Origin of the sequence: Bacillus yunxiaonensis (assembly GCF_037104695.1) — a bacterium.
GTDB classification, from domain to species: domain Bacteria; phylum Bacillota; class Bacilli; order Bacillales; family Bacillaceae_G; genus Bacillus_A; species Bacillus_A yunxiaonensis.
This window is the reverse complement of the sequence record NZ_JBAWSV010000011.1, coordinates 1-57,671: the sequence shown is the minus strand read 5'-3', so window position 1 is coordinate 57,671 and position 57,671 is coordinate 1. Positions and strand designations below refer to the sequence as shown.

General features: G+C 34.2%; 52 protein-coding genes. 20 read left to right on the top strand and 32 right to left on the bottom strand.

From position 1 onward, the window contains the following. Positions 1–3: 3 nt before the first annotated feature. The 4 genes from WAX78_RS22735 to WAX78_RS22720 form a co-directional block, all read right to left on the bottom strand. Entirely contained in the window at positions 4–1,311 is a 1,308-nt protein-coding gene (locus WAX78_RS22735) for a bifunctional S-methyl-5'-thioadenosine deaminase/S-adenosylhomocysteine deaminase (RefSeq protein ID WP_336484318.1), read from the bottom strand. Between the two features lie 101 nt (positions 1,312–1,412). Then, positions 1,413–1,745: a YunG family protein gene (locus tag WAX78_RS22730; protein WP_413789230.1), complete on the bottom strand. Its 333-nt coding sequence runs from the start codon at positions 1,743–1,745 to the stop codon at positions 1,413–1,415. A gap of 70 nt (positions 1,746–1,815) precedes the next feature. Further along, positions 1,816–2,262 (bottom strand): GNAT family N-acetyltransferase, encoded by a 447-nt coding sequence (locus WAX78_RS22725; protein ID WP_336484316.1) that lies wholly within the window; start codon positions 2,260–2,262, stop codon positions 1,816–1,818. Positions 2,263–2,396: 134 nt separating this feature from the next. Continuing rightward, the gene (locus tag WAX78_RS22720; RefSeq protein WP_336484315.1) at positions 2,397–3,320 is read right to left on the bottom strand and encodes an alpha/beta hydrolase; all 924 of its coding nucleotides are present in this window, start codon (positions 3,318–3,320) and stop codon (positions 2,397–2,399) included. Positions 3,321–3,541: 221 nt separating this feature from the next. On the opposite strand from WAX78_RS22720, the gene WAX78_RS22715 reads away from it, so the two are divergent. Next, a complete protein-coding gene (locus WAX78_RS22715; RefSeq protein WP_336484314.1) occupies positions 3,542–4,303 on the top strand; it encodes a DODA-type extradiol aromatic ring-opening family dioxygenase in 762 nt (253 codons plus the stop codon). Between the two features lie 121 nt (positions 4,304–4,424). On the opposite strand, the gene WAX78_RS22710 is transcribed toward WAX78_RS22715, so the two are convergent. Next, positions 4,425–5,330: a GNAT family N-acetyltransferase gene (locus tag WAX78_RS22710; protein ID WP_336484313.1), complete on the bottom strand. Its 906-nt coding sequence runs from the start codon at positions 5,328–5,330 to the stop codon at positions 4,425–4,427. 61 nt (positions 5,331–5,391) lie between these two features. Continuing rightward, positions 5,392–6,105: a DUF554 domain-containing protein gene (locus tag WAX78_RS22705; protein WP_336484312.1), complete on the bottom strand. Its 714-nt coding sequence runs from the start codon at positions 6,103–6,105 to the stop codon at positions 5,392–5,394. A gap of 198 nt (positions 6,106–6,303) precedes the next feature. On the opposite strand from WAX78_RS22705, the gene WAX78_RS22700 reads away from it, so the two are divergent. Then, complete coding sequence (locus WAX78_RS22700) at positions 6,304–7,437, top strand: CapA family protein (protein WP_336484311.1); 1,134 nt, start codon at positions 6,304–6,306, stop codon at positions 7,435–7,437. 256 nt (positions 7,438–7,693) lie between these two features. Here the strand turns inward: WAX78_RS22700 and WAX78_RS22695 are convergent, their stop codons facing one another. Continuing rightward, a complete protein-coding gene (locus WAX78_RS22695; RefSeq protein WP_336484310.1) occupies positions 7,694–8,884 on the bottom strand; it encodes a GTP-binding protein in 1,191 nt (396 codons plus the stop codon). A gap of 28 nt (positions 8,885–8,912) precedes the next feature. Next, entirely contained in the window at positions 8,913–10,136 is a 1,224-nt protein-coding gene (locus WAX78_RS22690; RefSeq protein WP_336484309.1) for an FAD-dependent oxidoreductase, read from the bottom strand. Between the two features lie 139 nt (positions 10,137–10,275). Here WAX78_RS22690 and msrA point away from each other — a divergent pair, with 139 nt between their 5' ends. Then, on the top strand, positions 10,276–10,812 hold the full coding sequence (gene msrA / locus WAX78_RS22685; protein ID WP_336484308.1) for a peptide-methionine (S)-S-oxide reductase MsrA: 537 nt from the start codon (positions 10,276–10,278) through the stop codon (positions 10,810–10,812). Positions 10,813–10,887: 75 nt separating this feature from the next. On the opposite strand, the gene speB is transcribed toward msrA, so the two are convergent. The 3 genes from speB to WAX78_RS22670 form a co-directional block, all read right to left on the bottom strand. Beyond that, complete coding sequence (speB, locus tag WAX78_RS22680; RefSeq protein ID WP_336484307.1) at positions 10,888–11,829, bottom strand: agmatinase; 942 nt, start codon at positions 11,827–11,829, stop codon at positions 10,888–10,890. 361 nt (positions 11,830–12,190) lie between these two features. Then, positions 12,191–12,829 carry a FusB/FusC family EF-G-binding protein gene (locus WAX78_RS22675; RefSeq protein WP_336484306.1) on the bottom strand — a complete coding sequence of 213 codons (639 nt, stop codon included), beginning with the start codon at positions 12,827–12,829 and terminating at the stop codon, positions 12,191–12,193. 144 nt (positions 12,830–12,973) lie between these two features. Next, a complete protein-coding gene (locus WAX78_RS22670) occupies positions 12,974–13,237 on the bottom strand; it encodes a CD3324 family protein (protein WP_336484305.1) in 264 nt (87 codons plus the stop codon). A gap of 498 nt (positions 13,238–13,735) precedes the next feature. Between WAX78_RS22670 and WAX78_RS22665 the strand changes: the two genes are divergently transcribed. Both WAX78_RS22665 and WAX78_RS22660 read left to right on the top strand, forming a co-directional pair. After that, entirely contained in the window at positions 13,736–15,370 is a 1,635-nt protein-coding gene (locus tag WAX78_RS22665) for a putative polysaccharide biosynthesis protein (RefSeq protein ID WP_336484304.1), read from the top strand. 354 nt (positions 15,371–15,724) lie between these two features. Then, a complete protein-coding gene (locus tag WAX78_RS22660) occupies positions 15,725–16,606 on the top strand; it encodes a pentapeptide repeat-containing protein (protein ID WP_413789227.1) in 882 nt (293 codons plus the stop codon). Between the two features lie 85 nt (positions 16,607–16,691). On the opposite strand, the gene cysK is transcribed toward WAX78_RS22660, so the two are convergent. After that, entirely contained in the window at positions 16,692–17,609 is a 918-nt protein-coding gene (gene cysK, locus WAX78_RS22655) for a cysteine synthase A (protein WP_336484303.1), read from the bottom strand. 26 nt (positions 17,610–17,635) lie between these two features. Beyond that, on the bottom strand, positions 17,636–18,844 hold the full coding sequence (locus tag WAX78_RS22650; RefSeq protein ID WP_336484302.1) for an MFS transporter: 1,209 nt from the start codon (positions 18,842–18,844) through the stop codon (positions 17,636–17,638). A gap of 267 nt (positions 18,845–19,111) precedes the next feature. Between WAX78_RS22650 and WAX78_RS22645 the strand changes: the two genes are divergently transcribed. Beyond that, on the top strand, positions 19,112–19,672 hold the full coding sequence (locus tag WAX78_RS22645; RefSeq protein WP_336484301.1) for a GNAT family N-acetyltransferase: 561 nt from the start codon (positions 19,112–19,114) through the stop codon (positions 19,670–19,672). 56 nt (positions 19,673–19,728) lie between these two features. Here the strand turns inward: WAX78_RS22645 and hflX are convergent, their stop codons facing one another. Both hflX and WAX78_RS22635 read right to left on the bottom strand, forming a co-directional pair. Beyond that, positions 19,729–20,991 (bottom strand): GTPase HflX, encoded by a 1,263-nt coding sequence (hflX, locus tag WAX78_RS22640; RefSeq protein WP_336484300.1) that lies wholly within the window; start codon positions 20,989–20,991, stop codon positions 19,729–19,731. Positions 20,992–21,568: 577 nt separating this feature from the next. Next, positions 21,569–22,354 carry a polyphosphate kinase 2 family protein gene (locus WAX78_RS22635; RefSeq protein WP_336484299.1) on the bottom strand — a complete coding sequence of 262 codons (786 nt, stop codon included), beginning with the start codon at positions 22,352–22,354 and terminating at the stop codon, positions 21,569–21,571. 532 nt (positions 22,355–22,886) lie between these two features. Between WAX78_RS22635 and WAX78_RS22630 the strand changes: the two genes are divergently transcribed. Both WAX78_RS22630 and WAX78_RS22625 read left to right on the top strand, forming a co-directional pair. Beyond that, positions 22,887–24,710 (top strand): APC family permease, encoded by a 1,824-nt coding sequence (locus WAX78_RS22630; protein WP_336484298.1) that lies wholly within the window; start codon positions 22,887–22,889, stop codon positions 24,708–24,710. Positions 24,711–24,939: 229 nt separating this feature from the next. Then, positions 24,940–25,107 (top strand): hypothetical protein, encoded by a 168-nt coding sequence (locus WAX78_RS22625; protein ID WP_336484297.1) that lies wholly within the window; start codon positions 24,940–24,942, stop codon positions 25,105–25,107. Positions 25,108–25,884: 777 nt separating this feature from the next. Here WAX78_RS22625 and WAX78_RS22620 read toward each other — a convergent pair. Next, positions 25,885–26,346 (bottom strand): hypothetical protein, encoded by a 462-nt coding sequence (locus tag WAX78_RS22620; protein ID WP_336484374.1) that lies wholly within the window; start codon positions 26,344–26,346, stop codon positions 25,885–25,887. Positions 26,347–26,776: 430 nt separating this feature from the next. Here WAX78_RS22620 and WAX78_RS22615 point away from each other — a divergent pair, with 430 nt between their 5' ends. Then, on the top strand, positions 26,777–27,250 hold the full coding sequence (locus tag WAX78_RS22615) for a hypothetical protein (protein ID WP_336484296.1): 474 nt from the start codon (positions 26,777–26,779) through the stop codon (positions 27,248–27,250). Positions 27,251–27,514: 264 nt separating this feature from the next. Here the strand turns inward: WAX78_RS22615 and WAX78_RS22610 are convergent, their stop codons facing one another. From WAX78_RS22610 to WAX78_RS22585, 6 genes are all read right to left on the bottom strand, one after another. Then, positions 27,515–28,027, bottom strand: a complete 513-nt coding sequence (locus WAX78_RS22610; RefSeq protein WP_336484373.1) for a GNAT family N-acetyltransferase — start codon at positions 28,025–28,027, stop codon at positions 27,515–27,517. Between the two features lie 341 nt (positions 28,028–28,368). Next, positions 28,369–28,731 (bottom strand): MmcQ/YjbR family DNA-binding protein, encoded by a 363-nt coding sequence (locus tag WAX78_RS22605; protein WP_336484295.1) that lies wholly within the window; start codon positions 28,729–28,731, stop codon positions 28,369–28,371. Between the two features lie 53 nt (positions 28,732–28,784). Next, positions 28,785–29,018: a hypothetical protein gene (locus WAX78_RS22600; protein ID WP_336484294.1), complete on the bottom strand. Its 234-nt coding sequence runs from the start codon at positions 29,016–29,018 to the stop codon at positions 28,785–28,787. Continuing rightward, the gene (locus WAX78_RS22595; RefSeq protein ID WP_336484293.1) at positions 28,993–29,793 is read right to left on the bottom strand and encodes an ABC transporter permease; all 801 of its coding nucleotides are present in this window, start codon (positions 29,791–29,793) and stop codon (positions 28,993–28,995) included. The genes WAX78_RS22600 and WAX78_RS22595 overlap by 26 nt, the downstream gene beginning before the upstream one ends. A gap of 5 nt (positions 29,794–29,798) precedes the next feature. Further along, positions 29,799–30,569 (bottom strand): ABC transporter permease, encoded by a 771-nt coding sequence (locus WAX78_RS22590; RefSeq protein ID WP_336484292.1) that lies wholly within the window; start codon positions 30,567–30,569, stop codon positions 29,799–29,801. Beyond that, the gene (locus WAX78_RS22585; RefSeq protein WP_336484291.1) at positions 30,562–31,590 is read right to left on the bottom strand and encodes an ABC transporter ATP-binding protein; all 1,029 of its coding nucleotides are present in this window, start codon (positions 31,588–31,590) and stop codon (positions 30,562–30,564) included. The genes WAX78_RS22590 and WAX78_RS22585 overlap by 8 nt, the downstream gene beginning before the upstream one ends. A 673-nt stretch (positions 31,591–32,263) precedes the next feature. Here WAX78_RS22585 and WAX78_RS22580 point away from each other — a divergent pair. The 5 genes from WAX78_RS22580 (at position 32,264) to WAX78_RS22560 (ending at position 37,870) form a co-directional block, all read left to right on the top strand. Next, positions 32,264–33,211 carry an aldo/keto reductase family protein gene (locus WAX78_RS22580; RefSeq protein WP_336484290.1) on the top strand — a complete coding sequence of 316 codons (948 nt, stop codon included), beginning with the start codon at positions 32,264–32,266 and terminating at the stop codon, positions 33,209–33,211. A 383-nt stretch (positions 33,212–33,594) separates the two neighbouring features. Further along, a complete protein-coding gene (locus tag WAX78_RS22575; protein ID WP_336484289.1) occupies positions 33,595–34,446 on the top strand; it encodes a hypothetical protein in 852 nt (283 codons plus the stop codon). A 155-nt stretch (positions 34,447–34,601) separates the two neighbouring features. Then, on the top strand, positions 34,602–34,889 hold the full coding sequence (locus WAX78_RS22570) for a hypothetical protein (RefSeq protein WP_336484288.1): 288 nt from the start codon (positions 34,602–34,604) through the stop codon (positions 34,887–34,889). A gap of 92 nt (positions 34,890–34,981) precedes the next feature. Next, positions 34,982–35,968, top strand: a complete 987-nt coding sequence (locus tag WAX78_RS22565) for an LLM class flavin-dependent oxidoreductase (protein ID WP_336484287.1) — start codon at positions 34,982–34,984, stop codon at positions 35,966–35,968. 534 nt (positions 35,969–36,502) lie between these two features. Then, positions 36,503–37,870, top strand: a complete 1,368-nt coding sequence (locus WAX78_RS22560) for an Nramp family divalent metal transporter (protein WP_336484286.1) — start codon at positions 36,503–36,505, stop codon at positions 37,868–37,870. 298 nt (positions 37,871–38,168) lie between these two features. Here the strand turns inward: WAX78_RS22560 and WAX78_RS22555 are convergent, their stop codons facing one another. The 5 genes from WAX78_RS22555 to WAX78_RS22530 form a co-directional block, all read right to left on the bottom strand. Continuing rightward, positions 38,169–38,807 (bottom strand): alanyl-tRNA editing protein, encoded by a 639-nt coding sequence (locus WAX78_RS22555; protein WP_336484285.1) that lies wholly within the window; start codon positions 38,805–38,807, stop codon positions 38,169–38,171. A 181-nt stretch (positions 38,808–38,988) separates the two neighbouring features. After that, positions 38,989–39,531: a DUF1003 domain-containing protein gene (locus WAX78_RS22550; RefSeq protein WP_336484284.1), complete on the bottom strand. Its 543-nt coding sequence runs from the start codon at positions 39,529–39,531 to the stop codon at positions 38,989–38,991. Between the two features lie 333 nt (positions 39,532–39,864). Then, the gene (locus WAX78_RS22545; RefSeq protein WP_336484283.1) at positions 39,865–40,053 is read right to left on the bottom strand and encodes a hypothetical protein; all 189 of its coding nucleotides are present in this window, start codon (positions 40,051–40,053) and stop codon (positions 39,865–39,867) included. Positions 40,054–40,229: 176 nt separating this feature from the next. Beyond that, on the bottom strand, positions 40,230–40,616 hold the full coding sequence (locus tag WAX78_RS22540) for a YidH family protein (RefSeq protein ID WP_336484282.1): 387 nt from the start codon (positions 40,614–40,616) through the stop codon (positions 40,230–40,232). 613 nt (positions 40,617–41,229) lie between these two features. Then, the gene (locus WAX78_RS22530) at positions 41,230–44,595 is read right to left on the bottom strand and encodes a glycosyltransferase (RefSeq protein WP_336484372.1); all 3,366 of its coding nucleotides are present in this window, start codon (positions 44,593–44,595) and stop codon (positions 41,230–41,232) included. Between the two features lie 541 nt (positions 44,596–45,136). Here WAX78_RS22530 and WAX78_RS22525 point away from each other — a divergent pair. Further along, a complete protein-coding gene (locus tag WAX78_RS22525; protein WP_336484281.1) occupies positions 45,137–45,715 on the top strand; it encodes a DUF2087 domain-containing protein in 579 nt (192 codons plus the stop codon). Positions 45,716–45,800: 85 nt separating this feature from the next. Further along, positions 45,801–45,962 carry a hypothetical protein gene (locus WAX78_RS22520; RefSeq protein ID WP_336484280.1) on the top strand — a complete coding sequence of 54 codons (162 nt, stop codon included), beginning with the start codon at positions 45,801–45,803 and terminating at the stop codon, positions 45,960–45,962. A 345-nt stretch (positions 45,963–46,307) separates the two neighbouring features. Here WAX78_RS22520 and WAX78_RS22515 read toward each other — a convergent pair whose 3' ends face one another. Beyond that, the gene (locus WAX78_RS22515; RefSeq protein ID WP_336484279.1) at positions 46,308–47,297 is read right to left on the bottom strand and encodes a ketoacyl-ACP synthase III; all 990 of its coding nucleotides are present in this window, start codon (positions 47,295–47,297) and stop codon (positions 46,308–46,310) included. 477 nt (positions 47,298–47,774) lie between these two features. Between WAX78_RS22515 and WAX78_RS22510 the strand changes: the two genes are divergently transcribed. After that, a complete protein-coding gene (locus tag WAX78_RS22510; protein WP_336484278.1) occupies positions 47,775–48,107 on the top strand; it encodes an ArsR/SmtB family transcription factor in 333 nt (110 codons plus the stop codon). 23 nt (positions 48,108–48,130) lie between these two features. Then, positions 48,131–48,715 carry an SCO family protein gene (locus WAX78_RS22505; protein ID WP_336484277.1) on the top strand — a complete coding sequence of 195 codons (585 nt, stop codon included), beginning with the start codon at positions 48,131–48,133 and terminating at the stop codon, positions 48,713–48,715. Between the two features lie 249 nt (positions 48,716–48,964). Here WAX78_RS22505 and WAX78_RS22500 read toward each other — a convergent pair whose 3' ends face one another. The 3 genes from WAX78_RS22500 to WAX78_RS22490 form a co-directional block, all read right to left on the bottom strand. Beyond that, positions 48,965–51,181 carry a transglycosylase domain-containing protein gene (locus WAX78_RS22500; protein ID WP_336484276.1) on the bottom strand — a complete coding sequence of 739 codons (2,217 nt, stop codon included), beginning with the start codon at positions 51,179–51,181 and terminating at the stop codon, positions 48,965–48,967. Positions 51,182–51,275: 94 nt separating this feature from the next. Next, a complete protein-coding gene (locus WAX78_RS22495) occupies positions 51,276–51,500 on the bottom strand; it encodes a hypothetical protein (protein ID WP_336484275.1) in 225 nt (74 codons plus the stop codon). Between the two features lie 543 nt (positions 51,501–52,043). After that, the gene (locus tag WAX78_RS22490; protein ID WP_336484274.1) at positions 52,044–52,298 is read right to left on the bottom strand and encodes a hypothetical protein; all 255 of its coding nucleotides are present in this window, start codon (positions 52,296–52,298) and stop codon (positions 52,044–52,046) included. A 90-nt stretch (positions 52,299–52,388) separates the two neighbouring features. Between WAX78_RS22490 and WAX78_RS22485 the strand changes: the two genes are divergently transcribed. Both WAX78_RS22485 and WAX78_RS22480 read left to right on the top strand, forming a co-directional pair. Further along, positions 52,389–53,102 (top strand): LytR/AlgR family response regulator transcription factor, encoded by a 714-nt coding sequence (locus WAX78_RS22485; protein ID WP_336484273.1) that lies wholly within the window; start codon positions 52,389–52,391, stop codon positions 53,100–53,102. Positions 53,103–53,263: 161 nt separating this feature from the next. Beyond that, on the top strand, positions 53,264–54,415 hold the full coding sequence (locus WAX78_RS22480) for a sensor histidine kinase (RefSeq protein WP_336484272.1): 1,152 nt from the start codon (positions 53,264–53,266) through the stop codon (positions 54,413–54,415). Positions 54,416–54,707: 292 nt separating this feature from the next. On the opposite strand, the gene WAX78_RS22475 is transcribed toward WAX78_RS22480, so the two are convergent. Beyond that, positions 54,708–57,671: non-ribosomal peptide synthetase (locus WAX78_RS22475; protein WP_336484271.1), on the bottom strand; the 2,964-nt coding region annotated here is incomplete at its 5' end.

Here is a 57,671-nt window from a genome sequence, read left to right as displayed (position 1 = left end):
TACTTACATATTCAATCCTTGTTTATAACGGCTTGCTTCAAAAATAATACGTTCTTCATCTAACGTTTTACACTCACCGTTCCAAACAATTTGTTTTCCATTAATAACAACATCTGAAACGTCTTTTCCGCTCGCTGCGTATACAAGGTGTGACAATACTTCTTCTGCCGGTTGTAAATGCGGCTTTTTAGATGGATCAATTGTAATAAAGTCAGCACACTTTCCTACTTCTAATGAACCTGTTTGCTTCATCCCAATTACCTCTGCACCTACTTTTGTTGCTAATGTGAGAAGTGTTTCAACAGGTAATGTTGTTGCGTCTTTATGAACACCTTTTTGTAATAAAGTCGCAATGCGCATTTCTTCAAACATGTCTAAATTGTTATTAGAAGCAACACTATCTGTTGCAATTCCAACCTTTATTCCACTCTCTAACATTGCTCGAATATCTGCTATACCCGATCCTAATTTTAAATTACTAATCGGATTATGAGCAACGCGAACATCGTTTTCCGCTAAAAAAGCGCGCTCATTATCATTCAGCACAACACCGTGAGCAATTACAGTCGGTCTCTTGAACAACCCACAATCTGCTACATACTCTACCGGACGTTTTCCATATTGCGCTTCAATATCCTGAACTTCACGATCTGTTTCGGAAAGATGAATATGAACCATCGTCTTATTTTCCACTGCAATTCGTGCACACTCTTCTAACATTTCCGTAGAACATGCATATGGACTATGTGGAGCGACCATCGTCGTTAACATACCATCTTCATTGTAATAACGTTTCACATACTTCTCCGCTTCATGAATTGCTTTCTTTTCATCTTCTTTCGTTCCGAAGCTAAATAATGTTCGCGAAACAGCAGCACGCATTCCGCTTTTACGAACAGCTTCCATAATAGAATCCTGATCTACTCCGATTGGATTAAACATATCAGAAAATGACGTAGTTCCACTTTTCACCATTTCTAACAAACCAAGCTCTGTACTAGCAACAGCAAGCTCTGGCGTAAATTGGCTTTCAAGTGGCCAAATTCTCGTTTCAAGCCATGGCTTTAGGAGCATATCGTCACCAATTCCACGTAAAATACTCATCAAGACATGCGTATGAGTATTCACCAGACCAGGTAAGACCCACTTTCCATGAAGATCAATAACATGATCCACTTGTTTCTCACTAGGTAATTCTCCTGATTGCACTCCTATAATTTGACCATCTTCTACAATGATATATCCGTTTTTCAATACTTCATTCTTTTCATTTAAAGTCACGATTGTGGCGCTTACATAAGCTGTTTTCAAAAATATTTCCCCTCTCGACTCTTTTTGATATAAACATTCCTTCTCAATAAGTTACTACGACTATAGTAACTTATTGATTAACAAGAGTCAAAAGATAATTATTACAAAATAACTTCCTTTATATGGATACGAACCTTTTGTTTCAAAGTATCATATTGCTTTTCATTTGTATCTGCAAATGCTTCTTTTCTATTAGAAGGAATGTCCATATATGTTATCTCTTCTAAAAATTGCGATGCTGTAAAATCATACCTTTTACCGTTGATTCTGTTATAAAAATGCCAGCCTTCCGGAACTTTTGTCTTCATGATTTCCCCTTCAAACAAATCATGGATTACTAATGCTGTTACACCGCATTGCCCTTTCGCTGGATTATCCGAGATCCATTTTGAACTCGTCTCTATTGACCAAGATTGAAATAAAATATCTCTCATTTTTTCTATTTTCGTATACACTGTACTTAGCATCTCCTAACTAAATTCAAAATATCCAATGCGAATTAATTTACAAATCATACCGTAAAAGCGGCAGCATGCGATTTTTAAAAACCGTAGAAGGTATTTCTCCTATTTGTTTCGCTCCCATTTTTACGTAATACCCTTTTGCATTCGGATCACTATCAATCGTAAAACTCTTAATGTTTAATTCCACAGCTTTTTGAACAACACTTTCCCAAAGAATTCTGCCATAGCCTTTCCCTTTGTAATTTGGGTGTAAGTATAGAAAATCAAGGCTGTCTCCTTCTTTTCTTTGGAAAGAAAAAAAGCCGACAGTTTCTTGTTTTTCTTCTAAAATATAAACATAGTTATTCTTAATATATTGTTCTGTAATGGTTAAATCTTCCTTACACGCTAATATAAATTCTTCACTATAATTCCAAGTTGCTTTTGACGATAATGCGAGGTTACTTAGCTCGTTTGCTTCTTCTAATAACGCTGCTCTTACAATCATTCATTTCTCTCCCTTTCTTCTTTATACATACAACCAAGAGATGAATGAATTCATCACATTTAAAATTCTTTCATTTCTGAATATTAATTTTACTATAAAAAAACCTCACCTATAAAAAAGGAGAGGCTTTCACCTTACACAATATGCGCGTTTAACCAAGAAATCACATCTTGAAATACTTCCTGTCTGTTCACTTCGTGGAACATTTCATGCCTTCCATTCTCGTATAAACGAATTGTTACATTTTTAACACCACATTTTTTATACATATCATATACTTCTTGTACACCTTTTCCCATATTTCCAACCGGGTCACGGTCTCCAGAAAAAATATGAATAGGAAGCTCTTTTGGTGTTTTCTTATATTCTTCAAGCTTATTTACCATCAGCACACCGTTAAATAATTCACGGTAAAAGCTCGTTGTACAAATAAATCCACATAATGAGTCTTCTATGTATCTATCAACTTGATTCGTATCCGAAGACAGCCAATCAAACTTCGTACGGTTTGGCTTAAAGTGTGAGTTAAAATTACCAAATGACAAGAAATTCAGCATTGGACTTTTCGTTTTTGTGCCGCGAAGCTTCATTTCAATCGTTGCCACTTTATGACCAATGATTCCTAAAAGCCCCGGATTCCCTCCTGTTCCAGAAATAAGAAACCCATTATATAACTCTCCGCGAAGCTGCACAGCACGTCTTGATAAGAAAGATCCCATACTATGTCCTAATAAGAAAAGTGGACAGTTATGTTCCTTACGAATAAGCTCCGAAATGAAGATTACGTCAGAAACAGCTTGATTCCAGCCTATATTCGGCTCAAAATGACCAAAATCTTCATCCTGCTTCACTGTTTTTCCGTGCCCTCGATGATCATGAGCATATACCCCGTATCCAGCTTCCAATAACGCTTCAATCCATTCTTTATAGGCACCAGCATGTTCCGCCATACCATGCGCAATTTGAACAATCCCACGAGATTGACTTTCTGGTAACCATCGACGTAAATAAATTTCCGATCCATCTGACGTTATAATGAAGTTTTCTTGTATATTCATTTCGGATTCCCCCAAATCTATCATCTATTTTATAACATTATGAATCTACACCCCTATAAAATGAATCACTATTCATTTTTCTTACTATAAATTATATGTAAAAGCTTTCCTTATTACAAATCATGATATTTAAATTTCTACCATTTCATTCTTGACGAAATAAAATTAAAGTTATATAGTTACTTACATAAAGTAATTTGATTATTGGAGGTAATATAATTATGATGCCATCATTATTTTTAGCACATGGTTCTCCTATGTTAGCCATTGAAGATACAGACTATACAAAATTTTTACAAACACTTGGTGAAACGTACAAACCAAAGGCAATTGTCATTTTTACAGCTCATTGGGAAAGTGAGATTTTAACTATCTCTTCTTCAGACAATGCATATGAAACAATTTATGATTTTGGCGGCTTTCCTCCTGAATTATACGAAATAAAATATGCTGCAAAAGGGTCATCCGTCCTTGCAGAAAAGCTAGAAGAGAAATTTAAAAACCACGGTATTGCCGTTCAAAAAAATACAACGCGCGGATTGGATCATGGTTCTTGGACACTTCTACATCGTATGTATCCAAAAGCTGATATACCTGTCGTTCAAATTTCAGTAAATCCGTTCCTTCCTGCAAGAGAACAATATGAAATTGGAAAAGCTATTCAAGGACTTGGAAAAGAAGATATTTTAGTCATCGGCAGTGGCGTTACGGTGCACAATTTACGAATGTTAAAATGGGAACAAACTACACCTGAACCATGGGCTGTTGAATTTGATGAATGGCTCATTAATCAAATTCAGAACAACAATACAGACGCCCTATTCAACTGGGAAGCTGAAGCTCCTCATGCACGTTTAGCTGTTCCAAGAGCAGAACACTTTGTTCCTCTTTTCATCGCAATGGGAAATGGCAACGCAGAACCAAAAGTAATTCATCGTAGCTATGAATATGGAACCTTAAGCTATCTTTGTTTACAATTTTAATTCTCGATATTATAGAGATATTAATGTGGAGAAAGTCCAGTAATTCAATACTGGACTTTTCTTTATTCCTCTTTATCAAAACAAACTTACTCTATACTTTCATTGAAGCTATTTTAACATCTTATCGCTCGCTAAGACGTGATAAATGTTGAACCATAAACACTTGCTCATTTGCAACTGTGAATCCCGCTTCTTTTAAGATACGAACAACCACTTCATTAGAAGCAGGTAAATTCATTGTCATTCTTTTTATTTGATCTTGTAAAGGGGAAAATATTTCACGTAATCCGAATCGAACAATATCCTCTTGATCTAGACGCTTTGTATCTACATAACTTTGATACAATACAGTTGCTTGTTGTTTTCCTGTTTCATCAAGTACTTTTTTATAAAGGAAATACGCTAATTCCTCATTTGTATTATCATACACAGTTAATAATTCCCCATCTTTTCTTACACTCATCCATTCCGTCTGCCAAGGTTTTATCTCTTCATTTGATATTTGAATAGTATATATATCCTGTGCTGTACCTCTTTTCACATGGTATGTATTACTCTGTTGCAACTGAAAAGCATCATCTTCTAGTTTTTCTGTATGCTGTAACATCAAAAGTTGATCAACTACTTCATACCCCATCTTTTTATAAAGATGAATGGCCGCATCATTTTTACCAATTTCCTCCAGCGTCGCGATATCTACTCCTTCTTTTTTATACAGCTCTAGCGAAGCTCTTACTAATTCTCTACCTACTCCTCGATTACGAAATTGAGAAACAACGCCTGTTCCGCCATTCCACGCAATTTTTTTACCATGCATCATTCTAATTCCATTTAAAATAATGCCAACAGGCTCACCGTTATTAAATGCTACAAGCGAAAAAGATGGAGACAATTCCTCCAGTGTCATTCTTGCTAAAAAAGCATCCATTGTCATTTTAATTTCGATAAAATACCCTTCGAACCCAGCATTCCACAAATTTGTAGCTTCTTCGAATGATAATGCGCCTAACGATTTTATTTCATACATCTCATCCCAACTCCCTTCCCTAAATAACTATTACCACACCAAAGCATCTTCCTGCTTTTTATTAAAAATAATGTGTATACCCATACATGATAGAAACAAGAACTGCCGTTACAAGTATACCAGGCAATAAATTAGCTACCTTAATTTTAATAATCTCAAGTAAGTTTAATCCAATAGCAAAAATCATAATCCCGCCTGTTGCCGTCATTTCTACAATAAAATTATTCATTAAAGTTTCTGGTACAAAACGATCAATTTGTGTAGCAAAAATAGCAATCAATCCTTCATATAAAATAACGGGAACAGCCGAAAATAATACCCCTATTCCTAACGTAGTCGTTAAAATAAGTGAAATAAAACCATCTATAATTGCTTTCGTATATAAAACATTGTGATTTCCACGAATACCACTATCTAAAGCACCAATAATTCCCATTGCTCCCATTACAAATATTAACGTTGCAGTTACAAATCCAAGCGATATACTCCCTTTTCCACCTGAACCTACCTTTTTCTCTAGCCAATCTCCTAAATTTTTTAATTTTTCTTCTAACATAAGCAATTCTCCGATTACCGCTCCAACGACAAGACTTAAAATGACAATTAAAAAATTTTCACTTTTTAACCCCATTTGCAAGCCAAGCGCAGTTACTGCTAAACCAATTGCATGCATAACAGTCGATTTTACATTTTCCGAAATGCCACTAAAAATTCTACCTAATAATGTCCCTGCAATAATACATAGTCCATTTACTAAAGCCCCAAGTAAAACCATTCTCTCCCACCTATTCTTTCTATATATAAAATTATAAGTAAAATTATAGACTATTTTTCGAAAATTTAATATTTTCATTTTGCACGTTGTCCTAATCAATCTACTCATGTTACCTTATTATTGAAAATCATTATAAATATATATCAGAATATAATTCTGATATATATTTATTTTATTAACCTATAAGGAAGGTTTTTTATGAAAATCCGACAAAGAACATTACTAAAACGCACCTTACTGTTAGCCATACTTTTTACCCCTATAATCTTATTGATCAACTATGCGCTAAATTCAGAAACGAAAAATGAACAAAACACAAAAGTAAAAAATAAGCAAACAGAAAAAGCAAAAGGAAAAGAACCAACAAAAAAACCGAAAGAAGATCCTGAAATTACCCTTACATTCTCGGGTGATACAATGTTTGATTGGCAACTACGCCCTGTTATTCAAAGTAAAGGTGCTGATTATCCATTTCAGCATGTAAAACCGGAAATAGAAAAAGCAGACTACTCATTTGTAAATCTAGAATCTGCGTTTACAACTCGCGAGAAAAAATATCCTGGCCAACTATTTTGGATTAAAAGTGATCCCTCCACATTACAAGCTATTAAAAATACAGGCTATGATATTGTTAATATCGGAAATAACCATACACTCGATTATTACCAAGACGGCTTATTGGATACAATTTCCCATGTAGAAAAAATAGGCCTTCCCTATATCGGTGCAGGCAAAAATGCATCAGATGCGTATACAGCAAGGGAAGTTACAATTAAAGGTAAAAAATTCAAGTTTATCTCATTTGTTCGTTTTATGCCTGATTCTGCATGGGTAGCTACAAATGATAAACCTGGTATTGCAAATGGTTACGATTTAAACCTAGTCACAAAAACAATTAAAGAACAAAAGAAAGATGCCGATTATATGATTGTGTATATGCATTGGGGTGTCGAAAAAACAAATCGTCCAGCTGACTATCAAAAAGAATATGTACAAAAAATGGTAGAAGCAGGTGCAAATGCAATTGTCGGAAGCCATCCGCACTGGTTACAAGGCTTTGAATATTACAACAAAGTTCCTGTTGCATACTCACTTGGAAACTTCCTCTTCCCTGATTATGTAACAGGACATAGTGCAGAAACTGGTGTACTAACAATTAAGTTTAATGGAAAAAACGTACAAATGTCATTTAATCCTTATATGATTCGTAATAACCAAATTACACCGCTTCAAGATACCGAAAAACAAAACATGCTGCAATATTTACAGTCTATTTCCAATAATGTACAAATCGATAAAGATGGAAACATTATTAATAAACAGACACAATAATAGGGCAGAATAACATGCTACAAAATAAAGAGGAAACCTTTTAAGGCTTCCTCTTTATTTTGCATATAAACATTTATAAAAAGATTACTTGATAATCAGTGGGGGTTTTCTTTATCCCCCACCTATCTTCTTCGCTTTCCTCTGAATCTTGAGATGGGAGTCATACTGCCCGGGAGAAATCAGCTGCAACAAATCGTACCATACCTTCAACAAAACGAAGATTTTCATACGCTTATTCCATTACCATTTTTTCAATTTACATCTCCCATTGAAATGGATCTGTTAAGGTACTCCAATCAGATTCAAATTCTTCTATTGTTAATAAACATTTATCTAATTCCGCTGTAATTTGCTGTGGGTTTAAATCTGTTCCAATAAAAACAAGTTTTGTAATCCGGTCTCCATATTCAACATCCCACTCATCTAATAAGTGCGGGTTTTCTATTAAAATTTGTTTCCTCTGTATTTCAGGTAAAGAGGCTACCCAGTATGATACGGGTTCAATTGAAACAGACGGTCCAGCTTGTGACATAAGCAAGGCCATATTATTTCTTGTTGCACACCATGCAATTCCTTTTGCTCGTACAATATGGTTTGGCATTGCATGTATCCATCGATAGAAGCGTTCTGAATGAAATGGCAACTTTCTTTTATATACGAAAGAAGAAATATTATATTCTTCTGTTTCAGGTGTATGATGCTGGTGTCCGGATGTGAGTCCTTTAATCCATCCTGCTGAAGCTTGTGCCTTTTCAAAATCAAATAAATTTGTATGTAACACTTCCTTAGGATTAAAATTCCCTTTTATTGTGCGAATCAATTTTGCATCTGGTTGTAGTTTTTTAAGAACCCTTTCTAACTTGTCTAACTCTTCTTCTGCTACTAAATCACACTTATTTAGTATTAACACATCACAAAATTCAATTTGATCAATTAATAAATCTGCTATCTCCCTTGTATCTAGGTCACTTACTGCTTCTTTCCGATCTAATAAGCTTTCTCCTGAATGAAAATCCTGCCAAAATCGATTTGCATCAACAACTGTTACCATCGTATCCAATTGACAAAAACGTGTTAAATCTATCCCTAATTCTTCATCTATATAAGAAAACGTTTGTGCTACTGGAATTGGTTCACTAATACCAGTAGATTCAATCACAATATAATCAATATTCCCTTCCTTTGAAATTCTTTCTACTTCCCATAATAAATCTTCACGTAGCGTACAGCATATACATCCATTAGACATTTCAACGAGCTTTTCTTCTACCCTTGATAATCCGCCGCTTTGTTGTACTAACTCTGCATCAATATTAATCTCACTCATGTCATTTACTATGACAGCAACTCTTAAACCTTCTTTATTTTGCAATATATGATTTAAAATCGTTGTTTTACCTGCTCCTAAATAGCCACTAAGTACAGTTACTGGTATCTTTTTGTTCATATAAGCACCTCTTCAATAATAGTAATCATTACGATTTATTCTTTATACTACTAATAATTTTTTCTGCAGCTTTTCTAGCACCGGCAATATTTCTCGACACAGGCCCAACTTCTAATTCTGCTAAAGCTCCTGCAACATATAAACCTGGTGCCCATTCTAAAGATTTCGTGATAATTGGATATCCACATGCAGCACAACTTAAATCTTCTTGCTCAATTAAAGAAGATAGCCACTCTTGACCTGGTAAAGTATTTTGAAATCCAGTTGCAAGTAGTATACTTTTTACATTCAATTTGTCGTCTGATTGTTTTAAATCTAAACATATGTGATTTTCATTTAAATTTATGGAAAATGAATCTACCTCACCATCCATAATGCAGAGCTTTTCCTTTTTTTGAAGCTGTCGTAACGTCTGATACAGATTGTTTGGTATAGATCCTTTATGACGAGCTTGCTGAATTTCTTTCCTGCGTTTGTTAAAGTCTTCTATCTTATGAAAAGCGTTTATATTTTTAGGTCCTAACCAACCAGGATCACTATCGAAATCATAGATACGAAAAGGATGCCTCTTTAATAAGATTACCTTCCCAGGAAAACGCCTACTTAATGTAATTGATAAATGAGCAGCAGCTATTCCTCCACCGATGATAAGAAATGGTGGTTCGAATAAATCCAACTCTTGTGAATTTTTATCATAAATATGAGCTACATGATTTGGATAAACATCTTGAATATGCTTTGCCCATTCTGGCAGAAATGGCTGTTCATTGACACCAATTGCAATGACTACATGCTTTGCAGTTCTAGCAGTCCCATCTTCTGTTGTTACAGTCCATCCATTACCTGTTTTCATAATATGATTTACTCTTCCTTGATTCCAACAATCATTCAATTCAATTTCATTGAATATACTTTGACAATGCGCGTTAAATAATTGTAAAGAAGGTCGTTTATATGATCCATAAAAATGATTGTACTCCCCACGACTTCCAGCAAATTTTTGTAAATGAAACGGTTCAGGCTCGATATGATGTACAGATGGTGAACGAAGAAATTCCATCCCAATCCTATTTGCCATACAACTCCAACTATGGAGTGGTTTAGAATGCGAATCAATAATGCATAACTGTTTTTTTGTTGTCCTATTGCTTTTCAATAAGAAAGTGGCTACTGTACAACCTTGTATACCGCCACCAATAATAATCCAATCTAACAAGAAGTTTTTCTCCTCTCTACCATAAATCGTAATCATTCCTATTTAAGAAATAATAATAGGAACATAATATAAAAGTCAATGATTTTTCCGCCTTTCTTCCAGACTTTTCCCTTGCTATCACAAACAACATATACGATACTATATAAAACATATCAATTTAGGGGGATTACACGCGATGGAAGAAAAACAATATGAACTTGCAACTTTTGCTGGTGGTTGCTTTTGGTGTATGGTAAAGCCATTTGATGAACTGCCTGGTATACATAAAGTCATTTCAGGTTATGCAGGAGGACATGTTGAAAATCCAACATATGAAGATGTAAAATCCGGCGAATCTGGACATTTAGAAGTTGTTCAAATTACATTTGATCCTACTATATTTCCTTATCAAAAGTTATTAGATTTATATTGGCCGCAAATTGATCCAACTGATGACGGTGGACAGTTTTTTGACCGTGGTCCATCTTATCGTACGGCAATTTTTTATCACAACGAAACACAAAAAGAGCTTGCTGAAAAATCAAAACAAGCATTAGCAGAAAGCGGTATGTTTAAAGATCCAATTGTAACAGAAATTCGCCCAGCTGCTCCATTTTACGAAGCAGAAGAATACCATCAACATTTTTATAAAAAGAATCCAGAGAAATATGCCCAGGAACGGAAAGAGTCTGGTCGTGAAGACTTTATCAAGGAAAATTGGCAAAAAAAATAATTAATGGACATTTTTTAAGACTGATGAAAAGTTGTTTCATCAGTCTTTTTATATTTCAATATAATAATTACCCTCTTACTTATCTTCATTTTTCAGCTGTAAAGCAATTAAGCTAGCAAAATCATGCACAAGTGTTGCTGCTAAAAGAGAAGTAATTTGAGCTTGATCATATGGCGGCAATACTTCAACTAAGTCGAAACCGATATAATTAAATCCACTTAATGAACGCACCATGTTTAAAGTCTCGCGACTGTTAAATCCCCCCACTTCTAACGTACCTGTACCAGGTGCACAAGATGGATCTACAAAATCAATATCAAATGTTAAGAAACATGGTGTATCACCAATCGTTGCTCGCATTTGCTCAAGAACGCTTTCAAAACCACGATCACATAATTCAGCTGTTGTAATGACGTTATACCCTAAATCATTACTAGCTTCTATATCACCAGGATGATTTAATGTTCCACGGATACCAATTTGGAATACTTTTTCAGGTTGTAGTAACCCTTCTTCATGTGCACGAATAAATGGGGAACCGTGCCAATATTTCTCTTCATAGTATGTATCCCATGTGTCTGTGTGAGAGTCGAAATGAATCATTGCAACAGGTCCATGAACTTTCGCTGCTGCACGAAGACTTGCTAATGTAACTGAATGATCCCCTCCAAGACCTATCGGAATAATTCCTTGTTGCATTAATCCAAAAACAGTTTCTTCAATTACATCATAGCTACGATGAATATTGTGCGGGATTACAGACACATCACCAATATCAATTGCATTTGTATCATCAAACGGATAAACATGGTGAATCGGATGATACGGGAACAAAGTCATAGACGCTTGGCGAATTGCTTGCGGAGCAAAACGCGCACCAACGCGAAAAGAAGCAGCCGTATCAAACGGCATTCCTAGAATTGCAATCTTTGCTTGCTCATTACTTGATGGTAATCTCATAAATGAACCTGTCGTACAAAACTCTGGTTTTACATCTGGCGTTAGTGGATATTTCATACGTCATTTCCCCTTTATCAACATAATTTTCACATTCAAAAGCTTTCCTGAATCTTTTTTATTAAAATGCAAAAATCATGCCATGCAAAAAGGGATCCTTTCCCTACTGTTCATCTTTGTTCATCTATGCAAAATCGAATAAACCATGCCATACAGCATAAAGTGAAACTTTAATCATTGGGGTTTTTCATCCCCCAATGATTATTAGCCCTCACCAATCGGGCTTTTATGGACAGTTTATCTCCCACCTTACTTCTTTGCTTTCGCCGAATTTTGAGGTGGGAGTATTACTGCCCGTTAAAGCGGGATAGAAAGGATGATAAAAGATCACCCTTTTCTGCACTTATTTTTTTACTATAAGTTATTTTCTCAATCTCTCAATAAAATCATGTAACTTATCCAGTGAAGTCATATTCTGATTACACGCTACGCTATCTTGGCAAATATAGTTTCCTTTTTTAACAAAAGTACCTGGTACATCCCCTTTTATTTCAACTAGAAACATACCTACTTCTTCATGACCATGGCACAATGCACAAATACCTTTTTTGTTTATACTTTGGAATGTGCCTTGTAAACCAACAAACTTATTTTTATTTTTTGCTATAATAAACTTTCTACTTGTGCCTTTATCAATCCAACCTAGATAAGACATCTCTTTCATATTTATTCCTTCCATTTCAGGAAGCTTCAATTTTTTAGCTTTAGGAAATAATTTTTTTAACGTTTGCGGCGTAACTTCCTGAAACGGAATGACATACGGATTTAACTTGAATAAAAATGCTTCTGCGTCCTCCCTATTTCTAACCGTCAAAATCATATCAATTAATTCTTTTTGGTCATCAGTAAGATTTTCAAAAACATGTAACACCTTTTCTATCGCAAGAGACTTTAGAGCGGCAATAACGCCTCTATCGTTTGCTGTTGCATGTCCATTCACTAGAATATGAGCTTGTGATTTTATAAAATTATATTGATCACTTCTAATAAAAGCTTCCATTTTTATCACTCCATACAAATTGTTTATCTATTTTATATTTTATACAATGCATGTTCTTTATAAAATGCATTGTATAATTTAGAAACAAACTTTACACAAAAAAGCACTAATTATTATTTATACAATAATTAGTGCTTACAATTTCTATTTTGAATACACTATTTTTTTTATCGTTTCAACAGCAAGAAAATATTCTTCTGCTAATTGATGAATGGATACTCCATCTTTAAAAGCATGTTTAATTGCCTGATTTCGATCATCAAGTTGCTTTCTTCCGCCAGAGCGCGTGCCCCACTTATGATGAGCATTTTCTAGTTTTGGAATATAAATTGTTTCTCCTTGCACATACTTTTGAATTTCTATAATCAACTTTTCAGGTAAAACAGTCGCTGCTTTTACATATTTCATTTCCGCTCGCCCCTTATTTTTTATGTTTCATCTAAATAAGGGGCAAAGCCAACTATAGGAGAAATGATACAATTCCATTTAGGCGATTGTATGTTAGATTATTTGTCTACCTCATGCAAAGTATCGCCTTTTCCATAATTGGCTTTGCATGAGACGCTGCAGTATCTGGCAATTTTATTGTAATCGCCATATTAACACCTCCCAATATCCCTTTGGAATCAATCTTATTATATGATAAATTTTTCCTAATTGCATCTTCATGCCTTTTTAACAATTGTATTATTAAGAAGCATTTAAGTCATAATTGAAAAGGCTGACCCTAAAAACAAACTTATCCTATTTTTTATAAAATTGGAACTTCCTACTAAAATCCCACAAACAAACACACTTTGTAAAAATACTGTAATAATTATTTTAGTATTTTACTTTATAAAATACCAAGACAAGTTTATAGTAGAAAAAGATGATTCTTAAGCAACATGAGTAGGAGGAAGTATTTTGTCTACTTCAAAAGTATTAAAAGGCACTGCCTTACTAAGCGGAGCCACAATGATTTCACGTATTTTAGGTTTTATTTATTTCTTCCCATTTCAAGCTTTAGTTGGGAGTGATGGAGTTGCTTTATATTCTTATGCATACTCCTGGTATGGAATTTTATTAAGCTTTTCAACTGCAGGTATCCCTATCGCCGTTTCAAAATTTGTTGCCAAATATAACGCTTTAGGAGATTACAACACAAGTAAAAAATTATATAATTCAAGCTTAAAAGTAATGATGGTTATGGGATTCCTTGGTTTCTTAATTTTATTTTTCGGGGCACCTTATGTTTCCGAATTAATTATTCGCTCTAAAACACCAGATCCTGAATTCGTTAAGGATGTAACGCTAACAATGCGTGCGCTAAGTTTTGCACTCATTATCGTGCCAGCAATGAGCGTGACACGCGGCTATTTCCAAGGTTTTCAGCATATGAAACCAAGTGCTGTGTCACAAGTTGTAGAGCAAATTGCTCGCGTTATATTTATTTTAGTTGGAAGCTTTGTTGTTTCTAAACTATTAGGCGGATCGGTTGCATCTTCTGTAGCAGTCGCAACATTTGGCGCTGTTATTGGAGCAATTGCCAGTGTTTCCATGCTCGTTATGTATTGGAAAAAGTACAATGGACTACGCGCGCCAGAAGGTGAACGAAAAGTACGCTCTTCCTCGGTTCCCTTAACAAAGATGTATATGGAACTGCTTCGCTATGCGATTCCAATTGTTTTTGTCGGTATTGCCATTCCACTTTATACATTAGTGGATCAATATACGGTTGCCGATGCACTGCAAGCAATAGGCACACCACTAAATAAAGCAAATGCTGTTTTTGCTTACATTACGAACTATGCTCAAAAACTTATTATGATACCAGCATCACTGGCAACAGGATTTTCGCTCTCAATCATCCCGGCAATTACACAGTCATTTACGGGTGGGAAATTAGATGAGTTGCAAAATCAAATTGAAAAGATATTTAAAATATTATTATTTTTCACAATTCCAGCATCATTTGGACTTGCTAGCATCGCTTATGATGCATTTCGCATGGTTTATTTTGATCACAATACAGCATTAGACGGATCACAATATTTGATCTCATTTGCACCATCTGCTGTAATGAGCGCCATTTTTACCGTATCAGCAGCTATCTTACAGGGTATTGATTATCAGCGTAAAACGATGATTGCTTTTACTGCAGGGATCATTGTAAAAGTTCTTGTCAATACACCACTTCTATATGCGCTAGGTGGACACGGTGCTGTATTAGGAACTATACTTGGTTACCTCGTTTCTGATGTAATCATGTTATACTGCATTGTGAAATATACAAATTTTAACATTATAGAGACTGGTAAAACCGTATTACTTATTACAATTTACTCTGCAGCAATGTCTGCGGTAGTAGTTGGGGCAAAAACGTTATTGAAATGGTTAATCCCAGGACAAACATATATAGAGTCTTTAATAATTGTAGTCGTATGCGGTGCCCTTGGCGGAATTGTTTACTTCGCTTTTGTATTTACAAGCGGGCTTGCTTCTGACATTCTTGGTGATCGTATCAATCGCCTGCCGTTGTTAAAGAAATTAAAACGATAAGCATTGAAAAGGTGTAACTTACATTTGAAGTTACACCTTTTTTTATTAAAATAAAGTAACTACCATTTTAGAAGATGATATAATATGTACGATATTTATTTGAAATACAGTTGAACAACTTATTTTTTTCACATCGCACTAACGTAGTAGGTTAGTTGTAGTAAATATTTATCTAAAAGACATCTTTTCTAAAACTCCCCCCTAAATACTATTACTCAATAATTGACTGTGAAATTATTGAGTAATAGTATTTAAAATGGAAGGCGCTTTTTAACATAAATGAAGCAACAACCAAACTATTAATCTTATCTATTAATTTATAAAATTAATACGGAAACTAAGGAGGTCCACATATTGATCGAGAACCATGATGATCCAAAACACGACTTAAGTCGTAACGATTTGCGCGCTGACTGTGAAAACTGTTTCGGCTTATGTTGTGTTGCACTACCCTTCGCAGCTTCGGCAGATTTTGCAATTGATAAAGATGGTGGCAAACCCTGCCCTAATCTGCAATCGGACTTTCGCTGCAGTATTCATAAAGACCTCAGACAGCAAGGGTTTAAAGGATGTACCGTTTTTGAATGCTTCGGCGCAGGACAAAAGGTTTCCCAAGTCACTTTCGAAGGAATAGACTGGCTTAAAGATCCAAAAAAAGCGCAGAAAATGTACAATGTGTTTCCAATTATGCAACAACTCCATGAAATGCTCTGGTATTTAACTGAAGCCTTAATGTTGAAAGCAACTCGTCCGATTCACCGAGAGCTTAGCCTCGCGCTTGATGAGACGGAACGACTTTCTCAACTGAATCCCGATTCACTCATGGAGCTAGACGTTCCATTACACCGAGCAAATGTCAACGCTCTGCTTTTAAAAACAAGTGAACTAGTATGGACGGAGGCACGTCGCCAACATAAGAATTCAAAAAAAAGCAAGAGAATTAACCATCGGGGAGCAAATCTCATGGGTGCAAAGCTTAAAGGAGCAGATCTCAGAGGAGCAAATTTAAGAGGAGCATACCTTATTGCTGCCGATCTCCGAGGCGCCGATTTGAGAGCGGCTGACCTTATCGGTGCTGATTTACGAGACGCCGACCTTAGCGGAGCAAATCTCACAGAGAGTATTTTTCTCACCCAAGTTCAAATTAACTCAGCAAAGGGCGATGCACACACAAAATTACCTCATTTGCTTTCTCGTCCAACACACTGGTCTGTTTTGAGTAAAAAAACAAATTAAAAGAATCCAAGATGCTACATACTGAAAATATGTAACAAACAGAAATAGAGGATGTATGTTTCACATACATCCTCCTTCATAGCAATTATTCAAATAACCCCATACTCAAATACCGTTCTCCTGTATCTGGCGCAATACATAATACTTTTTTCCCGACACCTAGTTTTTTCGCTAGCGTAATCGCAGCAAACACAGAAGCTCCTGATGATGGTCCTACTAAAATTCCTTCTTCTTTCGCAAGCTTTCTCATTGTCTCAATTGCATCTTCATCAGCAATTTGAATGATTTCATTATAAATCTCTGTATTCAAGTTTTTTGGAATAAACCCTGGACTTGTTCCCACTAGTTTATGCGGGCCCGGAGTACCACCTGATAAAACGGGAGATCCTTTCGGTTCCACAACTGCAATATATAAATCAGGAAGCTTTTCTCGTAATGTTTCTCCTGTCCCTGTAATGGTTCCACCTGTTCCAGCAGTTGCGACAAATGCATCTAATTCACCGTTCATTTGTTTATAAATTTCAACTGCTGTTGTAGTGCGATGAATATCAGGATTTGCTTTATTCTCAAACTGCTGTGGAATAAAGCTGCCTGGAATTTGCTGCTGCAATTCCAATGCTTTTGCAATTGCCCCCGGCATCCGTTCAGCAGCTGGTGTCAGTACTACTTCAGCTCCGTATGCCTTCAGCAAGTTAATGCGCTCTTTAGACATATTGTCAGGCATAATAAGAATTGCTTTATATCCTTTCGCAGCTGCATTCATCGCCAACCCTATTCCTGTATTACCACTTGTCGGTTCAATAATTGTATCTCCAGGTCGTATAAATCCATTTTCTTCTGCCATATGAATTAAATTATAAGCCGCACGGTCCTTCACACTACGTGACGGGTTAAACATCTCTAATTTTACATATATATCAGCCGCATCTTCTGGAACAATGCGAGATAAACGTACAACAGGTGTATTTCCAATTAATTCTGTAACGTTATGATATATTTTCATATTCGAGGCTCCTATTCCATCCATTTCTACATCGTTTTACGATCATTTGGCAGTAGCCATGATGATAAACCAATTAACGGCAACATGCTACATAGCAACATAATGAAGTTAAGGCTATATATATCTGCCAATTTCCCAAGTATAACCGCTCCTAATGCCCCAAGTCCAAATGCAAGCCCAACAATTAAACCTGATACCATGCCGACTTTTCCAGGAACAAGCTCCTGTGCATACACAACAATAACACTAAAACTACTAGAACTAATAAATCCAATACAAAGAAATAATGGTACAACCCAAACAAGCGAAACATGTGGTAATAACAGTGCTAAAGGTGCTGAGCCAAGCATTGAAAAAACAATAATATTTCGCTTTCCAAATCGATCAGCTAACGGTCCTCCAAAAAACGTTCCAAGTACCCCGGCAATCATGAAAGCAAATACATAAAACTGTGCATTTTTAATAGATAGTCCGTAATGCTCAATTAAATAAAATTGATAAAAGTTTCCTATCCCTGCTCCATACCATGAACGAACAAACGTTAAAAATACAAGTAAAACAATAACAAACTTAACTCGACTGCTTATTACTAGACTTTCCGCTTCTAGTGCAGCTCGTTTCTTTCTTCTTACGGCCCCGCTTTCTAACTCCCCTTTATACCATGTAGAAACAAAGTATAATAAGACAATTCCGACCACCGCAAAGCCTGTAAACCATACTGTCCCAATTTGACCAAGTGGAACAAATACGAGTGCTGTAAAAATTGGCGCAAGTGAATTCCCAGTATTTCCTCCTACCTGATAAATTGATTGCGCTAAACCTCTCTTTGCTCCTGCTGCCATATAAGCAACACGTGCTCCTTCTGGATGAAAGACAGCGGATCCAAGTCCAATAAATAAAACAGATAAAATAACGATATAAAAGTTCGGTGCAAACGCAAGTCCAATCATCCCAAGCATACTCGAGAACATTCCAAGTGGTAGTAAATACGGGGATGGCTTCTTATCTGAATACATCCCAAACATCGGCTGCATAATGGATGATGTCATATTCAAAGCAAAAGCAATCCATCCCACCTGCATATAAGATAAATTCATCGACTTTTCCAAAATTGGAAATAGCGCTGGCACAACTGCCTGCATCGAGTCATTAAGAAAATGACCGAAGCTAATCGCAAATAAAATACGGTAAATCGTTGGTGTCGTCATCGCATTCGGCTTTTGTGCTATCTGCATGTTACACGCTCCTCTCCTTCTGTGCTGAAAATAGCCTGTGCATATATTTCATACACCCGCTTACTTTTCTGACTTTTTAAACAAAACCTATTTTATACCTCTTTTTCACCTTTTTCCACTTCTCTGCTTACTGTTGTATGAAAAATACGTAAAAGTTGAAATCTAGTAAATACCCTTTTTTATTAGTTTTTAAAATTCAGAAAACCATTTACCATATACATCCATTCAAGTATTATAATATAAAAGAACAAGTAAGGAGCATCTACTATGAATCCATTATTATTAAACTTTCCTTCTGAATTTTATACTGAAAGACTTCTCATACGAATGCCAAAACCCGGGGATGGAAAAGAAGTATATCATGCAATCAATGAGTCTATTGAAGAGTTAAAACCTTGGATGCCTTTTGCACAAAAAGAACAAACAGAACAAGAAGTAGAAGCAAATATTAGAGATTCTCACGTAAAATTCTTAGCACGTGAAGATTTACGTTTACTCGTTTTTCTTAAAGAGACAGGTGAATTTGTTGCCTCTTCAGGTTTACATCGTATAAACTGGGATATTCCGAAATTTGAGATTGGCTATTGGATTCATTCCCGTTTTAGCGGGAACGGATACATGACAGAAGCTGTTACAGGAATTGTAGATTTTGCCTTTAACGAATTACAAGCAAATCGAGTGGAAATCCGATGTGACTCAAGAAATGTAAAAAGCCGTGCTATCCCCGAAAAACTAGGCTTTAAATTAGAGGGCATTTTAGAGAATAACAGTGTATCTGTAGATGGTGCTGAATTACGAGATACATGTGTATATGCAAAGAAACAATAACGAAAAAGAAGAGTTGCTATACAGCAACTCTTCTCTTCATATTTCAATCGAACCCTTTAGCATATTACATACTTTTTATATTTTTCAAAATCACTCGTTTTACATTCCACGGTAATCTTCGTACCTTCATTTTCGTAGTCCGTCGATAAGACATTAGCATGTTCGTTAAAATAAGAAATTAATTGTCCTTGATCATAAGGAATTAACATTTCACATTTTGTATAATCTTGATAAATTTGCGTACGAATCATTTGTACAAGTTCATCCATACCTATTTTTTGTTTAGCCGACAAATACACACGATTATCTTGTACTTTTGGAATTTCAATATCCATAACATCTGCTTTATTATAAACGTAAATCGTTGGAATATTTTCAACACCGATTTGTTTTAACGTTTGATTTGTAATATCAATGAGATGCTCATAGTTTGGATTTGCATAATCGACAACATGAATGAGTAAATCTGCCTCCGCCACTTCTTCTAACGTCGAACGGAACGCTTTCACAAGATGATGCGGCAATTTACTAACGAACCCAACCGTATCTGTTAATAAAAATGATTTGTTATCTGGCAATTGAATATTTCGCACAGCAGTTTCAAGCGTCGCAAATAGCATATCTTTCTCAAATACTTGTTTCTCTGTAGATCCATTAAATATTTCAAGCATCGCATTCATCGTTGTTGATTTACCAGCATTTGTATATCCTACTAACGAAACAACAGGTACTTCATTTTTCTTACGCTGTTTACGCTGCGTTTGACGATGCAGAGTGAGTGCTTCTAACTCTTTATTTAGCGCTGCAATTTGCTCTTCAATCTTACGGCGATCAAGCTCTAATTTCTTTTCCCCGATACCTTTGTTTCTCGTACCAACACCGCCGCTTTGTCTTCCAAGCGATTCACGAAGTCCAATTAAACGTGGCATCATATATTGCAAATGCGCGACTTCAACCTGTAATTGCGCTTCTTTCGTCTTGGCACGCTGCGCAAAAATATCTAAAATTAAAATTGTGCGATCAATCACTTTACAGTCTATATCCGCTTCCAAATTTCGGATTTGTGAAGGAGATAACTCATCGTTGAAAATTACCAAATTTGCATCTGCTTCTTTCACAAACGCTGACACTTCTTCAATTTTACCCGTTCCAATATAATGGGATGGATTCACACGATGTAAATTTTGTGTAACTTGCCCTATCACTTCCACATCGCACGCTTCCGCTAAATTCGCTAACTCCTCCATTGAATATTCGAAATCATTTTGACTATTTAAATTCACTCCGACTAATATTGCTTTTTGCACTAATTTTTCCATATATTTATTCCTCCATTTCGATTACGCGCAAAATAAAAAACACAAGCTACTGCCTGTGTTTTTCATAAACGGATGAGAGCACGACAAATAAACATAAAAACATCGCCGCTAGCTTGTTCAATGGTCGTCAAACCCAGCATAATACACCAATTCTAAAAATTGTTTGTATACATGCATCGTATCATTCTGTTTTTAAAGGCAAAACAAAAAGAGGGCGTATTCGTCCCTCCCTCTTTTCACATATAAGTTTAATAGGGTTCCTTTAAAGAGACAGACCAATCCCGTTCACTCTGCACACAGACAGAGCCTTTGAGCGCTATTCAATTATTGGCACAAAGTATTGAGACGTAATCTGATTAAGATCAAAGGAGACCCCTCCGTTCATTAAAAGTTACATAAATTTTAGCACAGTTATATAGCTGACACAAGAATAAACTCCATTTACTTCCACAAAGAAAATCGTTATTTTTCTATTTTATTCATCATTTTTTGCGCATGCGTCTTATCCTATAACAAACGAAAGAAAACGCCTTCGTTTCAATAAGCACTTCGCCCACACTTATATCTTATGCTCTTCTTACATGTCCTCGTGCTTTTCTTCTTTCATTTCATGATAGTATGATGGTAATTCTATGCCATGTTCTAATAAATAGTCCTCAATTAATAAGATTATCACTTTCAATGTTTTTACACGCGCATATAATTTATCATTGCCAGGTATAATATTCCATCTTGCATTCGGTTTATCTGTTTTTTCAAACATATCTTCCATTGCATCGACATATTCATCCCACTTTTCACGATTGCGCCAATCTTCATCTGTAATTTTCCATTTTTTAAGAGGATTTTGCTCTCGCTCTTTAAATCGTGCTAACTGTTCATCTTTGCTAATGTGATAGAAAAATTTCGCTACTATGTAATGATCGTCTGTTAATAGTTTTTCAAAATCATTGATTTCATCGTATGCTCTAGTCCACTCTTCTTTTGTAGCAAAACCCTCTACACGTTCAACCAATACACGACCGTACCAAGAGCGATCGAAAATAGTGATTTGGCCATATTGCGGGATTTTCCGCCAGAATCGTTGCAGATAATGATAACGTTTTTCATGGGGAGCGGGCGCACCAATTGGATTTACTTGCAGTCCACGCGGATCAAGGTGCTCGGTAATTCGTTTAATTGCTCCCCCCTTTCCAGCAGCATCCCAACCTTCCATAGCCAAAATAACGGCTATTTTTTCTTCTCGTAAAATCTGCTGTAACGCTAGTAAACGCATTTGATACTTTTCAAGTTTCTTATTATATTTTTGTTTCGATTCAATTTTTTTGGTTAAATCTACTTTTGCAAGACGATCTTTTTTCATAATAGAACCCCCCTTTTCAAATAGTTAACATTATTTTAACATAATTTTCAGTATTTTGTGTATACATATCTCTTTAAAGAATATCAACACGTATCACAAGCTATACCGTTTACTTTAGGTAATATATCTTTAATACTTTGCTTATTTATAGCTCCTAGCGAGTAATCATAAAGAACTTCATTGGAATTATCTGTGTTAAAAAAATTTTGTTTCTTAACAATACAACGCAAACATTAACTTGCATTACTGAACGAATGATACGAAATGATAGAAAAGGAGTTTTGTTGAATTTTATTTCTAATTACTATATACACCATCATTTATGGGCTTCCCAATACAAAGAAAAGCGACTTAACCTCTCCCCTTCTATCTCCTCTATATCCATTCTTTTTATATAGTAAAAAGGTTATTCTGTCACTGTTTTGTCAATTTATTATTAAATGATAAAGAATTCATAATAAAAATATCTATTCACTCGCTATCAATTGTGATATTCTGTTCATTGGAAAATTTATATATTGGTGGTGCATCCATGTTTTCATCATTCAAAAGGTTTTTAATTGGTAGACCTCTTAAATCAAACGCCTTAGGTGAACAAAAATTAAATAAACTAAAAGCATTAGCTATTCTGTCATCTGATGCTCTTTCTTCTGTTGCTTATGGAACGGAACAAATTTTAATTGTTCTTGCAGCACTTGGATCGATTGCCTTTTGGTACTCTATTCCAATTGCAATCGGGGTTCTTATTTTATTAACCGCACTGATTTTATCGTACAGACAAATTATTTTTGCCTATCCGCATGGAGGAGGAGCTTACGTTGTTTCTAAGACAAATTTAGGTATAAATGCCGGACTCGTTGCTGGCGGCTCCTTACTGGTAGATTATATCCTTACCGTAGCTGTAAGTGTATCAGCGGGAACAGATGCGATTACATCTGCGTTTCCGGTTTTACATCAGTATACCGTTCCAATCGCGGTCATACTTGTTATTTTCATTACAATCCTGAATCTTAGAGGAGTTACAGAATCCGCTTCTATTCTAGCTTATCCTGTCTATCTCTTCGTATTAGCACTCATTTTATTAATTACTGTTGGAGTGTTTAAAATCGTAACTGGACAAGCGCCAGCAACCTTACATACACCTATTGGTACTGTAGTACCGGGAGTTACATTATTCTTTTTATTAAAAGCATTCTCATCTGGATGTTCTGCATTAACAGGTGTAGAGGCTATTTCAAATGCTATTCCTAATTTTAAAGAACCCGCTGCTAAAAATGCGGCCAAAACATTAGTTTTGATGGGAACAATTCTAGCAGTCTTATTTACTGGAATCACAGTTTTGGCATTTTGGTACGGTATTGCTCCGAAGCCTACTGAAACTGTTGTATCTCAAATTGCATCAGATGTATTCGGAAGAAGTTATGTTTACTACTTTATACAAGGAACAACAGCACTTATTTTAGTATTAGCTGCTAATACGGGATTCTCTGCATTCCCATTATTAGCTTTCAACCTGGCATCAGATAAATACATGCCTCGCATGTTTTTAATGCGCGGTGATCGCTTAGGATACTCAAATGGAATTATGACACTAGGAATCGCTTCTATTATTTTAATAATTGCGTTTCAAGGAAAAACAGAACAATTAATTCCACTGTACGCAGTTGGTGTATTCCTTCCTTTCACCTTGTCGCAAACAGGGATGATTGTAAAATGGTTACGCGAAAAACCAAAAGGATGGTTACCTAAATTACTAACAAATTTAGTAGGGGCGCTTATTTCACTTTCTGTATTATTGATTTTCTTTATCACAAAGTTTACACAAGTATGGTCTGTCGTTATATTCCTGCCAATTATTGTGTACACCTGTCATCGTATTTATAAACATTACGATTCCGTTGGAGAACAACTACGCATCGATCCAAATGCAGTTTCTCACAAATTTGAAGGGAACATTGTCATCGTACCTGTTGCAGGAATCACAAAAGTAGTCGAGCAATCCATTAATTATGCCGAGGCTATTGGTGATACTGTCATCGCCGTATATGTAGCCTTCGACAAAGAAAGTGAAATAAAAATGCAACAAAAATGGAAAGAATGGAAACCAGATGTTCGTCTTATTACAGTGGTTTCTTCTTACAGAAGCTTAATGAGACCTCTTACAAAATTAGTAGCTATGATTCAAGATAAAGCACAGGAAGATCATCAGTCAGTTACTGTGCTCATTCCGCAATTTATAACGAAAAAAAGTTGGCATAACATTTTACACAACCAATCAAGTGTTTTATTAAGAATATACCTTTTATATAAGAAGAATGTTATCGTTTCAACTGTTCCATATAGATTTAAGAAATAACTAGTAAACTATTAATTTTTATATCCTTGCACAAAAACAAGACCCCTAACTATAAATGAGTTAGGGGTCTTGTTTTTATTAGTTAGTTTTTAATACTTCTTCCCACTGTACCTATTTTGCATAATGTAGGAATTTATGTGGTAATGGACCAAATGTAACTTATGACTTTTAACACTTTCTAGGCATTACACATACAGTAATATAAAAGTTTTTTTGAGGGGGCCTACACATGAATCAAGAATCACAAACAATTGTAGAATTGCAAGAAGCTAAGGAGTCATATACAGGTCATGTAATTCTAATAGGTGGAACCATTTTATTTTTAATTGGACTAAGCATTCTAGCAAGCATAGATTATAAAAAGATTATTCGTCTTCTAGATCAATCTACAGCATAATGGGTCCCGCTAACATTTCGTAGTGTCTTAATGAATGTTTACTGTGTTTTGCTAGTACTACCCCATTCGGAAAATCGAATAAATTTCACATAGGCACATATGGTGTGATGTAGGAATCTGTTCAAGTTGTTACTAGTGACGGTGCCCTAACGGATGGAGCTGCAGCCACTATCCTGTATACTATCCCTTAACTCAATCTATAAATCAAAGAGGCTGACTCAAAAGTTCGTTGAATGACGAATCTTTTGAGTCAAGTTTTTATTTTATGAAATTTGATAAAAAATAACTGATAAAAAGAGGTGCAAACACTACAAATTTAAACCGACATCATTTCACTATAGATATTTCTATACTGATAAAAAATTTGTTTAGTTTTATAACAAGGAAAACTGCCCAATAATCAAAATGGGCAGTCTTCCTTGTTTCAGTTATCCAATTTAATCTTTATGTCGGAAATTACTTAGCGTATAAAATCTGCGTTTTTTGGATGCCACCTCATACCTATCAACTTAAGATTTTGAAGTGCACCCAAAACGAAATTTTTTCTCGCTACATTCATTTATGATAATTAAGTTCACTTTTTTCGTTTTGGGGTATTTTTATTTGTTAGCTTGATGGCGATGGGGCGGAATCCCAATATGGACTATTGGGGGTTATTGCATTATCTCTTCTTTAGGTTGGGTAAAAAAGAAGATAAAAGTAATTAAAGAAATAGCTAGAAGAAAAACTCCATTTTTAGATGGTTGAATAGTAGGAATATCCGTTAAAGCCATGTCATCATTCCTTTGTAAGTGTTTTTAATAAATTAGGATTAACATCAAAATGTTTGGACACAATCTTTTGAAAGAAAGTATAATCTCTTTTCAAGTGAGGAAGAGTAGGTTCAAGTTTAGGAACACCAAAAATGGGTCCACTAACATTAATGGTAAATCTGCCAGGTGCAATAAAGCTACCCGTAACACCAATTTCATCATTGAGTATTAAAACGGCGAGGATAACGTCTATTACATCAATAATCACATTCGTAGTTTGTTTTTCAAATTTACCTTCGATTCGACCTTCCCCTGTTAATGGTCCTCCTAATGAAACGCGAAACCCTCCTGATGTCACAAAAACTCCTATAATGGTGATTTGTCCCGTTAACAATAGTGCGACTGTCACAATATTGAGATCGCGTTGGATAGACCGTATGACTTGTATATTTTTTGTAATTTCAACGTTTTTTTCCAATATTGTCACACCCTCTAGATACATATTATTCTGAGCGATGTTAAATGTGAGGAAGGATAAGTATGAAATATAGGAATTTATGTAATAGTGAACCGGATTATTTTCAATAGTCACATTAATTATAAAAATACATAATATAACTTTATGATAAATGTGAATTAGACCTCCATTTATTACAACCCGCCATCGGCGGGACTTTAAAAAGAAGTGCGAAGCGCACTTCTTTTCTTTGTAATCACTACACATCACATTGTTAATATAATTACGGACAAGCCTTCTTGTTATTAAATAGTACTAACTACTCTCCTTTCACATAATCAGTGCTATCGGAAGCAGCTATCCATTCTCCCATATTTTATCGCTAATCATTTAGTACATATCACCTTTTATTTCAGGAAATAGTAAATAAGATAAAATCCTGTACTTTGGAGGTTGGAATATGCGAAAGATAACAGTTGTTCTTTTTTGTATGGTGTGTTTTATATTCAGTAGCAATATATTAGCGAAAGCTTCCTCGTTTAGTGATCTGCCTATTTCAAAGTCCTCTGAACGTTGGTATTTAAAAATTAATAAATCTGACGATGAGCCCAGGCTTTCAAAACCAAAACCAGGCCTAGTTAATACATATAGTCTAGATGTGAAGAACATGGGGAAAAATGCTTATAATTTAGATGTAGATATATACAGTAACTTTAATGATTCCAAAACTTTGCGGGCAAACATGGACGCACCAGAAACTGAAAGAACAGTTCCCAATAATGAATTCCATTTTTCTAACTTTCCTGTGTCAGTAAAAGCAAAGGGTATTACCGTTATCATTACATGGGAGGAAGAGCTACCTAAGACATTCTCTGATGGTAAAACGATAAAAGCAAGAAAATATAAAGAAATATTTGTGTTCGATCAAAAGTAAATGATAAAAAGCTCTCCTTAAAACTAGAGAGCTTTTTATCATCTATTTAGGTATGAATATCATATATACAAAGTTGATATAACGCATGTTATTGAAAGTAAAAAAGCGAATCATTTCTTAACCATCCAATGACAAAAAGAGGTGCAATTTGCACTGAACTCCAAAAGTTAGACTTTTTCGAAGTGATTCCTTACTCCAATTTTTCTTTTAGTTATCATCCAGTTTCGATACGATTTCAAGTATGATTTTTGAAAATCTGCTAAATCATAGTTCTATCCAATAACGCTGAACAATTTCGCCAGTATCAGGGGAAATTACTTCATTTTCTAAGATACCACCAACTTTTTGAATGGTTTTGGCAGAACCGATATTTGCTTTGTCACAAGTTATCAACACTTTCTCTAACCCTAATTTTTTCACTTCAATTAAGGAAAGCTGAAGTTGCTCAGTGGCGTAACCCTTTCGACGTTCTTCAGGGTGCACGCTATAACCGATATGTCCGCTCTCCATCAGTAATTCTGGCGTTAATCGATGGCGGATATTGATTAAACCGACTAATTCCCCATTTTCAATGCTCAAAAACTGAGTGGATGGAACTCGATTTGGCGGTAAATTTTCTCCTTTTTCTTGAATTTTGACTTTTTCAAGCCATTCGTCAATGGAATCAAAATGTTGCAAGGAACAACTACCATACGGTTGTTCTCTTGAATTTAGGAATGCCTGCCGATAAGCCATGATTTGTTTCCTATGGTGGTGTGTTGGTTTTACTAATTTCATTGTCATCATCTTTCTCCTATATCATTTTTTATTCCAGTTTATAACATTCAGAATAAAGCGAATAGAGTAAGAGGAGTTTTTCTTTTTAGTCCCTCAGCACCAAACTTTTTATACAGGCTAATCCATTGTCTAACTCGTTCAAAGTATTCTTCAATAATACGCAATTTTAATTCAAAATCATATTTAACCAAAATAAACACCCTAATAGTTAGATTTTTGGTCTAACTATTAGGGTGCACATCACCCAAACCATGAACTTTTTTAGTGTCTATGATTAGGAGTACAGTTCACATTAAGTCCTTTTTTAGTTCTTTAATCTCATCCGTTCATTGTTTCATGCTCTATTCCCTACTACCAATTTCTTTTTGAATCTTTTTAGGCAACTTTTGAAAAACTAGTTCATAGGAATGAATAATTAACTTCTCCCATAACTCTTTAGGAATATCAGCATCTAAATAAATGGAATTCCAGTGCACTTTATTCAGGTAATATCCAGGGATAATATCTTCGTATGATTCCCTTAAATATTCAGCACGCTCTGGATTACATTTCAATGATAGTATAGGCTTGCCCACTGAATCCCCACCAAACATAGCAAACATTTTCCCTCCCACTTGATAACGATCTGCTTGCCATTCTATTTTGTAATCATGAATTGCTCCAGGCTGATTTCGACAATAATCTTCTAATATATGTTTCTCCATAACTAGACTCCTTATGTAAAAATTTATCACTACTAGCCCAAACAGCATTTATCTCAAATCATATGCCGACTTCCAGTTTGATACGTAAATAATACAACTGGTTCTTTGTAGTTCCAATTGCTTAACTCCTCCTGAATTAACTCTCGATGTTTTTTTGAAATATCAAGAATTGCATTTCCAATCGACTTTCTTGCATATTCATCAGGGTCATTCTTTAAATTTGAAAATAAATTTGTAGTTACTTCAGAGGGGTTCTTAAAATCAACTTCCTGTACTCGTAAATACACTTAATCCATATTTCCAGAAACGATAAGCAATGAAACATAGTATTATGGCAACGAATGGTGTGCACAAAGAAATCCATTTGTACCCCTTATCAAAGAAAAAGGCAGCTGGATAAAAAGATGTAAAACTGTAAGGAATAATAAATGTTAAAATAAATGCTATAACTTTATTATAGATAGTAATTGGATAACGTGAAAAATCGCTTAAACTAAATACCGCTGATACAACAGGAATACTATCTGTCATCCAAAAGGAAAACGTAATAAAAAACAGATTTAATGCAACAAAAATAAACCCACTAGAAATAATCATGACAAGCAGCATTAATACATTTCCTACTGTCATAGCAATATCTAAATTACTAATGGAATAATAAAGAACAACTCCCCCTATTATAAGTTGGCCAAATCCATCCTGTTGAACGCGCTCTGCTACAATTTGGAACAGTGGGTTAATAGGGCGGATAAGCAAACGGTCTAAATTTCCTGTCCGAATGTATTGCCATCCAATCGTCCACAAGTTATCAAAGAAAATATGATGAATTGCCCTTCCTGCAAAGGCAATGCCATAGATTAAAAGGATTTGATAGAAATTCCACCCCTTTAAAGTTTCAATATGATCAAATACCACTTTTATAAAAAAAATAGATGCAAATTGTTGAATAAAAACAGACGAAATCCCTATAAGAAAGTCTACTTTATACTCCATCATAACTTTTAAATGCTGTTTAAAATAGACAGTGTACAAGAATGCGTACCGTTTAAGAGTGTGTAACACGCCACTCACCCCCCAAATATTGTGATTTTCCGAATTGCGAGAGCCCATAAGAATCGGGCAAGAACTGCAATGAGAATGAACCATATAAATTGTGTCGCAATGGCTATGTAAGCCGCAGAACCTGAAATAGCACCTGTATAAATAGAAACAGGTATATAGACCATAGACTGAAATGGTAAGAATATACTAATCTCTTGAAACCAGTGTGGATAAAGCGATAATGGGACGAGTGCACCAGAACAGAACTGAATAATAGAGTCTCGCAGAAGGCGCAGCCCCCATACGTTAACGGTCCAGAATGCTAATATACCAATAATAAGGTCTAATTGTGTCCCGATTAAAACACCTAATATTACACTGATGATAAATAATCCAAAAGACTCTAATGATTGTGGTAGTTCTATCCCTATAAACCAAATGGAAAACAGTAACATAGGAAACGTTGTCCGAATAGAATTAGAAATTTTTTGTCCTATATCCATAGCTACCAGTTTGTCTAACAAATGGTACGGCTTCATAAGTTCCAGTGCTATGTCGCCTTGTTTAATCATTCTAGCTAAATTGTCCCCAACGCCTGATACATATTGTTCCAATAATAAAGCAATCACCATATAAGTTAGCATATTAGTTAGTGAAAGTGCTCCAACAGTCTGTTTATTCTCGTAAACAGCAGTCCAAAAATAATACAACGTACATAATTTAACAATAATCGCAAATGTACCTGCCCAATACCATGCTGCATAAGAAGTATCTAGCTTTATCTGCACTTTAAGCATTTCCCAATATTTCCTCAAGGGATTCCTCACCTCCATGCTGATAAAGATCTTTAATAATCGTCTCTAATTTAGGATTTGAAATAGTCAAGTCTGATATTTTATTGTGTCTTGCGAGTTCTGAAAGCACAAATTCAGATGAAACAGTCTTTGTGTGAAAACTTAGCTCTACGTGAGATAAATTTTCTGCTTCACTCTTATGTATCACGATATCATTTTGTAATGATACAGGAATTTCAAACATTGTGTGCTCTTCTAATTCTAAAGATAGGATGCGATTATAAGAAAAACGATCTTTAAGATCCTGTAAGTCTCCATCATACATAATAGACCCTTTATCAATAATAATAATCCGCTGGCAAAGCTCTTCTATATCCTGCATATCATGTGTAGTTAATACAACTGTTGCGTCCAGTTTCTTATTCATTTCCTTAATAAAACTACGTATTTTCACCTTTACATCAATATCTAGACCAATTGTAGGTTCATCTAGGAACACAACAGAAGGTTGATGAAGAAAAGCAGCAGCCAACTCACAACGCATTTTTTGTCCGAGTGATAACTGGCGAACAGGTAATGGCATTAAAGTCCCTAGATCCAATACATCCTCAAATAAATACAACATTTCCTGATATTTTGTTTCTGGTATCTCATAAACATGTTTTAATAGTTCAAAAGATTCCCGCACTGGAATATCCCAAGCAAGTTGTGTACGTTGGCCAAAAACGGCTCCAATATTTTTAGCATTTTCCTGTCGGTTTTTGTATGGAATAATTCCATTCACCTTAATTTCGCCAGTATCTGGAGTTAAGATTCCACACAACATCTTAATAGTGGTTGACTTTCCAGCACCGTTGAATCCGATATACCCGACCATTTCTCCTTTTTCAACAGAAAAAGAAATTGGTTTTACTGCTTGCTTATCATAATATTTACGTTTTATTAAAGCTTTTATTGCACCCATTAAACCTGGCTTTCGCTCTAAAATCTTATAGCTTTTCGTAACATTCTTTACTTCAATCATTTATAAATCCCCTACTTCCCCTTTTACAAATATTAGCCGTTATACAGCTAAAGTATTATAGCAATCAAATAAATTCCTTCATTCTATTACACCTGCCTTCTATAAAATAAAGGTTAATTGTAGATTATAAACTAACATCCCTTTCTACGAAAACGTTTGCATAAATAGAAACTAGTATAATTTTACAGTAGCATTTAAATATTATCAATAAATTTAAGAAAAGGATTAATTATACAACGATCTAATGATGATAAAGTTGCATATAAAATTGTTTCAATTGAAACGATTTTATATGCAAACCCTTGCAAAAATAGCCTAACAAGACAAGTAATTATTCTTACATACTTATGCGTAGTTCTCTCAAAGGAACATATCGATTACCAATGGTCAACAAAAGATCCATTACGATTACTACTGCTTCCAAAAATCATTAGTGATTTTGAGAGAAATAACGTATTTCCCATGAAAGAATTGAAATAACATTTGTTTTCTCCGAATTACAATAGTTGAAGGAAAAAGAGAATAAAACATTGAAAATATTAAAAAATCTCATTTTTATATAAGTATCAATAGCATTAAAAATTCATTTAACTAAATATTAAGGATTTAGGAAAATATATACCGTCTATCGTTCCACCTTAATAAATACTAAATTATGTTATGGGGGATATATTTGAAATATAACAGACTAGGAAAATCAGGTTTAAAAATTAGTGAAATTAGTTTAGGGAGTTACTTAACATTCGGAGAAAAAGGTACAGAAAAAGATGCCATACGAACGATCCATAAGGCATTTGATCTAGGAATTAATTCATTTGATACAGCAAACGTGTATCAAAATGGTGAAGCTGAAAGGATTTTAGCATCTGCTTTGAAATCATTTGCTAGGGACGAATATGTGTTAGCGACAAAAGCATATTGGGCTACCGGAAAAGGGCCTAACAGCAAAGGACTATCACGGAAACATATTGTGGAACAGGTACATGCAAGCTTAAAAAGAATGAGTCTTGAATACATTGATATTTTCTATTGTCACAGTTACGATTATGAAACTCCAGTAGAAGAAACCCTAAGAGCAATTGATGATTTAATTAAACAAGGAAAAATACTATACGCTGGGGTAAGTAACTGGAATTCGGAACAAATTGAGGAGGCTATACATATCTCTGACACGTATTTAATAAATCGAATTGTTGTGAATCAATGTGAATACAGTCTGCTTAAGCGGGACATAGAGAAAAACATCGTTCCTGTTTCTGAAAAGTTAGGAATATCACAAATCGTTTTTAGTCCACTTGCTCAAGGCATCTTAACTGGTAAGTATAACAATCGCACCCCAGAAAACAGCAGAGCAAATAATCCAAATGTAAATAAATTCTTTAAAAAGCTTTTTACAAAGGAGTCACTACTCACGGCACAAAGATTAGAAAATATAGCCAAGACTTGCAACATGTCTTTAACTGAATTCGCAATCGCTTGGGTACTACGGCAAAAAAGTGTAGCTAGTGCGTTAACAGGTGCTTCTACCCCTCAACAAATTGAAGAAACTGTAAAAGCTGTGTCTAAACAAATTCCTGAGGAAATTTCAATAGAAATAGAGCACGTACTTTTAAAATCATAAAGTTTGTTCAAATGACTGTTATATGCTTAATGATACATGATGAAACAGACTAGAATACACAAGGAAGACTACTAGGACAGGACTTTGGTAATTATAAGATTTCAGAAACGATTCCTATGTTTAAGGAGTTAAATCAATGGATATTGGTATTCGGGCAGAGATTAACTAGTGATTCTATTCCTATAGGTACAGATGTACAGGAAATTAAATAAGTAGAATAAAAAAACGATAAATTGTTCAATTCCTGAGGGTTTTATCAATACTAAAGGAATGAGATCCCACAACATTATCCCAATACGAAGATAAATTTACGTATCCATAATATACAAAATAATGTTAGGGAATTATAACCTTTGATACCACCCTGAAGGGGATATATTACAATGAAAATAATGCTCGTTATCTTACTCTCATTAAGGATTTTAAACCCTTCTTCAATACTTATTTTCGCTAATGAGAATCAGAAAGAAAATCTAATGAAAATTGTTAAAGAGTTTAAACCGTCAAATTCGCTACTTGTAAGCCCTGAAAATCCTTTTTCTACAAAGACAATTCAACTCTACGACTTCAACCAGGATGGGCAGAAAGAAATAATCGCTACTTTTCAAATTAAAGCAAAAGAACAATCCTCTCCCTCTCAGTTTGGAGTAATGGTTTTAAAGAAAGAAAATAATAATTGGCAAAAAATTTGGGAGACAAAAACTCAAGGCGTGGGTTTGGAGTTTTCAGGTTTAGCCGATATTACTGGTGATGGTATAAAAGAATATTTATTTGGTGTTACGATTGGTGCAGCAGCAGGAAATAAACTTGAAGTTTTCCAGTGGAATGATAACTCATTCAAAAAGATTGCAGATGTTCCTTATCATAAGATGAATATTTTGGACGAAAATCAAAAGATAGGTTTAGCAGTTTGGCAGTGGTATATTGCTGATAGCTACCTTGTAGATGTATTAAAATGGGACGGTAAAAAATTGGCTTTTGATGAAGAATTATATTCTCGATACTATCCTACCATTGAAAAATTCTATAACGATAAAATTTCAGAAATGGATGCCTGGTTTTATTGGTATTGTCTTGCGGATGCTCAAATAAAAGCAAATTTATTGGAAGAAGCCCCTAAATCCATTCAAAAAGGGCGTTCATTAGCAAAGCAATTATCGATGCCAGATGTAGTTCAAAGTTTTAACGAATTAACTAGCAGACTTGAAGAAAAGAAAAAACACTTTTCCAACTAAAAACAGTAAATGCCCTGTTTAACCAGGGCATTTACTGTTTTTCTTTTAAAGCTCTAATGAAATAACATAATTGACAATATGCACAGTGCTGTTATAATGGTACATCGGTATAAAAATAACAAAATGGTGATTTTGAGAAAAAAGGATGTGTAATTATGAAACAACATAACGAACAAGCGAGTGGAAAAGGTCAAAAAATTAAAGTTGAGCGTGTACAAACTGGCATGAGAATGGAAAAAAGAATGGTAAAAGTTTTAAAAGCAATGGCAGAATATCACGATATTTCACTAGGCGTTCTTCTTGAAAGAATTGTTCTTCATGCTTTTGAAAACAAACCTATGTTTAGCCAAGAGAGCCTCGAAAAGGTTAAAGCTATAAAAGAAGTTTACGACATGGATTATGGTTTAGAAATAAGTCGTCAGTGGAATGATTCGGAAAACTAAAATGATTATTTTTAAGTATAGTATCATCTTGAGTTTTTGTAATCTATCCGTGAAGTAAAGAAGTTAAATAAAATTCTCTGGAGTGAAATTAAATGAAATTTAGCACATTAACGATATTTGACCATTACCCAAATCAATCATCCCGAACACCGCACCAATTCTACAACGAGGTATTGGAACAAGCTGTACGAGCTGAAGAAATGAATTTTGATGGGGTATGGTTTACAGAGCATCATTTCGCAGATTTTGGCATCAACCCCTCTCCAGCAGTTATGCTCGCTGCGGTATCTCAACGGACGAATAGAATTCGTCTTGGTGTGGGTGTTTCAGTACTTCCATTACATAATCCTTTACGAATTGCGGAAGATTATGCGGTTGTCGATCTTTTATCAAACGGGAGATTAGATTTGGGATTAGGTAGTGGATATAATCAGAAGGAATTTGATGGTTATAATGTTTCATTAGAGGATAAAGCGGAGCGATTTAACGAATCTCTAGAAGTGTTAAAGAAAGCATGGTCAGGTAAGCCTTTTTCTCATCAAGGGGACTTTTTTCAATATAAAGAAATCAAGCTTAGTGTCCAGCCAATTCAAGCTCCGTTTCCCCCTCACTGGATTGCAACCTCTAGTGAAAAAGGTGCTACTCATGTTGCCAATATGGGAAGTAATTTCATGGGGCTTGGTTTTAGCAAATCACGAGATGAATTAGCGAAGCTTATTGATACATACAAAAATGTGTATCAAAAATCAGGACATGGTAATCCAGATCAATTAGAAATCCCCGTTGCCTTCCATGTTCATGTTGGTGAAACATCTGCAGAAGCTGAATCAAATGCAAAAGGTCCTTATCAATTATTTATGAATACCCCACATGGGAAAAATATCTCATATGAGGTCCTTAAACAAAATTTTAATCCAGTAATCGGAAGTCCCGATGAAGTTATTAAACAAATTCATTCTTACCGTGAAATAGGTGTTACAAACTTTATGGCAGTAATGAATTTTGGTGGATTAGAACATCATAAAGTGCTTTCATCCTTAGACTTATTTGGTAAGTATGTAATTCCTGCTTGTAAGTGAAAATTTGACAGGGCACATTGCACCTTAAAAATGATTTTATTTACCATTTTTCTAAAGAGTTTAAGAATGGACAAAAAATAAACCCTCAAAATTTCCCGTTAGTCATCCATGCTGCGGTATATTTGTGGGTAACAAAATGCCTTAATTTAACGGGTATGGAGGTACTGCCACATCCCCGTTAAATTAAGGAGAATTCGTGTTTCAGCTTTTGAGCCATACGAGATATACCTCAACCAATTGAACCCCTTTCGTGCTTCCTATGTTGTCTGTTAACAAGTACATATATTTCATGGCAGAAGTAAGCAAATTTATATTCACCTCCCTTCTCTCTTGTGCATAAAATTTAATCACATATCATATTTTTACACTAGACTAAAAAAGTTGGTCATGGTAAAAATTTAAAGTAAAGCACCACATTTTTGGTACAAGAAAAAACCAAACCATATTTTAGATTTTTAAATATGAAAAAACACTATATTATCTATCACCTTAAGTGAACCAAATTAACACAGGCTAAAAAGGGGAGGAAACGTTATGGATGAATTAGAAACAGTCAAAGCGCAAAATGCGGCTGCTGTGTCACACCAGGAAGGATGGCGTCAACAAAACAGCGATCCTAGTTTACGAGAAGTGCACAAAAGTATGAGGATACCGAAGAAAGGAAATGCCCTTCGAAAGCTCCTTGCATTTATGGGACCAGGTTATCTTGTTGCAGTAGGGTACATGGATCCTGGAAACTGGGCTACATCGATAGCTGGCGGGTCTGCTTATAACTATACGTTATTATCTGTCATTTTAATTTCTAACTTTATGGCTATTATTTTGCAGGCACTATCTGCAAAGTTGGGGATTGTAACAGGAAGAGACTTAGCGCAAGCATGTCGGGATCATTATAGTAAGCCTGTTTCGTTTGCTTTATGGGTTTTATGTGAATTGGCTATTGCAGCTTGTGATTTAGCGGAAGTAATAGGTTCCGCTATCGCATTAAATCTTTTATTTCACATTCCTCTTGTATGGGGTGTATGCATTACTTCATTTGATATCTTACTAGTACTATTATTGCAAAATAAAGGATTTCGCTATATTGAAGTTATTGTCATTAGTTTAATTGTAACAATTTCCGTTTGTTTTGGTGTGGAACTTTTTATGTCGCAACCACAACTGAGTGAGATTGCAAAAGGCTTTGTTCCAAGTAAAGAAATTATTCAAAATCCACAAATGCTGTTTATTGCACTTGGAATTTTAGGAGCTACGGTCATGCCACATAATTTGTATTTACATTCTTCTATCGTGCAAACGAGAAATTATGAAGAAACGCCTAAAGGAAAACGAGAAGCGATTAAATTTTCAGTGATTGACTCTACTATCGCATTAATGTTAGCTTTATTTGTTAATGCATCAATTTTAATATTGGCAGCGTCTGCTTTTTATAAAACAGGACATACCGAAGTAGCAGAAATCCAGGATGCCTATCAATTGTTAAATCCGATTCTTGGAAGCGGGATTGCGAGCGTATTATTTGCGGTTGCTTTATTAGCCTCAGGACAAAATTCTACGTTAACAGGAACGTTAGCTGGGCAAATTGTAATGGAAGGTTTTTTAAATATTCGTTTACGACCATGGATTCGCCGCTTAATTACGCGTTTAATCGCAATTATACCTGCGGTAATTGTGACACTAATATATGGAGAAAAAGGAACCACGGATCTTTTAGTATTAAGCCAGGTTATCCTATCTCTTCAACTTTCATTTGCAGTTATTCCACTTGTTATGTTTACTAGTGACAAAAAGAAAATGGGCGAATTTGCAAACTCACTTTGGACTAAAGTAATCGCTTGGTTTATTGCTATTGTTATCGCCATTTTAAATGCCTATCTACTCTTTACTACATTTTCAGGATGAATGTATTCTAAATATGGAGTATTTGTATTATTCCCATTAATCTACACTACAGAAATAGAAGAAGTCCCTTGTGTTTGAAGGGACTTCTTCTATTCTCAATCTTCTTTATTAGAATGAAATGAAAAACCAACTAACATAATAAAAAACCTCCTGTTTAACCAGGAGATTTTCTACCTTTCTTCTTTTTAAAGTTTTATAACAACTTTTTTACAATATCAGAAACACCTTGATTACATAGGTCCCGTTATAGGAGGTTCATTGCTACATACTATATGGCCTTATATTTATTTACAAAAGACTAAGCAACATAAATCTCAATTCGTTCTTTTCCTTTTCCAATATTTTTTCTTTTTAAGGTGATCTCTCCAATTTCTCCCGTTTTCTTTAAATGAGTCCCGCCGCAGGCAACTTTGGAAAATTCGCTGATTTCCCATGTCCGACGCTCGTTTTCTTCATCGCTAAAGCTACTAATGATATCATAGTTTGCTTGCACCAACATATTTGCCTCTTGTTGTAAAAGCGGAAAGTATGTAGATATATTTTCATCCATTTCAAAGTCGATGCGAGATTTATCCTGTGCAATATGTGCACCAATCTTATATACGTCTCCAATCCGTTTATATACGAGTTCTAAAATGATTTCTGCTGCAAAATGTAGTCGCATCAATCTGTATCTTCTATCCCAATCTATTTTCATTGTAATGATGTCGTTCACACACAACGTATGTCCCTCTTCTACTGTGTAAATGATCTCCTTCTGTTGCTTTCTTGCTTGTAAGACATGATATGCTCCAATTGTTCCTGTATCACTTTCTTGTCCTCCTGAAAAGGCATAGAATATAGTTTGTTCAACAGTTAAATCAGTCCCATCTACACTCGTAATTCGAGTTTGTAACTCAGTCAGATAAGGATTGTCCCAAAATACTTTCTTTGTCATTTTGATATCCCCTTTCCAAGTCAATGTGTAATCTCCCTAAAATGTTTGTTATAGCGTAACATATGCATTGTATACTAAACAATATAAAGTGAACCTTCCATCAAATAATATAAAAAAAGCTAATCATCTATTTATATTCTGTAAATAGATGATTAGCTTTTGATTTATAAAAGCAATATATTTATTTTGTCTTTAATTGTTTCAATAAATCTTTAATTTCATTTAATTCACCTTCTATACGGTGAAGATGACTTTGCATATCATCAATTTCTTGCTCTGCTTTATAATTAATTGCAAAGTCAATAACAGATTCATGTTTGTCACGTGCAGCTTGACGGTTTTGGCTCATCATAATAACAGGAGCTTGAAACGCTGCTATAAAAGATAAACATAAGTTCAGCAAAATGAATGGTGGAGCATCAAAGTGTGCTCCTTTTGTGATAGACAAGCTATTCCAAATAATCCAGACACCAAGAAAACATGCAAACCAGATGATGAATCGCCAGCTACCTCCAAACTGTGCAATTTTATCAGCTAGTCGATCTGCCCACTTTGTTCGTTGTGTATATGCACTATCAAGTTGATGAAGGATTTCTGATTCATATCGATCTACAAGTCGGTCAATACGCGTTAAGCTTTCTTGGTTTAAGTCAATATCAAAACCTTGGATTTTCGAAGCTTCTTCTTTTTGTCCTTTAATTTGATTCCAGATTTTTTGTACCATTATACAAACCTCCTCACTTATTGAGGAGTCATCTTTCTGAAATTCACATGAAGCAGAAACCATTCTTACGCAGTAATCCACTTCGGATATTCAGTTGTATGACTGCCTCTGATGTCGATCTTATATCCGACTCTCCTATGCTCGGATTACTCATAAAACAGTTCCACCTCACCTTTTTTAAAATCCTTTCTCATTATATGTTATCTCGTCTCTTCTGACTATGCGTTTATTGTAAACTATATTTTAATTATCTTACATTTTCACATAAAGAACATTCATATAAACAACAGTTTATGAATATACCCTAAATCATGCATTTCCATCATGCTTTGTTTAAGTTACCTTGTTATTTAGTAAATGAAACATACGTTGATGGTGATCTGTTATTAGACTATTTAACTTTTCTACATGATTATGGTTGAGATGTTTTCCTAATTTCCAAGGCACTTTTTCTTTATATTGTTGATCTCCTGTAAAATCTGCTTGGTTTTGTTCTTTAAATGGAATATTACCTTCGTTCATTATTTACTCTCCTTTATACTTAAAATGGATAAATATTGACAAGGTATTCATATAATTCCTTTTTATAGCTTATTACATTCTCATTCGAATGATAAATTTCCTTTTGTATATTCTATACACTTGAGGTTTACATAACCTAACATTATGAGTAGTGAAACTTTATATTTTTGTTTTGTTTATACTAACAATATGAAATAAAATGCAACAATTACAATAGTTACCATAACTAATACAGATACCCATATAATTAATGCTCTAGGGGCTCGAAATGTTTGAGAATTAATCCCTTTTCGTTTATCGAGATAATTGATTGTTGCAAAAATAATAATTATCACTCCAAACAAAATTGAACCTAATCCAATTCCAGTAGCAAATTCATTATATAATGGTGTAAGTTCTCCACGAATGGCATGATGTAAATTCGCCACAAGAAAACCTAGACCACAAATTGCAATAGCGGTACGTATCCAAGCTAAATATGTTCTTTCATTTGCTAAATGTTGTTGAATATATTTAGAATCTATGGTTTCCGATAACTTTACTTTTGTATTAGACTGTTTCATCACAGATTTCTCCAATCAATCAGAGTTTTATGAACAGACAACATATCCTTTTTACGCCTGTACTATTATAATAAACAAGCTTTTAATGCTACAAATGTAATTGACTCTGATTTAAATAATCAATAAATACAATTTACACTGTAATCTACATTTTTTCTATTTTACAATTCCCTCTATTTTATGTAATAATTTGTTGCCATACCCTTGATAATGCAATAATTCACCTACCCATAAAAAATTAATATGTTTGAAAATTCATTCTTTTTAGACCGTTAGATCGAAACAGCATATCATTTCTAAAGTAATAATGCCAGTTAATTCTATAAGGGATAATCATATATCAAATTCATGTGTGATTAACATAATATCTAATTATCAGTAATCAATATATCTAGAAATCCATAAAAAACCTCTCCAGATAACTAAAGGAACTTTTCATTTACATGCCCTAGATTATTAGAAGCGAAAAATCCTCATATACCAAACTAAAAACTACGTTTTATTATGCACAACGGGTATATGTCTTTCAATCATACAAGTAAAATATTGGTTGTTACCACCGTTACGGTGAACTGTAACACGACTAAAAAAAGAGAGCAGGTTATCTGCTCTCTTATGATGCCTCATTATGCCGAGGGGATTGCTCAACACTTCCCATTCGCTTAAGTTTATTCCACCCTACCGCTATTCCTCGAATAGAAGAAAGTATGGATTTGATTACAACGTAAGTCATAAATTGACGATAAATAAGGCGTTGTAAAATTAACCAAACTAGTGGCTTAGGATTTTCCTTTTCTAATTTAAAAGCAAAGAGTGAAGCAAGAAAATCAATTCCAAAGAATAAAAGGTAAAATCCCAAAACTTTTAGGGGATGACTACTAAATATACCCATAATCATTAATAGATCTGCTAATGGAGAAATCGACTGCAAAATAAATTGGAATATCCACATATTTGGTAGCGCAACAAATCCTAATGTTTTATGCTTTACATTAAATAAAGCTTTTCGATGCTTCCAAAGACACTGCAGTGTTCCATACGTCCAACGATAACGCTGTTTAATGAGACTTTTCACATCTTCAGGCGACTCCGTATAGGCATATGCTTTTTCTTCATATACAACTCGATATCCTTGACGCAAAAGAGTTAGAGTAAGATCCGTATCTTCCGCAAGTGTATCTTCACTTAAATATCCCGCTTTTTTCACACGTTTCTTATGCCATGCTCCGATAGCCCCAGGAACTACAGTGATACAATTTAACTCATCAAAGGCTCTTCGCTCTAAATTAAAGCCTGTAATGTATTCAACATGTTGCCATGTAGTCAACAGATTTCGTCTATTTCCCACTTTAACATTACCTGAAACTGCCGCTACGTTATGATCTTCAAAATGTCTAACCATTAAAGAAATAGCATCTTGAGCAATAATGGTATCAGCATCTAAAGAAATAACAATTTCTCCTCGCGATTTTTGGAACCCTAAATTCATCGCGGAGGCTTTACCACCATTTTCTTTTTGAATTAAACAAACTTTAGGATGTTTATGAAATGCTTCTTGGATTGCTTTTGACGTACCATCTTTTGATCCGTCATCAACAATAATGATTTCAAAATCATGATAATCACTATCCAAAATAGAACGAATCGTCTTAGCAATAACCTTTTCTTCATTATATGCTGCTATCACAACACTAACGAAAGGTTGATAAGTAGAGTTAGTAAAAGAACGAGATGTAGTTCTCCTTTTTTGCTTAAGCGCAAAATAAATTAAAAATAGAAACCGGAAAATACCTAATCCAATAGCAATATAAAAAATAGTCGTTAATGCGTGATTAAAATATCCCGCTCCTGAAAAAACAGCTCGATCGAAAGGTAAGTACGACTTATCATCAGAGGAAACAGAAGGCATAACATCATCCCGTTTTTTACCCATCAAATCTGAAATCGTCACAAAACTATATCCGTGTTTTTTTAGATTTTCAATAATAATTGGCAACGCCTCTACCGTATGGGTACGATTCCCACCTGCATCATGAAGGAGAATAACATGTCCCTCACCATTATAAATGGGTTTAAGAACACGTTTTACCAATTCATTCGTCGATGGTTGCGTCCAATCTTCAGGATCAACTTTTTCCCCGACCATTGTATAGTTCATATTTTGAGCACGCAAAATAGGTAGTATCTCATTTGGTAAATATGGCTCAGCATCTGCTTCGTATGGCGGTCTAAATAAAGACGTAGAGTGGCCAGTTATTTCTTGAATGAGTCGCTGAGTTGTATTCAACTCCACTTTTGTACGTAGTGGAGAAGTATCTGCTATGTTAGGGTGTGTAAAGGTATGATTGCCAATTTCATGTCCTTCGTCATATATCCTTTTAATAATACTGGTATTTAATTGAGCATTTTCACCAACGACAAAAAAATCCGCTTTAATTTTATACTTATTCAATATATCCAGAATTTCCGGCGTGTAATGAGGATCAGGTCCATCATCAAATGTTAGTACTACTTGTTTTCCTTTCGGTTGTCCATAGCGCTGCACTTGATATGAAGCAGGAAGCGACTGATACACTTCATCTGTAAGATAACTATCTTTGCCTACTTGGAAATCCCTGGATCCACTTTTCCCCGCACTCGTAACCCTTAAGATTTCTCCTTGCCCAGAATAATCTACTTGATCTATACTAGTGATTTTACGTAATGAGCTCAGGTCATTTTGTATCCCTGTAGGATCTTGTAATGATTTCCATACAGTAGGGTCTTCTGCTCCTAATCTCCAGAATGCAAGTCCTTTTACATTATTTTTCGATGCAATTTCCATTTGATTGTAGAGAGTAACACCATCTAAAAACCAAACAACATGTTCGTGTGCTCCTTCTTTATATCGAAAATATGGGTTCCCACTTGTCTTATCCCATTGAATTTTTAAATTTGAATCATGAACCATCTTCATGACGTCTGAGAAAGTTAAAGACTCAGCGAAATTTTTGCTATCCATTGTCCAATCATATCCATAGTTCCCGAAAGCGACTATAAGTTTTTCTGAGGGAATATCTAAATGATTAAGCGTATCCTCAAACCATTTATTTGAAGCGATTGGTCCAGGATTCCCCGCTTCATAGTGTTCATCATACATCATGACAATCATGCGATCTATTTCTTTAGCTAACGCTCCATAATCAAAGGCATTATCATCAGTAGGAACATCTTCTGTCACAAGCAAATGATGTTGGTGAAACACAGTAGTAAGTTCTTTCATAAAATTCGTTAATTCATTTCGATCTTCCTCAGGTATTGACTCAAAGTCGATATTAACACCTGCAAATTGATTAGCTTCGATTTGTTTTTCTAAATCATTAATAAACTTTGTCCGTACATTAGCAGGAGCATGCAGCAACTTATCAATCACTGCACCATCAGGACCAGAAGTTTTTTGAGTGAAGTTGTTGATTAAAGGCATAATTCTCACATGATTCGCTTTCGCTAACTGCACAATTTCAGGTTTAATCTCACTACTAATTGTTAAATCTTCATTTAAGTGATACCATTCCGGCACTAACATGGTTAATGAACGGATATTATCCTTTAAAGAGGTCGTACTATTTTCATCCCAGTTTACATAAAAGCCATAAACTTCTTTAGACTGCTTACTATTAGCTCCTAAACTTTGAGAGTATTTCGTGCCATCTATTTGGGCATTAGAGTACTTAGATTCTTCATTTTTTAATTCTTTCTGTAACTGCTGATCACTGAGTTTTTCATTAATAGATACAATTTTTTCATTTTGATTTCCAAAAAATTTCATATGCGGGAAATTCACAGTTGATAAAATACTTCGAAAGAAAAAATAAAAAACAATAATCATAATAATTATTGCGAGACATAGAAACCAATTGAAAAATATTTTTCTTCTTCCTTTAGCATCATAAAAAATAACTTTAGGCTGATTTTTCTCTTGTTGCGTTTTTTTCTCTATCATTCTTTTCATATACTCCTTTTATTTCCTCCTAGTACAAACATAAAATATTTTACTAGTTGGTGACTTCCAGCTTAATTGATTGTTGCAAGTAATTATCATGCCAAAAAACAAACTAGAATGTTCTTGCTTATTGTACGTTGCAAGCATATATACTTGCTCTTTCACTTCTTAAACAACCGCTAATAAGGATGAAATAGACTGAGGATGAATATCATATATCATGCATTAAACTGATTCTCAGTTCCTCTTATATATCATTCGAACCAATGAAACATTTTGTGGGGGTAGTTTTCTTGAATTTCATACATTCAATGGAATCAGACGTCTAATGTAAATCCTCTCCTCCTCTTCCGAAAATTTCATTATTACTACATTAAACGCTTTTTGATTAAGAAAGAACCCTTCAAGACATTACACCATCATTTAATCTCCCCGGAATAATCTTACTATTTCGAATAAAAACCATTTAACTACTTGAATATAAAAAGTGATTCAGTTATCATCTAATTAGATAACAATCGAAGTAGGTGAATTCTAAATGCAATTAAACAAAGTTGTTGATTTTCATAAGGCGTTAGGTGATCTTACACGGGTTCGTATTATTGCCTTGCTCCAACAAGGTCCTTTGAGCGGACAAGAGATTGCTGGGAAGTTAGGGCTCAAGCCACCAACGATTACACACCATATCACGAAGCTGCGAGAGGTTGGACTTATAAAAGAACGCCGTGATAAAAATACTATCTATTTTTCCCTTAATACAAAAATATTAGAAATGAATGCTAAGGCTATTTTTACTGTAGGAACAGGAGGTGATTCAAACATGGAAATGTCGGTTACTGAAAAGGAACGTTCAGCTATTATCAATAATTTCTTCACAAAAGATGGAAAGCTGAAAAACTATCCTGCACAACGAAAGAAAAAACTTGTCGTACTTTCGCATATGATCAAAGGGTTAGAATTCGGGAAAGTTTATCAAGAGAAAGAAATCAATGAATATTTAAAGCAGTTTCATGAGGATTATGCAACATTAAGACGTGAACTTATTATGTGTCAATATATGTACCGAGAAAATAATCAATATGAGTTAAACCCCGTTGAGCTATGGTGGTTGAAGTAAAGGGTGTCACCCGACGCCCTTATTTTTTCGCCCAACTAATTAGACTATCATAAAATTAGATAAGTATAAAATAAGGAGGATAGATATGAATATTTCATTTATAAATGAAGAAAAACAATATCGGAAGTTATTTCTAGCTGGGATTGTTAATGGCATTGGAGATCGATTTAGTTCTGTGGCTGTGTTAGCGATGCTACTGCATTTATATCCGGAATTTGCAATGCATGCTTTGATACCATTCTTATGAAGGAAATCACTGAGCAGCACCAAGGGGTAATTTCCGGAATATTGGCAACAACCCTAAACACTGTATTAGGAATATCTATGTTAATTTCTGGATCCGCGCTGCAATACCTTACTCCACGTTCTTTAGGCTTGATTGGGGGTATCACCTATATTCTTATTGCCATTTCCTTAATTGTAATCATTTCAACGAAATCATATTGGAAGAGAGGTACCATTTGAGAGGTACCTCTTTTCTTGTAAGGACTTTCTCCTATTTATCAAAAATAAAAAAGCCCTTATCTTTTACAAATCTAAGGGCTTTTCATACAATAAAATACGTTTATGTTACTACTGGATACATTATCCCCTATTCCTTTGTTAAATGCCACTTAATGATATGTCCAGCATGCGTAAGACCTCCCCCAAACCCATAGAGTAAAAGAGTATCCCCATTTTTCAGCTTTCCTTCGTTCATACCTATATCTAATGCTAATGGAATGGAGACAGAGGAAGTATTCCCCATGTATTCTACACTCGTTAATGTTTTATCCAGTGGGAAACCTGATCTTTCACATATAGATTCAATCATCCGTAAATTAGCACTATGCGGAACAAACCAGTTCACTTCATCCAGTTGTAACTCTGCTTGATATAACAATTCTTTAATACCAATTGGTAGCGTCCGTGCTGCCCACTTATATACTTCTCCTCCGTTTTGAACCATCTTTCCATGTGTTCTCAAATGGTTTCCAAACATGGTAGTAGATAAATTCGTACGATATACATGCATGCCTCCTTCCCCATTTGTCCCAATATGGGTAGCTATAAAACTAGACAATTCTTCATCTTTCTCGACTAAGACAGCTGCAGCTGCATCTCCAAATAAGATACATGTAGTTCGATCTGTATAATCTGTAACTTTAGATAAGGTTTCTGTCGTTATAACTAAAATCTTGCGATGAAGACCAGATGTAATCAAACCATTCGCCAGATGTAATCCATATGTAAAACCAGCACAAGTTGCATTGAGATCAACAGCACCTGTATGTTGAATATTAAAATACTCTTGTATTTGGCAAGCTACACTTGGAAAAGCGTAGTCAGGCGTAGTTGTTGAAACCAGAATACAATCCACATCGACAAGATTTTTATGATAACGTTCCACTAAATTTTCAACGGCTTTAAAAGCTAATGTAGAAGCATATTCGTTATCACCAGCAATTCTTCTTTCCTTCATACCAGTTCTTTGTATAATCCATGCATCATTTGTATCCACTATTTTTTCTAAATCATCATTGGTCAGTTTTTTTTCAGGTACATAGGTACCAATAGCTGTAATTCTTGCTTTTGATTGCATTAATTTATCCCCCTTACTGTTTTTACACCCGTATTTATAATCAGATATTAGTACCAAGTATTAAATTTGTCAATATTCAAACATAAAAATTGTGGAAATTTAATAACTAAATTTTCTGGTTATGGTATAGAGATACTCAAGTTCAATACTCAACAAATTAAAGAAATTATTGCACATCGTCCCCCCCTTTTATAAATAGAAAAACCTTTTTCGTTTAAAATCCCATCTATGTCTAGCCATTTGTAGTCAGGAACAAAACTTGTTAACCATATACATTTCTCTTACTCTGCTGTGATCGTCAAAAATTACTTCTCTTCCATGTGTTTGTATTACTCTTAGCTGGATTTCTACTTCCCCTCGCGAATTAAGCGTTTCAATTCAAATCCAAAAATAGGTTTAGTAAAACATTTTTCAGACTTTTTTAAAATATTTTGACAAACATATTAGTAATGACTAATATGAATGGAGTGAATACAATTGTGCAATACAAATGATTTAGATATAAAAGCCAAATTTATTCGTGGTTTTGCTGATAAAACGAGGCTTCAAATTCTCCAGTGTAGGATGGATGGGGAAAAAACGGTATCTGAAATTGTAGAAATAATCAATGGGAATCTATCAAATATACCCCAACATCTGAACTTTCTAAAAGGATGTGGCATTATCCTTGGAAAACAAGAAGGAAAGTACATCTACGATTCTTTACGAAATACACAAATCGAACAGTTACTCAAGATGTTTGATGTTGTATTTCATGAAGTACAGAACAAGGTAGCATCATGTGATAAATACGAAACAAGTAATCTATAAGGAAGAAATGAAAGGAGATACATATGAAAAAGATTCGTAACATCACACTACTGATGATTGTCAGCATAATCGTATTTTTAAGTGCATGTGGAGAAAAAAAATTGGAAAACTCATTGAACTGGAAAGTAGAGAAGTTTTCGTATACTGATCAAAACGGAAAACCTTTTGGTCTTTCGGACTTAAAAGGAAAAGTATGGATAGCAGACTTTATTTTCACAAGTTGTGAAACGGTTTGTCCACCTATGACAGCCAATATGACAAAACTTAAAAATATGTTGAAAGAAGAAGGAATCAAAGATGTAGAATTTGTTTCATTCAGTGTAGACCCTACTGTGGACAAGCCAGAAAAAATGAAAGAGTTTATGAGACGCTATGATACCGATATGTCTAATTGGCACTTTCTAACAAACTATACACAAGAAGAAATCACTGCTTTTGCCAAGAATAGCTTTCAAGCATTTGTAGATAAACCAGCAAGTACAACACAAGTCATTCACGGAACAAAACTCTATCTTGTAGATAAAAACAGAACTGTCGTAAAGAGCTACTCAGCCCTTACCAATACACCGTATGAAGAGATTATTCAAGATATTAAAACGATTCGTTAATCGATAATAAAAACCAAATGTAGATAAAGAGGAATATACTGGAATTAATAAAAAATAACTGAAGAAACGGAATATTATATAGCATATCAAAAAAGGAATCATAATATTGATTCCTTTTTTGATAGTTTTATTGACATTGATGTGTACGATATACTATAAAGTTATTTCCCTATTTGATGTAGCATTTATTATTACAAGTTTAGAAATCTATACACTTCATGACTAAGTTATCCTATTTCCGTACTTACCTTAGTCATGCTTATGTTCATGCTTATGTTCATGTTTATCTTTTTTATCTTTATTTTTTTTATCTTTGTCTTTTTTTTCTTTATCTCCATCATGACCTGAGTTTTCATTATTATTTCCTTCACTATCGTCCTGTCCCGGATTTTGAGCTTCCGGTGAAACAACTGCGGATGGCGCCACGGAGGGAGCTGCTACTGGTGGAACAACGTCAGGACTAACCCCATTAATGTACAGCTCATTATTCATTGAATATACGCTGCTCGGCTGTTGGAATCTGAATGTGCCTGTTCCAAATGTTTGCATCATTGCTTTAAAAATAAGGTGTGAGATTTTTGTTGTATCTCCGAGCATATAATTACCTGGGCCATTTTTCGCATAGCCAGTCCAAACAGCCATCGTATATTGTGGTGTATAACCGGCAAACCAACTATCATTTGTCGCTTTAGATGGATAGCCGAACTGACTGAGTGTCTTATCGTCAAAGTTTGTTGTTCCCGTTTTCCCTGCAATATCAAGATCTGGTACATTAGCTGCTGTACCTGTTCCGTTAGAAGCAGTCACTACACCACGAAGCATATCGGTAATCATATAAGCCGTATAGTCATGCATAACGCGTTTACCTTTCGACTGAAAACTTATTTCTTTACCGTCTGGGAAAACAACTTTTGTAACGAAATGCGGTTTTGTATACACACCATCGTTTGCAAATGCACCATATGCTCCTGCCATTTCAAGAGGAGACACAAGGTTACTTCCAATTGCGTAAGACTCATAAACCTGATTACCGGAAAACGTAATTCCGAGTGATTGGGCAAACTCTTTTGCTTTATTCAAACCAACTTCCTGTAATGTCTTCAAAGCTGGAATATTACGGGACTCTACTAAAGCGTTTCGTATAGACATAGGACCTTTATAATCCGTATAAGCGTTTCGAATAGGTTTTCCATTTGAGTAATGATACTGTTCGTCCACAAGTTGGTGGTACGTTGACCATTTTAAATTTTCAATCGCCGGACCATAATCAAAGATTGGTTTAAACGTCGAACCTGGTTGACGGTTTATATCAATAGCGAAATTATTTCCTCGAAATGTTGCTTTGTATTCATTACGGCCACTTCCAATAGCACGCACTTCACCCGTTTTCGAATCCATAAACGTAAAAGCGGCCTGGAAACGGTCGTTCGGATAACTCACAATATCTTGCGTATTCATGATTTTATCGGCATATTGCTGCGCTTTCGGGTCAAGTGTCATATAAATTTGAAGACCATCCGTACCGATATTGACGTCTTTCAACCCGTCTTCAACTTCTTTTGTTGCAGCATCCAAAAACGCTTCATAAGGCATACCTTCTTGATTGGTTTTCGGAACAATACCTTTCGTTACCGGAACTTTCATTGCATCCTGCATTTGTTGCTCTGTGATATAACCTTGTCTATGCATAGAACTTAAGACAAGGTTACGGCGCTTTGTCGCTGCTTCTTCATTTTCAGGTTTAGACGGATCGTAGTTATTTGGACTTTGTGGTAGTCCTGCTAACATAGCAGCCTGCGGAAGCGTCAATTTTTTCAAATCATTCGCTTCAATACCGTAGTAATTTTTCGCTGCAGCAGCAACTCCGTAAGAGCGGTTTCCAAGATTAATTTTGTTCAAGTACATTGTTAAAATATCTTGTTTGGAATATTTTTGCTCCAGCTTATACGCCAAGTACCATTCCTGTATTTTTCGTTTTAACGTTTTTTCAGGAGACAAAAATGAGTTTTTAATAACTTGCTGTGTAATGGTACTTCCGCCCTGAGATCCAAAGTTCCCAGTTAAGTTTTCAAAAATTGCTTTACCAGTTCGCTTTATGTCTATCCCATGATGTTCATAAAAATGAGAATCTTCTGTAGCAATAAATGCTTGTTCCAACACTTTTGGAACTTGATCATAAGTAATTTTTGTTCGTTTTTCCTTTCCATATTCATAGATAAATTTTCCGTCTTTATCATAAAACTTCGTCGATAGTGGGTCCTCCAATTTCGAGGCCTCTATTTTAGGAGCGTCTTTAATCATAGAAAAGAACATAACAACTCCTGCTCCTACTATACTGAGGCCAATCAGCAAACAGACAAGTAAGACTTTTTTCAAAAATGAGCCTTTTTTGGAGGACTTTCCACTTTCTGTTTGTTTTTTCTTTATTTGTTTTCGTTCCTCACGAGAACGATACGTTTCTGTCATTATTCTTCTCTCCTGCGTTTCGTCTACTTATGAAAATTGCAAACTATGTTAAGTAAGCCCCTTTGTTAGCTTACTATCTTCTAAATTATGAGTATTATATTTGACCTAACACTTTCTCATCTATAACACGTATATAACGTACTAAATAAGAATTTATTATATAATCTCCTTCGTCACTTTTCGCAATAAAAAATTTGTCATGTTTCACCTTTTCTAAGACTTCTTGTATAACCTCTTCCCTTTTAGCATCTAATCCTTTTATTATTTTTTCTTTTTTAATATCATTATCCAAAGTATAGCAAACAGTAAATTCCTTCAAGTTGAATCTCCCTTTCTAGTACGGCTTCCATTGCTTTAAGTAGAAGCGAACTTCTATTTATGCAGACCATTATAGGCGTAAAATTTATATACAACATACACACTTAGTTATCGCTCAATTTTATTTTTCATAGGCTTCATACAAGAAATAAGCTCCCTTATCGCTTCCTTCCATCTATACTTATTTCGCAAGGAACCTTATTTTTAAGGGGGTCATAAGAGTTTTTTCAGAAAAAAACTCTTATGAATTCCCAAATAATGTAGTTTATCCCACTACTTTAGGGCAGTAAGACTCCCACCTCAAGGTTTTGAGAAAACAAAGAAGATAGGCGGGAGATAACTGCTGGCATGCGCCCGATTGGTGAGAGATTTCCATCAGTGAGGGATGAAGCCCCTCCACTGATAGAAGTTTCACTTTATCTCCTGGATAAAAAAGATGCTGGATATGTATTGAGGCTGCTGTAACAATTTTTTTATCCATATACAGAAAATTAAAAGCAGATAATCACCTAATATACAGTAGGCGGTTATCTGCTTTTTTCTTTTAATAGACTTTTTCAGTTCCCGGAATCCCCCTGAAAGTAATTGTGCCGTTTTCATCCTTACAATTTTCCATTTGAATCGTATGGACTTCTTTTAAACGGCCTTGTTCATCTCCTACGAGTTTCTTCGTTTGAATGCAATATACGCGCAGGTCTTCATCAAACTTCTCCTTCGCTTCCTCATACGCATACTCCTCTACTGTAAATGTAAACGAAAACTCAGGCCACGGATTGTCGTACGCACGCTCTTCCAGCAAATACAGATGTTTGGTATAATTTAGAATGTAATATATATAATTACATTTTATAAACTGGCTATATTTAATAAATTCAAAAGAGGAGATAGTATGAATATTAGTATTGTAGATGATAACAAAAATATTCTAGATCAAGAACTTAATTTATTAAAATCCATACTTAGTAAAGAGAGCATCATTTCTGAAATAACCACTTTTACCTCGGGAGATTCTTTCTTGTTTGCTCTAGAAGACAAGATGTTTGATTTAATACTTCTAGATATAGAAATGCCAGATATAACTGGAATAGACATAGCAAAAATTATAAGAAAGAAAAATAAAAATTCATTAATTATTTTTATAACATCGCATTTAGAATTCGCTATTGATTCTTATGAATTAAATATTTTTCGGTATATTCCAAAAAGTAGAATGGAGGAAAAGTTGCCTCTCGCTCTTAAAGATGCTATTAAAATAATAAACTTACAAAACAAAAACTGTTATACTATTCAAACTAAAACAAGGTTTCAAAAAATACCTTTGAATAGCATCTTATACATATATAAAGATGGGAAAAATTCAGTTTTTGTCACTGAGGATGATTCAATTAAAGTGAGGAAGCCCTTGGCTGCAGTTTTTTCAGAAATTAATTGTAAAGAATTTTTTTACATCGATAAGGGAGTTATCGTTAATTTACTACATATAATAAAGATCAAAGATAATATGGCTGTTTTAAAAAATAATGAAATTTTATCAGTAAGTAGAAATCATATTAATGAATTAAAGTCTAACATTCATATGTTTTGGGAAGAGAATTTGCTATGATATTTTGGGAGTTAGATTATTTAACTTCAATTTTTTCAATTATAATTGGTTACAGGGTATTAAATTTATTATTACCAATTCGATTTAACAATAAACAAACAATTAGATATGAAATTTGTTTCTCTGTTCTTTTATCATTGATTATTTGCATTCTGAATATTGTGGAATTACCGGTTTTATTAACACTTTTGTTTTGTATTATTTATTTTACAGTTACTTCAATATTTTTATATAGTACTAAAATGAAATTCATATTTTCTTTCGTATCTTTTTATTTTTCTACAATTTTATTATGTAATAGCCTTGCATTTGTTATTACGTATGCAATAACTAATTATAATGGTTGGAATACATATAATCACTCAACGAGTTATATATTTATTATTTACATAATCAGGATTACAGAAATAATAATTTTATATCTCTTTTATAAAATTATTTTAAGAAAATATGATGTAGACGCTATTTTTAAAAAGTACAAATACTTCTTATCGATTGCTATTTTAGGCTTGGCTACAGCTTATTTTGTTACAAAAAAGTCATTTATTTATATGAATCAAGGTATCGTATCAAGTTGGATTGCATTTATTATTTTAGGAATATTAACATTGTTTTTAATTATATTATTTTTCACTAATTATGAAAAAGAAGAAGAAAAGAAAATAATCGAGTTCAAAAATAAGATGTTACAAGAAGATTTTGTTAAAATGCGTGAACTTTATGAGAATAATGCTAAAACTTATCATGATTTAAATAATCATATGACAATTTTATATAAATTAATTAAAGGCGGTAAAAGTGAACAAGCGTTGGATTACATCAATAATATATCAAAACCCATATTGAGTAATTATGGACAAAATGTTTTTACTAACAATACCATTGTAGATTTTGTAATCAACAATAAGCTGGAAATAATTAAAGAAGAAAAAATTCAAAATACTATTGAGGTAGAAATTCCCCAAAAGCTGAAAATAGCTGATAATGACATTGTAGCTATACTTTCTAATCTTATTGATAATGCGATCGAAGCATGTCAACATATTGAACAGTTTGATGAACGTTGGATAAAGATTACAATAAAAAAAATTAATGAAATGATTTTTTTGAAAATAGAAAACAGTATTTCAATTGAACCAAAGCTTTTAAATAATCACTTTTTAACTACCAAGAAAGATAAAAAATTTCATGGATGGGGTTTAAAAAGTGTAACATCTATAGTAAATAAGTATGAAGGCTATATTAGGTATGAATATACAAACAAGTCATTTAATGTAGTAATATCTTTGTCAGATATTGATAAGCTAAATTAAATGTTAAATGAAAATAGCTAAATTGTGACTCATAAAAAGTTGCTTCCAATTTCTTATTTTTGTTTGTATGGTTACTTACAATTATACAGAACGAGGCGTTTTTTTGTACGTAAAAAGAGGGCTGCCCATAAATCGGTTTCACCGATTTATGGGACAGCCCCTTTGTAATAACACTATAATTACTTATGTTGAGTAGCATAAATAGTAATCAATATAGAATCCCTAAACCTATTATAATTAATTTAAAAACAAAATATTTTGCGATTTAACTTCCCATTCATCAAAAATAATTTTATAGTTCCTCAGTAAAAGAAGATAATGGAACATAATATTCTTCCTCAGTTTCCTCTCCAACACTTAATCTTTCAGCTACTTTTTCAATAGTTTCTAACTGAAAGAGTTCCTGCAATGTGATACGAATTTTAGTTTTCATCTCTATCATATTAACTAATCGAATTGCTTTAAGAGAATTTCCACCCATATCAATAAAACTATCTTTCACGCTAAGATGACAAATGTTTAATACATCCTGGAAAATATCAAGTGTAATTTGTTCCCATTCATTTTTAGGTAATACCTGTTGTTCTTTTCCTTTGAATTCCGGTACTGGTAAAGCTCTAGAATCAATCTTCCCATTAATAGTTACTGGTAATTCTTTAAGACGGATGAAATATTGTGGAATCATGTATTCCGGTAATTCCTCTCGAAGAAAGCTCTTAATTTCTTCCTCATTTATGTCTTCATCTTGAATTAAATAAGCACATAAATAATCAAAACCATTATCATTTCTTAGTAAAATTGTTGCATTCTGTATACTGTTTAATTTTTTTAATCGATTTTCAATTTCCTCAAGCTCTATTCTAAACCCATTTAACTTAACTTGTTTGTCAATTCTTCCTAGATAAATTAAATTGCCTTCATTATCCCATTTTACTAAATCACCAGTTTTATAGAATCGTTCACCATTGATATCTTTATCAATTAAAAATTTATCTTCGCTCAGTTTATTGTTATTTAAATATCCCCGAGCTAATCCTGGTCCCCCGATATATAGTTCTCCTGGAATACCTATTCCACAAATCATATTATCCGATTTAACTACTGCAGATGTATTAGTAATAGGTTTACCAATTGGTATTTTTTTATCGAAATCAATACTATTATCAATTGGATAGAATAAGGAAAATGTTGTTGCTTCGGTCGGACCATATACATTGTATAGTTTTAAAGATTCCTTTTTGTTTTCCATTAATCTCTTTACATGTTTATTAGAAGTAGCTTCTCCGCCAAAATAAAGCTGCTTCAATGAATTAAATACTGTTGGATCAATTTCTACATATTGATTAAATAACGCGGTTGTGATAAACATTGTATTTATTTGTTTTGATAATATATTTTCTTTAAGCAATTCAATATTAGATAAAACCTCTTTATCAGCAATATGCACATATCCACCATTTAATAGTGAACCCCAAATTTCGAAATGAGATGCATCAAATGATAATGAACCTGTCTGGAGTATTGAAACACCAGAAAAATCAGCATAATTAGTATCTTTTACTAACCTAATTATACTTTTATGTTCAATCATAGTTCCTTTAGGATGACCTGTTGTTCCAGAAGTGTAAATTACACAGGCTATATCATTCGGATTCATATCTACTAATTGGTATACGTTCTCCTCAATCGTTGTATAGTCTAGTTTATTTATATTGATCATTAAAACCGAATCATCAATATAATTAGCTAATCTATCATCCTGAACTAAAACAATCTTTAATCCACTATCACTGATAAGATAATTAATTCTATTTGGCGGATAATCTGGATCTATTGGTAAATATGCATAACCGGCTTTTAAAATAGCTAACATTGAAACCACTGTATTTATATTTCTTTCAACAACCAATCCAATATAGTCATTACCTTTTTCTGAATCATTTAGTAACTTGCTAGCTAATCGATTGGCTAATTGCTCTAGTTCTAAATATGTCATTTCATTATTATCATCACTTAATGCGATTTTATAAGGTGCTATCCTAACTTGTTGTTCAAATAATTCCAGAATAGTATGTTGAACGTTAGAAATTTCGTTACATTTACTAAACGAGTCTATAATTTGTTTGATTTCATCTTTGGATGAAATTTGAATATTTGATACTGGAATAGATGGATCTTGAAGTACTTGTTCTACAATGTTTAATAATTGAGAGAGTAATTTTTTTGATATATTTTCATCATAACAATTAGCATTAGTCATCAGTTTTAATTGTAATTGTTCACTCTGATAACCTACTAAAGTCATATCATAATTAGTTTGCTCTCTATTATTTTTTAATTCAAATTTCAATTTATTATCTTTATCCTGCTCCGTTTTATAATAATTCTCGAAAACAACTGCAGATTTAACTAGATCTTTTCCTAAGTTCGTACATTCTGTTTGAATTTCAGCTAATGAATAGTGATCATATTCATTACTTGAAAGGGCCTGTTTTTGCATTTCCTTAAGCAAATCATTAAATTGGCTCTTCTGCTCGGTAACTACTCGAACAGGAATAGTGTTTATGAAAAGCCCAATTGTAGATTCGATATTATTTATTTCAACATCTCTTCCTGAAACAACTTTTCCAAAAACTACGTCTCTTTGTCCTATATGTTTTTGAAGTAATACTCCCCAGATTGTTTCAAGGAATGTATTCATTGTAACACCAGTAGTACGGCAAAGTTTTTCTAGTTGTGCTGTTGTTTCGATGCTAAGTGATGTTTCAGAAATAATGATTTCTTCTGATTCTAACTTGCAATTAGAATTTATTTCAATTTGAGCATTTGTATCATATCCATTTAATAATTCTGACCAATATTTAAACCCTTCTTCTTTCTCAGTGAACTTAATAGTTCGAATATATTCTTCATAGTCATAACGACTATGAAGTTCTTTACTGATTTCACGCTTTGAAATACCAGATTCTAACTTAGAATAGAATTGACTTAAGTCATTCATTAAAATCGACATACACCAGCCGTCAATTACAATGTGATGGAAGCTAATTACCAATTGAGGCGATTCATTTTCTAAGTGAATGAAAGCTACACGAATTAAACTATCGTTTTCTAAATCAAAACCTCTTCGAACATCCTCTTTTAAGAAGGCTTCCTTTTCCTTTTCTTGATTTTTTGACTGAGAAAGATCTATTTCATTAAATTCAATAGCTCTTCCCTTTAACATCACTTGTCTTGGTTCACTTACATTCTGATA

Excerpts from the sequence above, each read along its gene's own strand:
- WAX78_RS22730 (WP_413789230.1), bottom strand. The coding sequence starts at position 1,745 with ATGAGAGATATTTTATTTCAATCTTGGTCAATAGAGACGAGTTCAAAA.
- WAX78_RS22725 (WP_336484316.1), bottom strand. The coding sequence starts at position 2,262 with ATGATTGTAAGAGCAGCGTTATTAGAAGAAGCAAACGAGCTAAGTAAC.
- WAX78_RS22720 (WP_336484315.1), bottom strand. The coding sequence starts at position 3,320 with ATGAATATACAAGAAAACTTCATTATAACGTCAGATGGATCGGAAATT.
- WAX78_RS22715 (WP_336484314.1), top strand. The coding sequence starts at position 3,542 with ATGATGCCATCATTATTTTTAGCACATGGTTCTCCTATGTTAGCCATT.
- WAX78_RS22710 (WP_336484313.1), bottom strand. The coding sequence starts at position 5,330 with ATGTATGAAATAAAATCGTTAGGCGCATTATCATTCGAAGAAGCTACA.
- WAX78_RS22705 (WP_336484312.1), bottom strand. The coding sequence starts at position 6,105 with ATGGTTTTACTTGGGGCTTTAGTAAATGGACTATGTATTATTGCAGGG.
- WAX78_RS22700 (WP_336484311.1), top strand. The coding sequence starts at position 6,304 with ATGAAAATCCGACAAAGAACATTACTAAAACGCACCTTACTGTTAGCC.
- WAX78_RS22695 (WP_336484310.1), bottom strand. The coding sequence starts at position 8,884 with ATGAACAAAAAGATACCAGTAACTGTACTTAGTGGCTATTTAGGAGCA.
- WAX78_RS22690 (WP_336484309.1), bottom strand. The coding sequence starts at position 10,136 with ATGATTACGATTTATGGTAGAGAGGAGAAAAACTTCTTGTTAGATTGG.
- msrA (WP_336484308.1), top strand. The coding sequence starts at position 10,276 with ATGGAAGAAAAACAATATGAACTTGCAACTTTTGCTGGTGGTTGCTTT.
- speB (WP_336484307.1), bottom strand. The coding sequence starts at position 11,829 with ATGAAATATCCACTAACGCCAGATGTAAAACCAGAGTTTTGTACGACA.
- WAX78_RS22675 (WP_336484306.1), bottom strand. The coding sequence starts at position 12,829 with ATGGAAGCTTTTATTAGAAGTGATCAATATAATTTTATAAAATCACAA.
- WAX78_RS22670 (WP_336484305.1), bottom strand. The coding sequence starts at position 13,237 with ATGAAATATGTAAAAGCAGCGACTGTTTTACCTGAAAAGTTGATTATA.
- cysK (WP_336484303.1), bottom strand. The coding sequence starts at position 17,609 with ATGAAAATATATCATAACGTTACAGAATTAATTGGAAATACACCTGTT.
- WAX78_RS22650 (WP_336484302.1), bottom strand. The coding sequence starts at position 18,844 with ATGCAGATAGCACAAAAGCCGAATGCGATGACGACACCAACGATTTAC.
- WAX78_RS22645 (WP_336484301.1), top strand. The coding sequence starts at position 19,112 with ATGAATCCATTATTATTAAACTTTCCTTCTGAATTTTATACTGAAAGA.
- hflX (WP_336484300.1), bottom strand. The coding sequence starts at position 20,991 with ATGGAAAAATTAGTGCAAAAAGCAATATTAGTCGGAGTGAATTTAAAT.
- WAX78_RS22635 (WP_336484299.1), bottom strand. The coding sequence starts at position 22,354 with ATGAAAAAAGATCGTCTTGCAAAAGTAGATTTAACCAAAAAAATTGAA.
- WAX78_RS22630 (WP_336484298.1), top strand. The coding sequence starts at position 22,887 with ATGTTTTCATCATTCAAAAGGTTTTTAATTGGTAGACCTCTTAAATCA.
- WAX78_RS22625 (WP_336484297.1), top strand. The coding sequence starts at position 24,940 with ATGAATCAAGAATCACAAACAATTGTAGAATTGCAAGAAGCTAAGGAG.
- WAX78_RS22615 (WP_336484296.1), top strand. The coding sequence starts at position 26,777 with ATGCGAAAGATAACAGTTGTTCTTTTTTGTATGGTGTGTTTTATATTC.
- WAX78_RS22610 (WP_336484373.1), bottom strand. The coding sequence starts at position 28,027 with ATGAAATTAGTAAAACCAACACACCACCATAGGAAACAAATCATGGCT.
- WAX78_RS22605 (WP_336484295.1), bottom strand. The coding sequence starts at position 28,731 with ATGGAGAAACATATATTAGAAGATTATTGTCGAAATCAGCCTGGAGCA.
- WAX78_RS22590 (WP_336484292.1), bottom strand. The coding sequence starts at position 30,569 with ATGCTTAAAGTGCAGATAAAGCTAGATACTTCTTATGCAGCATGGTAT.
- WAX78_RS22585 (WP_336484291.1), bottom strand. The coding sequence starts at position 31,590 with ATGATTGAAGTAAAGAATGTTACGAAAAGCTATAAGATTTTAGAGCGA.
- WAX78_RS22575 (WP_336484289.1), top strand. The coding sequence starts at position 33,595 with ATGAAAATAATGCTCGTTATCTTACTCTCATTAAGGATTTTAAACCCT.
- WAX78_RS22570 (WP_336484288.1), top strand. The coding sequence starts at position 34,602 with ATGAAACAACATAACGAACAAGCGAGTGGAAAAGGTCAAAAAATTAAA.
- WAX78_RS22565 (WP_336484287.1), top strand. The coding sequence starts at position 34,982 with ATGAAATTTAGCACATTAACGATATTTGACCATTACCCAAATCAATCA.
- WAX78_RS22560 (WP_336484286.1), top strand. The coding sequence starts at position 36,503 with ATGGATGAATTAGAAACAGTCAAAGCGCAAAATGCGGCTGCTGTGTCA.
- WAX78_RS22555 (WP_336484285.1), bottom strand. The coding sequence starts at position 38,807 with ATGACAAAGAAAGTATTTTGGGACAATCCTTATCTGACTGAGTTACAA.
- WAX78_RS22550 (WP_336484284.1), bottom strand. The coding sequence starts at position 39,531 with ATGGTACAAAAAATCTGGAATCAAATTAAAGGACAAAAAGAAGAAGCT.
- WAX78_RS22545 (WP_336484283.1), bottom strand. The coding sequence starts at position 40,053 with ATGAACGAAGGTAATATTCCATTTAAAGAACAAAACCAAGCAGATTTT.
- WAX78_RS22540 (WP_336484282.1), bottom strand. The coding sequence starts at position 40,616 with ATGAAACAGTCTAATACAAAAGTAAAGTTATCGGAAACCATAGATTCT.
- WAX78_RS22525 (WP_336484281.1), top strand. The coding sequence starts at position 45,137 with ATGCAATTAAACAAAGTTGTTGATTTTCATAAGGCGTTAGGTGATCTT.
- WAX78_RS22520 (WP_336484280.1), top strand. The coding sequence starts at position 45,801 with ATGAATATTTCATTTATAAATGAAGAAAAACAATATCGGAAGTTATTT.
- WAX78_RS22515 (WP_336484279.1), bottom strand. The coding sequence starts at position 47,297 with ATGCAATCAAAAGCAAGAATTACAGCTATTGGTACCTATGTACCTGAA.
- WAX78_RS22505 (WP_336484277.1), top strand. The coding sequence starts at position 48,131 with ATGAAAAAGATTCGTAACATCACACTACTGATGATTGTCAGCATAATC.
- WAX78_RS22500 (WP_336484276.1), bottom strand. The coding sequence starts at position 51,181 with ATGACAGAAACGTATCGTTCTCGTGAGGAACGAAAACAAATAAAGAAA.
- WAX78_RS22485 (WP_336484273.1), top strand. The coding sequence starts at position 52,389 with ATGAATATTAGTATTGTAGATGATAACAAAAATATTCTAGATCAAGAA.